The following is a 56659-nucleotide window of genomic DNA, read 5'->3' as shown; positions in this document are numbered from 1 at the left end:
AGATCCGCAACGGAGTCGGACGCTTTGGCCGGCGAGGTGAAGAAGCCGGCCAGGGAGAGCAGGACCGCTGCCAGCAGCATCAGCGGGATGCCCACCAGGACAATCCGGCCGCGCCGGGTGAGGCGGAGCGGCGGCAGGGCCTTTGAAGCCTTGGAGCGGGAAACCCCTGCACGCGGAACCTGGTGGATGGAAGCTGCGGGGTGTGCCACCACGGGAAGTGAAACCTGGGTGAGTGATGTAGCTGACATGAACTGAGCCCTCCTGGACCGTACTGTGCTGCCCGGTTGTCCTTCCCAGCAGCCACGCCCCGGCGTATCCGGTATCTTCTTCGAACGGGGCAAGCAAGGAATAGAACACATATTCGAACTTTGCTTCTTCAGTTTTAGCATCTATCAACGAACAATGTCGAGACTCGCTAGAACAAATGTTTGAAAAAGCCTTGTGGCTGGCCTAGCTTTGAACCAACGAACAACCACCTCTGAAGTTGATCACCAGGGTCTGACAATGAGGACGGGACCAACCGGCCCGGGGGCACGGACAGCCCGGTGGCAACCGAAAGGCATTGGCGAATATGGCAGCAGCAGCCGCCGGAAGCAGGGCAACCCCGCAACCGAAGAGGACCGCCAAGGGCCTGACCCCCCGGCAGAAGAAAATCCTCGAGACCATCCAGCGGTCCGTCAATGACAACGGCTACCCGCCGTCCATGCGTGAAATCGGCGACACCGTAGGGCTCGCCAGCCTCTCCAGCGTGACGCACCAGCTCTCGCAGCTGGAAAAGCTCGGCTACCTTCGCCGCGATCCCAAGCGGCCCCGCGCCATGGAAGTCCTGATGCCCCTCACGCTGGACGGCGGCGCAGCCAAAGCGGAGTCACGCCCGGCCAACGGCGCCTCTGCGGGCGGCGCAACCGTCACGGTCCTGCCCACCGCGCTGGATACGGCCATGGTGCCACTGGTGGGCCGTATTGCCGCCGGCGGCCCCATCCTGGCGGACCAGGTGGTGGAGGACGTGATGCCCCTCCCCCGCCAGCTGGTGGGCCAGGGCGAACTTTTTATGCTCAAGGTGGCCGGCGATTCCATGGTGGACGCCGCCATTTGCGATGGTGACTGGGTGGTGGTGCGCCGCCAGGCGGACGCCGTGAACGGCGACATCGTCGCCGCCCTCCTCGATGACGAGGCAACGGTCAAGACGTTCCGCCAGCGTGACGGCCACACCTGGCTGCTCCCGCAAAACACCCAGTACGAGCCCATTCTTGGTGACCACGCCACCATCATGGGCAAAGTGGTCTCGGTGCTGCGGTCCCTCTGACTGTCGCCAAACTCCTGTTCCCCCGAACTGCCGGTACGGCCGGTGGGCTGGCAGCGTCGCTGCCTGCCCACCGGCCGTACTTGTCTCCGCGTCCGGCCAGGGTCTGCAGCTAGGCGTTTTCCCGGGCCAGCCGCTCCAGGGCGGCCACAGCAGTCTTGGGATCCGTTGTGGCCCAGAACGGGGGCAGCGCCCCGCGCAGGAAGCCCGCATAACGTTCGGTGGCCAGGCGGGAGTCCAGGACTGCCACCACGCCTTTGTCCCCGGTGGACCTGATCAGCCGGCCGGCGCCCTGGGCGAGCCGGATGGCCGCGTGGGTGGCCGAGACGGACATAAAGCCGTTCCCGCCGGCCTGCGCCACGGCGCGGGAGCGGGCGGTCATCAGCGGATCGTCCGGGCGCGGGAACGGGATCCGGTCAATCACCACCAGCCGGCATGAACCGCCCGGCACGTCCACGCCCTGCCACAGCGACATGGTGCCGAAGAGGCAGGTGTCGGGCTCGTCAGCAAACTGTTTCACCAACGCGGTCATGGTGGAATCGCCCTGGCACAGGACTGTCTGTTCCAGTTTGGGCCGCAGCGCCTCCGCCGCTTCCTCTGCCGCGCGGCGGGACGAAAACAGGCACAAGGCTCCCCCGCCGGAGGCCGTAATGAGGGTTTCGAGTTCAGCCAGCGATTCCGGGGAGACCCCGCGCCCGGGCTTGGGCAGGTGCCCTGCCACGTACAGGATGCCTTGCCGCGGGTAGTCGAAGGGCGAGCCGACGTCGATGCCCGTCCAGGTGGGGGCACCTTCCCCCACCAGGCCCAGCCCACCGGCTGCGGGTTCAAACGCCGAGCCAATGGCAAGGGTGGCGGAGGTAAGGACCACGGTGTGGCCGGCAAACAGGCCTTCACGCAGGCGGCCCGCCACTGACAACGGGGCAATGTTCACCAGGACCGGGGCGGTCTCGTCTGGCGGCGAATAGCCCTGGCCGGGATCGAAGGTGCTGGCGCGGGAGAACCACACCACTTCGCGGTTGTCGCGGGCTGTCAGGAGCCGCTCACACAGTTCCAGGATGAGCATCAGCCGGGACCGCGCCAGCTGCCGCCCGCCGTCGGCCGCAGCGCTTCCGTCGGCCTTGGAATCGGACAGCGCCGCCCGGCACGCTTCACGGAGCTGGTCCACACAGTCGAGTTGTTCGTCATTGAGCCCGTTGGGCAGCAGGCCGTTGGGGACACCGTCCAGCGCCAACTCCAGGTTCCCGGCGGCGGCGTTGAGCGCATCCACGGTGATGGCCGTGTGCTTCCGGGCTCCGGAGGCGGCGGCGTGGATCATGGCAACGGACAGCTGGCCGGATACCGCGCCCGTCACCCGGTCCTGGAGTTCGTGGGCCTCGTCCACCACCACCACGTCATACTCGGGCAGCACGGCAAGGCCCTCGAACGCACTGACGGCCAGCATGGCGTGGTTGGTCACCACCAGGTCCGCCTCGGCGGCATCCTGGCGGGCCAGCTCGCTGAAGCACTCGGCGGCCATGGGGCACTTCTGTGCCCCCAGGCACTCCATGGAGGTCACGGACACCTGCCGCCACGCTTTGTCGGTCACGCCGGGAAGCAGCTCGTCGCGGTCTCCCGTGGTGGTCTTCTCCGCCCATTCACGCAGCCGGACCACTTCGCGGCCCAGCTGGGATGAGGGACCACCCATCGACGCGGCAAAGTGCGGCACGCTGGTGTCTTCGGCCAGGGAGAACAGCTGGCCCTCGGCGGGTTCCTCGGACGGGAAGCCGCCTTCGAGCTTGTGCAGGCAGGCATAGTTGGACCGGCCTTTGACCAGGGCCACTTTGACGGGCCGCTCAAGGGCGGGGGTGATCGCTTTGAGCAGGCGGGGCAGGTCGCGGCCCACAATCTGGGTCTGCAGTGCCAGCGTCGCTGTGGACACCAGCGCCGGTTTGTTGCTTTCGATGGCATGGGCGATCAGCGGGATCAGGTAGGCCAGCGATTTGCCCGTACCGGTACCGGCCTGGACCAGCAGATGGTTGCCGGTTTCGAGGGCGCGGGCCACTTGGCGGGTCATCTCGTGCTGGCCGCTGCGGCTCTGCCCGCCCATGCCGGACACCGCCCGGTCGAGGAGTTCAATGGCGAACTCCTCGCCGGGTGTGCCCGTGGCGCTCCGCCCGGTATCAGTCATTGCTGGCGAATGGTTCGAGCTCGGCCGCAAGGCCTTCCCGGACCATCACCACGGCCCGGGTACCGTTCTCAACGTGGTCAACGCTGATGATCTCGGCATCCGATTCGTGCAGTTTGCTGATCAGGTCCCCGCGGTCGTACGGGATCAGCAGCTCCAGCTTGACGCCGGGCCGCGGGATACCGTCGCTGATGGCCTGCAGCAGCGCGTCGATGCCTTCACCGGTGCGCGCTGAAACCACCACGTGGCGGGGTTCGCGCTGCTTGAGCCGCTCCACCACAAAGGGATCCGCGGCGTCGGCCTTGTTCAGCACGATGATCTCGGGGACCTTGCGCGCGTCCACCTCGGTGAAGACCTTGCGGACGGCAGCGATCTGCCCCTCGGGATCGGGGTGCGAGACGTCCACCACATGCAGGATCAGGTCCGAGTCCGCTACCTCCTCCAGGGTGGACCGGAAGGCCTCCACCAGCTGGGTGGGCAGTGACCGGACAAAGCCCACGGTGTCGGCAAGGGTGTAGCCCAGGCCGTCCGCGGTCTCCGCCTTGCGGATGGTGGGGTCCAGCGTGGCGAACAAGGCGTTCTCCACCAGGACTCCGGCATCCGTCAGGCGGTTGAGCAGCGAGGATTTCCCGGCGTTGGTATAGCCGGCAATGGCAACGGATGGTACTTCGTTACGACGGCGGTTGGCCCGTTTGGTTTCCCGGGCGGGCTTCATCGCGGCTATTTCGCGCCGCAGCTTTGCCATCCGGGTCCGGATGCGCCGGCGGTCCAGCTCGATCTTTGTCTCACCGGGACCACGTGAACCCATACCTGCGGCGGCTCCACCCACCTGGCCGCCTGCCTGGCGGGACATCGAATCGCCCCAGCCGCGCAGGCGCGGGAGCAGGTATTCGAGCTGGGCCAGTTCAACCTGGGCCTTGCCTTCGCGGCTCTTGGCGTGCTGGGCGAAGATGTCCAGGATCAGGCCGGTACGGTCGATCACCTTGACCTTGACGATGTCCTCCAGGCTACGGCGCTGGGATGGTGCCAGCTCCGCGTCCACCACCACAGTGTCCGCGCCCGTGGACATCACAATGTCCTTGAGCTCCAGGGCCTTGCCCGAGCCCAGGAACGTTCCGGGGTCCGGTTTGGCGCGGCGCTGGACCAGGCCGTCGAGGACCTCGGAGCCGGCCGTTTCGGCAAGGGCAGCCAGCTCGCGCAGCGAGTTCTCGGCATCGGCGAGGGTCCCTTCGGACCACAGCCCGGCAAGGACCACCCGCTCAAGCCGAAGCTGGCGGTACTCGACTTCGGTGACGTCCTCGAGTTCCGTGGACAGCCCTGCGGTGCGGCGCAGCGCCCGGCGTTCCTCCAGGTCCTGCTGGTCGCCGTCGTAGCTGGAATGCTCCTGCTCCTGGTGGGAGATCGCCTGGGCTTTGCCAAAGACTGCCTTCCCGCCGTCGTCCGACTTCCCGTTGCTGCCGGCCGGCACGTCCTTGGAGAGGATCCGGTCGATCACAGCCTGGATGTCGGCGGGGCTGAGGTCCGAGGCGGCGGGATCGGATCCGGGGTTGGGCTGGTCGGTCATGGTCTCCTTTGAAGATTCGGCATTTCCAGAATAGTGCCGATCGCTGTGCTGTGGTGAAGTCTCTGAGCTGGGGTGACGGCCTGCAGTCATCCATGCCTCCTGTTTTTCGCGCAGCCCCCTGGGCTGCGGTTGGCGTGCCTGCACGGGACATCATGCTTTTGCTCCCGGTGCAGGGAAGAAATAGGGCCGGAAAAGGCAGGAGCGCCAGCCAGGCTGATGCTTCGAGGATTGTCCGGCGGCCGGAACAGCGCCGATCGCGGCTGGTCCGGTGCACGAGCGGAAGGTTGGCTAACCTGCGTCGCTGTGGGACGGGGCACGGGGCGGGCGGGGCCCGGCGCGTGCTACTCGAAGATCAGGAACATGCTCCCAACACTAGCAGAGCGCCAAAGTACGCGGTTTCCCATTACGCTCCAAGGGGAACTATTCTGGCTCGTTATGGAGTCAGCACATTATTTCAGCGCATCACCCGCCGGCCCTTTTACCCGCAAGCCGCTCACCGTGGATCTCGCCGGCGAAACCCGGCACCTCCACACCTCCGCAGGCATCTTCAGCCCTGACGGCATCGATAAGGGAACCGCTGTCCTCCTGGCCGAAGTCCCGGCGCCCTCCCCGCAGGGAAACCTGCTGGACATTGGCTGCGGGTGGGGCCCGATCGCCCTGACCATGGCGCTGCTGGCACCCGAAGCCACAGTCCACGCCGTGGACGTCAATGAACGGTGCATCACGCTGACCAACGAAAACGCGGCGGCCCTGGGGCTGGCCAATGTGGCAGCAGCCCTTCCGGATGCGGTGGATCCGGGGGTGCGCTTCGACACCATCTGGTCCAATCCGCCCATCCGGATCGGCAAGGACGAGCTGCATTCCCTGCTTCGGCTCTGGCTGCCCCGGCTGGCCCCGGGCGGCACCGCCTGGTTGGTGGTCCAGAAGAACCTCGGCTCGGATTCACTTCAGCGGTGGCTTGCCTCGGAGCTGGACGCCACGTTCAGCGTGACCCGCGAATCCACGGCCAAGACGTTCCGGATCCTGAAGGTCAGGAAAGCGTCCCTGTCGCCACAATAACGGCGGGGCCGCTGAGCTCCACGTGTTCGTGGCCGCCGGGCCCGGCGAAGAACTTCACGCCCACCGCACCGCCGGGGACGTTGACCTGCCACGTGTCCGGGGCTTCGGCCCCAGCCCAGTGACGGATGGCCACAGCCGCAGCGCAGGCCCCGGTGCCGCAGGACTGGGTCTCCCCCACGCCGCGCTCGTGCACCCGCATGGTGACCGACCCGACGCCGTTGTGCACCAGCGGGTCGGCGGGGACCACAAATTCGACGTTGGTGCCGTGGGGCGGCACGGGCTCCACGGTGGGCGCTGTGTACAGCCGGGTGGCGCTGAGTTCAGAAAGTTCGGCCAGGGCAACTACGGTGTGCGGGTTGCCCATGCTGATGGACAGGGCAGGCCGCGGCACTTCGAGGCCGTCGGCGGTGACCAGCGAGTCCATGGCCTTGGCGGTGGCATCGCCGGGGAAGATGAACTCCCAGGGGCCCATGTCCACCGCGTAGCCGTCGCCCGTCCGGACCACGGTCTTGACGCCGCCGCGCGTGCCGATGGTGAGGGCGCCGCCGTCGGGCAGGTCGATCAGGCCTTCGGCGCGCAGGAAGTGGACAAAGACACGCACGCCGTTGCCGCACATTTCGGACAGTGAGCCGTCCCCGTTCCGGTAGTCCATGAACCATTCGGCGTCGGGGCTGGAGGCCAGCAGGTCGCGGCCTTCGGGCAGGAATCGGGAAGGGACAGCGCGGATGAGGCCGTCCGCACCGATGCCGCGGTGCCTGTCGCACAGCGCAGCAACGTGGTCTGCGCCGATAACGGAGGTTCCCTCAGGATCGGCCACCAGGACGAAGTCGTTGCCGGTGCCGTGTCCTTTGGCGAACCGGAGGCCGGCAAGGTCGGGCAGGGCCGGGGTGGCGGTGTGTGCGGTGGCTGCGTCCATGGGTCCTAGGTTACCGGCCACGGTGCCGGCACCCGAATCAGGCATGCCGGCTGAGCGCAACTGCCTTCGCCGCGAGCTCCGGGTCCTTCCAGTCCAGCCAGTCCACGCGCGGGTCGGCACGGAACCAGGTGAGCTGGCGGCGGGCGAACTGGCGGGTGGCCACGATGGTTTCCTCTGCCGCCTGGGCCTCTGTTGCCACTCCTTCCAGGACGTTGAGGAACTGGGAGTACCCGAGGGCCCTGGCAGCTGTCCTGCCGCGCCGCAGGCCCTCAGCATCGAGCCGCCGGACCTCGGCGGTCAGGCCGTTGGCAACCATGCCGTGCACCCGGTCAGCGAGCCGGACGCGGAGCACCTCCCGGTCCACTGCCAGGCCGATCTGCACGGCCGGCTGGAAGTACTCCCGGCGGGGCATAAAGGCGCTGAACGGGCGGCCTGTGAGCTGCTGGACTTCCAGTGCACGGATGATGCGGCGGTCATCCGTGAGCCGCTCCGCCGACACCGGGTCCACGGCGCGAAGGCGTTCGCGCAGCGACGCCGTTCCCTGGGCTGCAAGGTCCGCTTCCAGCTGCCCGCGAAGTTCGGGGCTGGTGCCGGGGAACTCCAGGACGTCGAGGGCCGCCCGGACGTACAGTCCCGAGCCGCCGGCCAGGATGGCCCGTTTGCCGCGGGCATGGATGGCTGCCACAGTTGCCCGGGCCTGCTCCTGGAAGTCCGCAACGCTCGCTTCCTGGGTGACGTCCATGATGTCCAGCAGGTGGTGCGGCACACCCCGGCGTTCGGCGATGGTGATTTTTGCGGTGCCGATGTCCATGCCCCGGTAAAACTGCATGGCATCAGCGTTGATGACCTCGCCATCCAGTGCGAGGGCGAGGTCAACAGCGAGGTCTGACTTACCGGAGCCGGTGGGTCCGACGACGGCGATGACGGCCGGGGCTGCCACCGGTCAGCGGGTGCGCAGCGGCAGGGCAGGCATGCCAAGGGACACGCCGGAACCACCCTTTGCAGCCCCTGGTGCGGGAGCGCCGCAGGAGTCCGCCAGGGACCGGTCCCAGGCGTCCCCGGCGCGTGAGCGCCTGAGGCTGTAGTCCTCCGGAGCAGGATCGGCGACGAGGTGGAAGGCTGCTGCCTCGGTGATGGTGACGGTGACCAGGTCACCCGGACGCGGGGCCGGGGCCCCTGCCGGAACCGAGAAGTGCACCAGCCTCTGGTCCTGGGCACGGCCGGAGAGCCGGTGCGTCTCTTCGGACTTGCGTCCTGACTGTGCGGTGACCAGCACTTCCACCCGGCGGCCCAGCTGGCTGCGGTTCTCTTCTGCGGCGATCCTGTCCTGAAGTGCGGTGAGCCGTTCGAAGCGTTCCTGCACGACGGCCTTGGGCAGCTGCTCAGGCAGGTCGGCGGCGGGAGTGCCCGGCCGCTTGGAGTACTGGAAGGTGAAGGCGGTGGCGAACCGGGACTGCTGCACCACGTCAAGGGTGGCCTGGAAGTCCTCCTCGGTCTCGCCGGGGAAGCCCACAATGATGTCCGTGGAGATGGCGGCATGCGGGATCCGGGTCCGGACCTTGTCCAGGATGCCGAGGAACCTGGCGGACCGGTAGGAGCGCTTCATGGCCCGCAGGACGGCGTCCGAACCGGACTGCAGCGGCATGTGGAGTTGCGGCATCACGTTGGGGGTTTCGGCCATGGCATCGATGACGTCGTCAGTGAAAGCGGCCGGGTGGGGGCTGGTGAACCGGACGCGTTCGAGCCCCTCAATGTCGCCGCAGGCGCGCAGCAGCTTGGAGAAGGCCTGCCGGTCGCCGAATTCCACGCCATAGGAGTTGACGTTCTGGCCAAGCAAAGTGACCTCGATGGCGCCGTCAGCCACCAGGGCCTGGATTTCGGCGAGGATGTCGGCCGGGCGGCGGTCCTTTTCCTTGCCCCGGAGGGCGGGCACGATGCAGAACGTGCAGGTGTTGTTGCAGCCCACGGAGATGGATACCCAGCCCGAGTAGACCGAGTCGCGTTTGGTGGGCAGCGTGGACGGGAAGACGTCCAGTGATTCAAGGATTTCCAGCTGCGCTTCGTTGTTGTGCCGGGCCCGGTCCAGCAATGCCGGCAGCGCACCCACATTGTGGGTACCGAAGACAGCGTCCACCCACGGCGCCTTCTTCAGGATGGTGTCCCGGTCCTTCTGGGCCAGGCAGCCGCCGACGGCGATCTGCATGCCCGGGTTGGCGGCCTTGATGGGGGCCAGCATGCCCAGGTTGCCGTAGAGCTTGTTGTCGGCGTTTTCCCGGACCGCGCAGGTGTTAAAGACCACAACGTCTGCCTGGGCGCCTTCGGCCGGTACGTAGCCGGCGTCCTCCAGCATCCCGGCCATCCGCTCGGAGTCGTGCACGTTCATCTGGCAGCCGAAGGTCCGCACCTGGTAGGTGCGGGCGCCGGCAGGGCCGGAGTGCAGCGGCAATGCCGGCTCCGCTTCGGTTGCGGGCGCTGCAACGGAACCGTTGCCGGGAAGGGGGGAAGGAATGGTCAAACTCACCTGTTAAGGGTAGCCGCTTACCGGCTGGCCGGTGTCTGCCGCGTGCGCATCGATGACGTCAGCCACAATCCGGAAGGCCTGGGCGGGCTGATACCCCTTGCGGGCGAGCATGGACGCCAGCCGGCGGGTTGTTTTGTCCCGCCCGGCGCGGTCGCCAAGGTTCAGGCCGGGCCGGAGCTTGCGCTCCACCAGGCTCCGGGCTGCCAGTTCCTCGTCGGCGTCGGACAGCTGTTCCAGGGCGGCTTCCGCGGTGTCCGGCTCGATGCCTTTCTCTGCCAGTTCCCGCCGGAGCGCGCCCTTGGCGAGTTTCCGTGACTGCGCGCGGCTGCGGACCCACATGTCCGCGAACTCGGCATCGTTAATGAGCCGAACGTCCTCGAACTTGTCCAGGACGTTTTCTGCGACATCTTCCGGAACGTCCCGTTCGGCCAGCTTGCGGGCCAGCTGGAGCCTGCTTTTGGGTGCCGCCGACAGCTGCCGGTAGACGATGGCCTTGGCCACCGCCTCCGGGTCCGCCTCCGCATCCACCGGGAAGCCGGCGGGTCCGCCTTCTTCCACCTCAGGGGTGGAGCGGCGGGCCCGTCTGCTGCGCGGTTCTCCGAATCCGGTCAACTGCTAAAACCCGTCGACGGCCTTCAGCTTCGGCGAATCGGCGGACTCGGCCTCAGCCGGCTTCACACCCACACCGAGCTTCTCCTTGATGAGCCGTTCGAGCTCTGCTGCAAGCTCCGGGTTGTCGCGCAGGAACCGGCGGGAGTTCTCCATGCCCTGGCCCAGCTGGTCGCCGTCGTAGGTGAACCAGGAACCGGACTTCTTGATGAGGCCGTGCTCCACACCCATGTCGATGATGCCACCCTCGCGGGAGATGCCCTGGCCGTAGATGATGTCGAATTCGGCGATCTTGAAGGGCGGGGCCATCTTGTTTTTCACAATTTTGGCCTTGGTCCGGTTGCCGACGGAGTCGGCACCTTCCTTCAAGGTCTGGATCCGGCGTACGTCAATGCGGATGGAAGCGTAGAACTTCAGCGCCTTACCACCGGTGGTGGTCTCGGGCGAGCCGAAGAACACGCCGATCTTCTCACGCAGCTGGTTAATGAAGATGGCGGTGGTTTTGGTCTGGCTCAGGCGGCCGGTGATCTTACGCAGCGCCTGGCTCATCAGACGGGCCTGCAGGCCCACGTGGCTGTCGCCCATGTCGCCTTCGATTTCGGCGCGGGGCACCAGGGCGGCTACGGAGTCGATGACGATCACGTCCAGGGAGCCTGAGCCGATCAGCATGTCCATGATTTCGAGGGCCTGCTCACCGGTGTCCGGCTGGGAGACCAGGAGGGCGTCCGTGTCCACGCCGAGCTTGGCGGCGTATTCGGGGTCAAGGGCGTGCTCGGCGTCGATAAACGCTGCGATGCCACCCTGGCGCTGTGCGTTGGCCACCGCGTGCAGCGCAACGGTGGTTTTACCCGAGGATTCCGGGCCATAGATCTCCACAACCCGACCGCGGGGCAGGCCGCCAATTCCAAGCGCGACATCCAGTGCGATGGAGCCGGTGGGGATGACCTCGATGGGGGCACGGACCTCATCGCCCAGGCGCATGACCGAGCCCTTGCCGAACTGCTTGTCAATCTGGGCCAAAGCTGCTTCCAGCGCTTTTGCACGATCCGGGGCTGCCGCCATGGTTGACACCTCTAATGCTTTCTCGATGGTGGCCTTCAGGGCCGTTTATTGGTCATCTCTGACGCTAGGGGGACCCACTGACATTTCCGCCGGATGGCATCGGCTATGTGGATAACCCGCTGGTAAAAGCATAACTTTATCCGAACAGGTATTCGAACCCGCGCCCGGCGTGTCAGCAGGTATTCCGGATTTTTCGCTCGCCCCGGCAGGCGCGGAGGGCGCTTGGGCCGGCCGGAAACGCAGCCGGGATCAGTCGGCGGCGGGTTTGATGTCGCGGCCCAGGCGCCGGTCTGCAGGGACGTCCTGCACGTCGCACATGGCCAGCCAGACCTTCCTTGGTTCCACCCCGGCGGCCAGCGCCTGCTGGGCCGTGCGGCCACCCACCCCGGCCAGGACCAGGGTGTTGCCCAGCACGCGGGAATAGCCCGCGCCGAACTCGTCGTCCATGAGTCGCCAGTAGTCGCTGATCCGCATCGGTAAATCCTCTCACGGCCGCGGACCCTAGAATTGTTGCCATGAGCAACTCTCCCGGCGGCCAATCAGTTGACCGCCCCGCAGACATTGATGTGGTTGACGCCGCCCTAAGGAACGTTGAGCACCAGATCAGCGTGTTCTGGCGGCGTGCCCGGGCCATTTCAAACCAGTTGTCCCGCCAGGTCCACCCGGATATGGAGCCTGCCGCCTACGGCCTGCTGACCATCATCCGGCGCGAAGGTCCCATCCGGCTGACGGAGCTGGCCATGAACATCGGCGTGGGCAAGCCGTCCGTCAGCCGGCAGATTGCGTTCCTGGAGAGCATCGGCCTGGTGTCCAAGGAAGCGGATCCATTGGACGGGCGCGCCCAGTCCATCCAGCTGACGCCAAAGGGCGAGGAGAAGATGCACCAGGTCCAGGACGCCCGCCGGCAGGTATTCCAGGAACGCCTGGGCGAATGGCCGGTGGCCGACCTGGAAGAACTGGCCCGCTACATGGCCAAGTTGAACGCAACGTATGAGCGCGACGGTTTCCCGAAGGACGAACCTGCGGAACCGGGCAGCAAGGACGCCTAGCCCTGCTGGATCGGGCCCGCTTGGGCCACCGGCCAGAAAACGCAGCGAAGCCCCCGACCGGACGGTCGGGGGCTTCGCTGCGTTTGCTGAAAAGCGGCTGGAATGCCCTTAGCGGGCGCCGGACAGGAGTCCGGTGGAGAGTTCGTCGTTCAGCTCCGAGCTGAGGTCGCGCTCCAGGTCGCGGCCGTAGCGCTGGGAGAATTCCTGCGGCACGGTGTCCGGCACGGCGACGCCTTCGGCGACTGCCACCCGGTCGCTGACCTCGCGGAGCATGCTGGACAGCGGAACGTCCAGGGCCGAGCAGATCGAGGAGAGGAGCTCGGAGGAAGCTTCCTTCTGGCCGCGCTCCACTTCGCTGAGGTAACCCAGGGAAACGCGGGCGCTGTGCGAAACTTCACGGAGCGTGCGCCCCTGGCGCTGGCGGACATCGCGCAGGACATCACCGATTTCGTGACGAAGTACAACCATCTTGCGCTCCTTCTGTTCGCTCTTAGCCTGATCGGCGAGGCCCACATCCTTCCAGCGGACAACGCCGTTTACGGATACGGGCTGCTTTACCATCTGTATCGCCTTGCTCCCTCTTATGTCAGGTCCGCGGAGATGCGGGCCAACGTGGTGATTTCATCCTAGGCGCCTCCGCTCTTCGGAAGCGACACAATGTAATAACTAATCGCCGGTGGCATTTGTTCCCGGCTACTTTACGTCCGGTAACTATGTGGCGCATCCCACAGGCGGCACTCAAAGGGTTGCCGGGAATGGTGTTACGCCTGGGCGGCCAGCACAGCCAGCAACCGTTCGAGGGCGGCAGCGCACGCCTGGCCGCGGATTTCCGCCCGGCTCCCGGCGAACGAATAACCAAACGCTTCAGCGCCGGCCGCGGTGGCGACACCGATGTAAACGGTTCCCACGGGTTTGCCGTCGTGCGGTTCCGGGCCTGCCACGCCGGTGGTGGACACGCCGATGCCGGCGCCGAGGACGGTCCGGGCGCCTGCCGCCATGGCGGCGGCGACGTCCGCGTCCACGGATCCGGCGCTGGCCAGGAGGCTGCCGGAGACGTGCAGGACCTCTTCCTTCACCGAGTTCCGGTACGCCACCACCCCGCCTTGCAGCATGCCTGATGCGCCGGGGGTGTCGGCCAGGATGGCGGAAACCATCCCCGCGGTCAGGGATTCGGCCGTTGCCACGGTGGTTCCGGCGTCGAGCGCCGCCGCAACCGCCTGCCCGGCCAGCAGGTGCAGGCTGCTCATGGTGCTGCCGGACCGTTGCCGGTTTTGGCCTGCAGTTTGCCTTTGGTCCGGAGGCGCAGTGCTTCAACGACGTATTCGACGCCGGTCCAGACCGTGATGGCCACGGCCGCCAGCATCACGGCCAGCGCCACCCAGGTCAGCCAGCCGGCAATGGCGGCGAGCGGCAGCAGGTACAGGAAGATGGCCAGCGTCTGGACCACCGTTTTCAGCTTCCCGCCGCGGGAGGCTGGGATCACGCCGTAGCGGATCACCACAAAGCGCAGCGCCGTGATCCCCCATTCACGGACCAGGATCACCACGGTGACCCACCAGGGCAGCTCACCAAGGACGGAAAGCATCACCAGCGCGGACCCAATAAGCATCTTGTCGGCGATGGGGTCGGCGATTTTGCCGAAGTCGGTGATGAGGTTCCGGCTCCTGGCGATGTCGCCGTCGAGCTTGTCCGTGTAGATCGCGACGGCGAACACGGCCACTGCCGCCCAGCGCCACGGCCCGGAGGTGCTTTCCAGGCCAGGCGCGTCGGCAAGCAGGAACCAGACAAAGAAGGGCACCAGGGCGATGCGGATCATGGTCAGGATGTTGGGCAGGTTCCAGACCCCGGCACGGCTGGAGCCGGCGGCGGTTGCATCGGTGCTAGTCACCCTCCTAGGCTACCTGCCAGCGCCTAGCGTCCGGTCAGCGACCAGGCGTCCTCGGAGCCTTCGTCGTCATCTCCGTAGCCTCCCGGGGCCGAATCCGAGCCGTCGTAATATTCCACGTTCTGCTTGCGCTGGTCCAGATCCGCGGCCACCAGGTCCTCGGCGTAGCCGCCCTGGGCGACGTTGGCGTTGGCGTTATCGCTCAGCGCCGCAGTCTGGGCGTCGGGTGTGGCCGGTGCTTCCTGGCCCTTCATGGCAGCGAGGACGGGGGCGAGATCGTCAGGCTTGACCAGGACGTCGCGGGCCTTGGAGCCCTCGGAGGGACCCACCACTCCCCTGGACTCCAGCAGGTCCATCAGCCGGCCCGCCTTCGCGAAGCCCACACGCAGTTTCCGCTGGAGCATGGAGGTGGAGCCGAACTGGGTGGTGACCACCAGTTCGGTGGCCTGCAGCAGGACCTCGAGGTCGTCCCCGATGTCGTCGTCGATCTGCTTCTTCTGCGCCTCGGGGGCCACATCGTCGCGGTAGACGGCCTTCAGCTGGCCCTTGACGTGTTCCACCACCTTGTGGATTTCCGATTCGGTGACCCAGGCGCCCTGGACACGCATGGCCTTGGAGGCGCCCATGGGCAGGAACAGCGCGTCACCCTGGCCAATCAGCTTCTCGGCGCCGGGCTGGTCAAGGACCACGCGGGAGTCCGTCACGGAGGACGTGGCGAAGGCCATGCGGGAGGGCACGTTGGCCTTGATCAGGCCGGTGACAACATCCACGGACGGCCGCTGGGTGGCGAGCACCAGGTGGATGCCGGCGGCGCGGGCCAACTGGGTGATGCGGACAATGGAATCCTCAACATCGCGCGGGGCCACCATCATGAGGTCGGCGAGCTCATCCACGATCACCAGCAGGTACGGGTACGGCCGGATGACCCGCTTGGAATCGACGGGCGGCTGGACTTTGCCGGCGCGGACGGCCTTGTTGAAGTCGTCGATGTGCTTGAAACCGTAGTTGGCCAAGTCATCGTAGCGGGCATCCATTTCCCGGACCACCCACTGCAGCGCCTCGGCGGCCTTTTTGGGGTTGGTGATGATGGGGGTGATCAGGTGCGGGACACCTTCATAGGCGGTGAGCTCCACACGCTTGGGGTCCACCATAACCATCCGCACCTCGTCCGGGGTGGCCCGCATGAGGATTGAGGTGATCATCGAGTTCACAAATGAGGACTTACCGGCACCGGTGGCACCGGCCACCAGCAGGTGGGGCATTTTGGCGAGGTTGGCCACCACGTAGCCGCCCTCAACGTCCTTGCCCACACCCATCACCATGGGGTGGTCGGTGCGGCGGGCGTTCTGGCTGCGGAGCACGTCACCGAGCGAGACCGTCTCGCGGTCCGTGTTGGGGATTTCGATCCCGATGGCGGACTTTCCCGGGATGGGGCTCAGGATGCGCACATCGCTGGAGGCAACGGCGTAGGAGATGTTTTTGGACAGGGCCGTAACCCGCTCCACCTTGGTGCCCGGCGAAAGTTCAATCTCGTACCGGGTCACGGTTGGGCCGCGGCTGAACCCGGTGACCTGGGCCTCGACATTAAACTGGGTCAGGGTTTCCGTGAGGGAGGCAACAATGGCGTCGTTGGCTTCGGTGCGTTCCTTGGGGATGGACCCGGGGGTCAGGACGTCCGACGACGGCAGGGTGTAGGTAACGTCGCCGGCCAGGGACAGCTGCTCGGTGCGCTGCGGGATGGGGGTGGGCGGCGGCGCGGGCGTGACCGGCTTGGCCGGAACGTGCGGGGCTGCGGCGGGCGCCGCGGAGGCTGCCAGGCCGGCTGCGGCCATGCCGGGCGTGATCAGCGGGATGGACTCCGTGGCGTTCCCGGCCGGCGCGGCGGCGCTGCCCAGGCCCTGGGCCGCCTTGATCTTCTCGACGGCGATTTCCGCCTGGGTGGGACGGCGGACGCCCGGGGCCGGGCGGCCCTTCTTCGGTGCTTCAGCGTCGTCATCGATCACTGCATGCTCGAAGGCCTCGTCCCCGACGTAGCCCTCCAAACCTGTATCGCCGTCGTCGTCCCTGCCGAAGAGGCGGCGCTTCTTCTTTTTGGGTGCCGCCGGTGCCGGGCGCTCCAGGTAGCTGCGGTCGTGGGTGTCGCTGTCCCCGTCCTGTTCCATCAGGTCGATGCCCATCAGGTGCTCGTAGCCGCCGCGGAGCCGCCGCGGGATCGCGCCGAAGGGGGTGGCGGTGATGATGAGCAGCGACACGAAGGCCACCACGCCATAGGCCACCAGGGGCACGGCGGCGTGAATGGCAGCCAGGGGGGTCGCGGCCAGGAAGCCGAGCATGCCGCCGGCCTGCCGGAGTCCGTCGAAGCCCTGCGCCACGGTGGGCTGGCCGCCGATGACGTGGGCCAGGCCGCTGCCGGCAAAGGTCATGATCAGGAAGCCGATGCCCACCCGGTTGTTGCCGCGCCCGTCGGACGGACTACGGAACAGCCGGAACGCGCACACAAAAAGCATCAGCGGCAGCAGCAGTGACATCCAGCCGAAGGTGCCGTTGACAACGGCGTAGACGGCGTCGGGGAACCAGCCGGTGAGGCCCCACCAGGCAAAGGTGGCGATGAAGACGCCAAGGGCCAGGTTGAACAGGGCTGCGCCGTCGCGGCGTTCCTCCGCGGGGAGGTCGCTGACGTCGTGGCCGATCCGGCGTACGCCGCCGCCCACCAGGTGCCCGATGCCCAGCCAGGCACCACCCACCACCCGCAGAAGCCAGGGCTGGTGGTGCTCGACGACGGGAAGCTGGCGGGTGCGCTGGGAACCAGCGGAGCCGGCAGCCCGGCCGGTCCGGGCGGCAGCCGCGCCGGAACCGCGGCCCGTGGAGCCGCCGGATTTGTTGCCGGAGCTGCCCTTGCCGGTCCCGTTGGGCGCGGAAGTAGTACGTGTGGCCATGGTAGCCACGGTACCCGAACCGGGCCGGTATTCCGCGGATTTCGGGCCCTTCAGGGTGCGGTTCCACGCAGGAAGGCCCGGTTCCGAAGAACCGGGCCTTCCTGGCGGGGGTAAGGCGTCCTACGCTTCGAGCACCACGGGGATGATCATCGGCTTGCGGCGGAGCTTGCGGTTGACCCACGTGCCCACCACTCGGCGGACCACCTGCTGCAGCTGGTGGCTGGTGTGGTCGGTGCGGTTCAGCACTGCCTCTTCCAGGGCGGCGTTGATCTTGGGAATGATCTCATCGAAGACTGAATCATCTTCGGCCACGCCGCGGGCGTGGATTTCGGGGCCGGAGACCACCTTGCCGGTGGTCCGGTTGATCACGGTGATGATGGAAATGAATCCTTCGTCGCCCAAGGTCTGGCGATCCTTGAGGTCCGCTTCCGTGACTTCACCCACGCTGGAACCGTCGACGTAGACAAAACCGACCTCGACCTGGCCCACCACGTCTGCGCGGTGGTCCTTGAGGTCGATGACGGTGCCGTTGTCGGCGAGGATCACGCTGGCCTCGGGAACGCCGGATTCGATGGCGATCTTGCCGTTGGCCATCAGATGGCGGGTTTCGCCGTGGACCGGCATGGCGTTCAGCGGCTCGAGGATGTTGTAGCAGTACAGCAGTTCGCCCGCGGCGGCGTGGCCGGAGACGTGGACCTTCGCATTGCCCTTGTGGATCACGTCGGCGCCGAGCTTCAGCAGGCCGTTGATGATCCGGAAGACGGCGTTTTCGTTGCCGGGGATGAGGCTGGAGGCCAGGATGACGGTGTCGCCGTCACCCACCACCACCCTGTGGTCACCGTTGGCCATGCGGGACAGCGCCGCCATGGGCTCGCCCTGCGAGCCGGTGGACATCAGGACCACGCGGTTGTCCGGCAGGTTATCGATGTTCTTGATGTCCACAATCAGGCCTGAAGGGACGTCAAGGTAGCCAAGCTTCTCCGCGATGGCCATGTTGCGCACCATGGAGCGGCCCACAAAGGCCACCTTCCGGTTGTGCTTGGCCGCGGCGTCAAGGACCTGCTGGACGCGGTGCACGTGCGAGGAGAACGAGGCGACGATGATCCGCTTGCTGGCCTGGCCGAACAGCCGTTCCAGCGTGGGGCCGATTTCCTTTTCCGCGGTGGTGAAGCCGGGGACGTCGGCGTTGGTGGAGTCCGACATAAACAGGTCAACGCCCTCTTCGCCGAGCTTGGCAAAGTGCCGGAGGTCGGTGATGCGGCCGTCCAGGGGCAGCTGGTCCATCTTGAAGTCGCCCGTGTGCAGGACCGTGCCGCCTGCGGTGCGGATGAAGACGGCCAAGGCGTCCGGGATTGAGTGGTTGACGGCAACGAATTCGCATTCGAACGGACCGAACTTCTCCACTTGCCCTTCCTCGACGGTCAGGGTGTAGGGCCGGATGCGGTGTTCCTGCAGCTTGGCCTCGATGAGGGCAAGCGTGAGCTGCGAGCCCACCAGCGGGATGTCGGCGCGCAGCCGGAGCAGGTACGGAACGGCGCCGATGTGGTCTTCGTGGCCGTGCGTGAGGACCACGGCGACGATGTCGTCGAGACGGTCCTCGATGTAGGAGAAATCGGGCAGGATCAGGTCCACGCCGGGCTGGGTTTCCTCAGGGAAGAGGACACCGCAGTCCACGATCAGCAGCTTGCCGTCGATTTCGAACACGGCCATGTTCCGGCCGATCTCCCCGAGTCCGCCCAGGGGGACGATCCGCAGCGTGCCCTGGGGCAGGCGGGGAGGAGTAACGAGGCCGGTGAGGGCGACTTGGGTCATAGTGCACTTCTTTCCAGGCGGAAGGTGCGGGTCAGCGTTTTCAGGAGAAGACCAGCCCCGCTTCCGCCAAATCCCCGCGGATGGTTTCGATCTCGGCTTCGTCCGGCTCCACGAGGGGCAAACGGACAATCGAGTTGGGCAGGACTCCCTGCCATTTAAGAATCTGTTTGGCTGCGACGGCGCCCTGGACCCGGGTCATGGTGGCGCGGACCACGGGCAGCAGTTCGGCGTTGATCTTCCGGGCGGTGCCGAGGTCGTTGGCGTTGACGGCGTCGATGAGTTCGCGGAACCGGCGGGTGGCCACGTGCGTGGTGACACCGACGAGGCCGACCGCGCCGAGGGCCATCCAGGGCAGCGTCAGTCCGTCGTCGCCCGAGTAGAACGCGAGGTCGGTTTCGGCCATTACGCGTGCGGCGGCGACGAAGTCGGCCTTGGCGTCCTTGACGGCGACGATGTTGTGGTGCTGCGCCAGGCGGATCATGGTGTCCGGTTCGATGGCGATGGAGGAGCGGCCGGGAATGTCGTAGAGCATCACGGGAACGTCGACGGCGTTGGCGACGGCCTCGAAGTGCGCCCTGATGCCGGCCTGGCTGGGCTTGTTGTAGTAAGGGGTCACCAGGAGCAGGCCGTCGACGCCGAGGGCTGCGGCTTCCTGGGAGAGGTGGACCGAGTGTGCCGTGTCGTTGGTGCCGGTACCGGCGATGATGGCGGCCCGGTCCCCCACAGCTTCCTTGACGGCACGGAACATGCCGAGGTTTTCCGCATCCGTGAGGGTGGAGGTTTCGCCGGTGGTTCCGGTGACCACCAGGCCGTCGCAGCCGTCATCCACAAGCTTGGTGGCGAGCGCCTTTGCCTGCTCGTAGTCCACTGCGCCGTCCTTGGTGAACGGAGTAACCATGGCAGTCAGGAGTGAACCAAGGGCAGGGGTGTGCGCGGAAAAGTCAGACATGGAAAAAACGTTACCCTGTCCCATGCTGGTTAGGACAATGCCACGGGCGTGATGAACGTCAAACAACCGGCTTCATAAGTCATGATGGGGCTTCCGAAGCCGCTTTGCGGTGCTGGCGGGTGGCCGCCTGCCCCGGGAAGCCGCTCTGCGGACGGGCGTGGGAAGCTCAGGCCGGCCGTTGCTCCGGCGCGTGGCAGTATCTTCCAACGGCTGCCTGCCGAAGGTTTTCGGCCCAGTCGGCCAGCCGCTGGGCGGCCCTGACGTAATTGAAGAGCTCCAGCGGAGTGAGGGCGTCAAGGTCCGTCTCGGCCAGCCGGCGCGCGAGCTCAGCACCCTCCGGCTGTGCCGTGAGGCTGATGCCCTCGTTGGCCCATTGGACGTCCTCGGCCGGCCTGCCGGCTACGAGCTGTCGGAAAAGGTAGTCGACGGTGCCCGGACTCATGGCTTTCATAAGCCCCGTACTGCCGGTTTCGGGGGCAGGGACCCGGTGTGGTGGAGTGTGCATGCGGGTCAGTCTATTCGAACATATATTCGAATTCAAGGGTGCGCACCCGGGATGGAATGGGCCGCTGGATAATCCGCCCGGACCTGGGCCTTGTGGCTTCAGCGCTGCGGGGCCGCAGCCCTTCATGGCCCGGTATGAGACGATCTGGTCATGACTTCCAGCCGTCAGGCCCGATCGACCGGGAAGACCGGAAAGCCCGCCGGCCGGCCAGCGACAGGGCGGCTTTACGGCATCGACGCTGCCCGGGGCCTGGCCCTGCTGGGCATGATGGCCACCCACCTGCTGGCCACGTTTGAACAGAACGCCAACCTGACCCCCACCTGGATTGGCCTGGCCTTTTCCGGCCGGGCAGCAGCCCTGTTTGCTGTCCTTGCCGGTGTGGGCCTCGCCCTGTCCACCGGAAAGCACCAGCCCCTGGCCGGGTCGCCGCTGTGGGCAGCCCGGCGGGGTGTGGCACTGCGCGCCCTGGTGATTGCCGCCGTCGGGCTCACCCTGGGCGGGCTGGAAGTGAACCTGGCCATCATCCTGGTCCATTACGCGTTGCTGTTCCTGTGCGTCCTGCCCTTCATGGGGTTGGGATTAAGGCCCTTGTGCGCCTGGGCGGCAGGCTGGCTCCTCGCCTCACCGGTCCTGGCGTACCTGCTTCGGCCCTGGCTGCTGGCGGGTACTCCCCCGCTGAAACTGGGACACAACCCTTCCTGGGAGGATCTGGGGACCCCGGCGCGGCTGCTCGCTGACCTGTTTTTCACGGGTTACTACCCCGTCTTCCAATGGTTGTCGTACCTGTTGGTGGGCCTGGTGATCGGCCGGCTGGCGCTCAGCAAGGCCCAGGTTCCCGTCCTGCTGCTGGTGGGCGGAACCGTCACCGCGGTCCTGGCGAAAACCCTTGGAGTTACGGCCATGGAGAACTGGGGCGGCAGGGCAGCACTGGAGGACCTGCTGAACGCGCCCGGCTACCCGCTGAAGAGCATCCTGCAGGTCAACCTCACGGGGATACCCCAGGAGGGGTCCTGGTGGTGGCTGGCATCGGCAGCACCGCATTCAGGGACCACCCTGGACCTGTTGCACACGTCCGCCGTGGCCGCGGCCGTGATCGGTGCTTGCCTGCTGCTGGGCAGGCTGGCCGAATGGGTGGACCTTGACCTGCTGCTGCCGTTGCGCGGCGCCGGCGCCATGACGCTGACGCTCTATACCCTCCACGTATGGGTGGTCTCCGCCCTCTACCTCAAGCCGCTCCCTGCCGGGTGGACGGAGGAGGGCATGTACTTCGCGCAGGCGGGCGCTGCCGTTGCCGTGGGCGTGCTGTTCGCGCTCCTTAAATGGCGGGGCCCACTGGAGCTGCTGGGCCACGCGGCGAACCGGGCCGGCCGGGGCAGCCAGGCCGGCTGACCCAGGCCGGCTGCCATGCCCGAACGCACCCCTGGGAATTCCCGGGACGAACTCCCGGGCAACCGGCCGCACCGCACCGGCTAAGCGTGTGGCACCCCTCAGCGCGCCGCACCGGGTCAGCGCACACCACCCTGTCAGGCGGGGACTTTGCCCTGGAACAGCTTGACGGCATCACGCATCGAGGCGCGGGCACGTTTCCGGTCGCCCGCGGCGTCATAGGCGCAGCTGAGCCTGAACCAGGAACGCCAGTCACCGGGGGCAGCCTCGGCTTCGGCTTTGTATTTTTCGAATTCGGCATCAGCGGCGGACCTGATGATCCGGCCCGCAGGCGTGCGGGGCAGGTCGTCCACGGGCAGGCCACCCTCGGCGGCGAGGACGTTGGCCATCTGCTCGGTGCGGGCACCAAACATCAGCTCACGGATCATGGCCCAGGCGCCAATGATGGGGAGCACCAGGTAGGCGGCACCGATCGCCTTGGCCGCCAGGTTGTTGTCCGCCAGCAGCAGGATGGAGCGCTGGAACGACACCACAAGGTAGAACACCAGCAGCAGCGTAACCGCGCCAACCCAGATTTTGGTGCGGTTCTTTCGGAATCCCGCAAAAAACGCCTTCACTGCCTACAGCCCCAGATCCAGGTAGCCGTCCAGGCCCACAATCAGGCCGGCGTGGTCCGCAACGCTGCGGACACCCAGCAGGACGCCGGGCATAAAGGACGCCCGGTCGAAGGAGTCGTGCCGGAGGGTGAACTGCTCACCGGGTCCGCCCAGCAAGACTTCCTGGTGCGCCACCAGGCCGCGGAGGCGGACGCTGTGCACGCGGACCCCGTCGACGTCGCAGCCGCGGGCGCCGGCAAGTTCGCTGGTGGTGGCGTCGGGGCTGGCCGGCACCTTCGCGGCACTGCGCTCGGCCGCGATCAGCTGGGCGGTGCGCACGGCGGTACCGGACGGGGCATCCACCTTGTCCGGGTGGTGCAGCTCGATGATCTCCACCGATTCAAAGTAACGGGAAGCCTTGGCCGCGAACGCGGACGCAAGCACAGAGCCCAGGGCAAAGTTGGGCGCAATCAGCACCCCGGTTTCCGGATGCTCCGCCAGCAGGGCCTCCAGGGCGGAGAGCCGGTGGGCATCCCAGCCCGTGGTGCCCACCACAGCGTGCATGTTGTGCTCCACGGCGAAGAGGACGTTCTCCTCGGTGCTTTCGGGAACCGTCAGGTCCACCACATACTGCGCGCCTGCGGCGGCAACCCGGTCCAGGGAATCGCCGCGGCCCAGTGCCGCGACAAGCTCCATGTCCGCTGCTGCGTTGATGGCTTTTACGGCTTCGGCGCCCATACGGCCATTGGCGCCCAGCACGGCCACCAGCTTGGGATCGGGGTGTTTTTGGGTCATGGGTTAACCCTACCGGTGGGCCCGGCGCGCGCTGGAACCGGGCGGTGTGCGTTACCTCGCAGGAACAGCAGTGAGCGGCGGTCCGGGAAGCCTCTCCGTGGCGCCGGTCAGCTGCCGGCGCCCACCCATTCCACGGTGCCGTCGGAGAAGAACTGTTCCTTCCAGATGGGCACCTGGTCCTTGATCCGGTCCACCAGTTCCGAGCAGACCGCGAAAGCCTGGCCGCGGTGGGCGGCGGAGACGGCGCAGACCAGGGCGGGGTCGCCGATTTCCAGCGTACCGATCCGGTGCGCGGCCCAGATCCTGACCGGTTGGGCGGGCGCGCCGGTTTCCGCTCCCCCAGCGGCGGCCGACTGCTCCGCCACAAGGCGGGCAACGACGTCGGCCATCACCTGGTGCGCGGTGGGGTGCGCGCTGTAGCTGAGCCGGTCCACGGGCTTGCCGCCGTCGTGGTTGCGGACCACGCCGGAGAAGCTGACCACGGCGCCGGCGGTGTCGCTTTCCACAGCCGCGATGGCGTGGTCCACGGAAATGGGGTCGGCGCTCAGGACCGCGGAGACCACCTCGAAGGTTGATTCAGTGGCCATGTCCGCCGTCCAGTTGGTCGCAGAGGTGACCCAGCACGGGATCCAGGACGTGCAGGCCGTCCATGACCCCCTTGGGCGAGCCCGGCAGGTTGACGATGAAGGTGCTGCCGGCCGCGCCGGCGTGCCCGCGGCTGAGCGCTGCAAGCGGGGTCTTTTCCGCTCCGGCGCGCCGGATGGCCTCCATAATGCCCGGGATCTCCCGGTCCAGGAACGGCAGGGTGACGTCAGGGGTGCGGTCGTCCGGGCTGAGGCCCGTGCCGCCGCTGGTAATCACGACGGCGGGGTGCTGGGTCAGCAGGGCGCGGATGGCTGCGCCCACGGGCTCGCCGTCGGGAACCACCATGGCGGGAAACACCTCAAAGCCGTGTTCGGTCAGCCAGTCGGTGATCACGGGGCCGGTTTCGTCGGTGTAGATTCCGGCGGCGGCCCGCGTGGAGGCGATCACCACACCGGCATTGCGGCCCTGCACCTCGCCGTGGGTGTGGGGTTCCGCCGGGGCGGCGGGGCGGGCCGGGGACTGCTCGGCGGTGCTTGGATCGTTGCCGGCCGCGGCGTGCGGGTGCGCGCCGGAACCGGCGTCCGGGGTGGAGGTGCTCACAGGGTCCAGTCTCCGCTCTTGCCGCCGCTTTTCGCGAGGACCTTGATGTCCGTCAGGATTGCGTGTTTGTCCACGGCCTTGATCATGTCGTACACGCTGAGGGCCGCGACACTCACCGCGGTGAGCGCTTCCATCTCCACCCCGGTGACGCCGCGGGTCTTAACGGTGGCGTTCACGGTGACGGCCGCTGCTTCCAGTTCAAAGTCAACGGTAACCTTCGCCAGCGGCAAGGGGTGGCACAAAGGGATGAGCTCGGGGGTCTTTTTGGCGGCCATAATGCCGGCCACACGGGCGACGGCGAGCGCATCGCCCTTGGGCAGTCCTCCGGAGCCGAGCAGGCCCATTACTTCGGCGGTGGTCTGCACGGTGGCGGTGGCGGTGGCCTCGCGGGTGGTCTCGGCCTTGGCTGAGACATCCACCATCTGGGCGCTGCCATCGGTACGCAGGTGCGTCAGGGCGGCAGGGATCGGTTCAGGATTCACAGCATCCATACTTCCACCTCTTCCCCTGCGCCGAGCGCGGAGACGCCCTCCGGGACGTGTACCAGGACGTTGGAGCCTGCCAGGGCGTGCAGGAGGTGCGAGCTTTCGCCACCCTCCAGCCGGACCGTGCCGTCCGGGGCGAGGCTGCCGCGGCGGACCTGGTGCTTGTTTGCCGGCGAGGACAGGCTGTGGCCCAGCCTGGCCCGGAGCGGCAGCCTGACGGCGGGTGAGCCGAACAGTGCCGAAAGCGCCGGGCGGAGGAACATCTCAAAGGACACCAGGGCGCTGACCGGGTTTCCCGGAAAGCCAAGGAACGGGATGCCGTCGAAGGTGCCGATGCCCTGGGGCCCGCCCGGTTGCATGGCCACGTGCAGGAACTCCACGGGTTCGTCCGCCATGGCCTGCCGCACCACCTCGTAGGCACCCTTGCTGACACCGCCGGTGGTGACGATCAGGTCCGCTGCGGCGCCTTGGGTGCGCAGCAGTTCCCGGAAGTGAACCGGGTTGTCCGTGGCGATGCCGGCACGCAGCACCCGCAGGCCCGCCTGCGTCATGGCGGCTTCAAGGAGGGTGCCGTTGGCGTCGTAGATCCGCCCTGGCGCCAGGGGTTTGCCCGGTTCCACTACCTCGTCGCCGGTGGTCACCAGGAGCACAGTGACTTTGCTGTGCACGGTGGCCTCCGGGAGGCCCAGGGCTGCCAGGAGCCCCAACTGCGCGGGGCCAAGGAAGGTCCCCGCCGCCAGTACCTGCTGACCGGCAGCCACATCGCTGCCCGTGGCCCGGACAAAGGTCCCCGGCGCCACGGCCGGCAGCTGGACGGTCCCCTTCCCACCCGGCGCCAGGAAACGGTCCGGAACGGCGCGTTCGATCTGTACTACGGCGTCGGCACCTGCCGGGATCGGAGCGCCGGTCATGATGGGTGCCGCCGTTCCCGGTGCCAGCGGCTGCGGACTTTGCCCCGCTGGAACGGGAGCGGCTATGCGGAGCTCAGCGCCGCCGTCGGACACGTCAGCCGACCGCACCGCGTATCCGTCCATCTGCGAATTGGCGAAGGGCGGCAGGCTGACGGGGGCGATCACCCCGTCAACCAGGGCACGGCCCAGGGCCTGCACCAGCGGAAGGACTTCCGTCCGTCCGTCGGAGCTGAGTGCAGTCAACAGTTGCCGCACTGCAGCCATGTGCGCGGCGACGGAACGTGCGCCGTGGTGGGAATGGCCGGCGGAGTGCTGGCTGGTCATGGGTGCGCCTTCGGTTGCGGCCATCAGGATTTCACGTCAACTCTAACCGTGTGGAAACCCGTGGCTCCGTCCGGCGCGACGGGCCTGCCTGCCTCGTCCTGCGCCTTGCCGTTGAGATCCGTGGCCCGGACCTGGAGTTCGTACTGGCCGGGCGTGAGGTCCACCCCGAGCTGCCATTGGTACCAGGTGTCCACGGAGATCCCGGGGGCCAGGCCGGCTTCCTGCCACGGCCCGCGGTTGATCCGTACTTCCACTTTGCCGATGCCGGTGTGCTGGGCCCAGGCCACCCCGCCCACCATGACTGTGCCTGCAGCGACGGACGCGTTGCTGCGGGGGACATCGATCCGGGAGGAGATCTTGATGGGTCCGCGTTCGGACCAGCCGCGGGGCGTCCAGTAGCCCTCGTCATCGGCGAAGCGCGTCAGCTTCAGTTCCGTCACCCATTTGGTCGCGGAGACGTAGCCGTAGAGGCCCGGGACGATCATCCGGACGGGAAAGCCGTGTTCCACGGGCAGCGGCTCGCCGTTCATACCCACCGCGAGCAAGGCATCCCGGTCGTCGGTGAGGGCTTCGAGGGGTGTGCCGGCGGTCCAGCCATCAGCGCTGCGGGAGAGCACCATGTCAGCACCGGCCTGCGGCCCGGCCAGGGTGAGGAGTTCCCGGATGGGCCAGCCCAGCCAGCGGGCGTTGCCGATCAGGTCGCCACCTACGTTGTTGGACACGCAGGCGATGGTGACGTGGCGTTCGGTCAGGGGCTTGGCCATCAGGTCCGCGAAGCTGAGCTCCACGTTGCGGTCCACCAATCCGGTGACCTTCAGCGTCCACGTATCGGGGTTGATGGTGGGTACGGCGAGTGCGGTGTCAATGCGGTAGAAATCATCGTTGGGCGTAACGAGCGGCTGCATGCCGGCCAGGCCTGTCTCCGCTCCTGCGGGGATGGCCGGTGCCGGGGCCGCGGGTGACGGGAGGCTGATGCGGGCCCTGGCTTCGCGGACCCCGTCCGCGGCGTTCCGCCAGATCCCCGCCAGCGTCCCGCCCACGGCGGTGGCCACGGCACCGCCACCGAGCACCTGCAGGAAGCGGCGGCGGTTGGCGGCAACAGTGCCGGACGTAGTTCCCGGTTCTGTTGGCCCTAGCCAGGCCTGGAGCCTGCGGATGAGGAAGCTCAGCAGGAAACCGGCAACCACCGCGGTGACCACGGGCATGGCCAGGGCGACGGGCGTCAGCTGCGCCCGGGTGAGGACGGCAGCGACGCCGGCGAGGCCGAAGATCCCTGCGACCGCCACGCCGGCGTACCGGCGGCGGTCCTCCACCACACCGGCAACGGCGGCCAGCAACGCAATGACCAGGGCCATGCCCACCAGGAGTGCCGCTTTGTCTGCGGTGCCGAACAGCGAAATCGCCCATTCCTTCACGCCGGGCGGAACTGCGTCGATCACCGATCCGCCGACAGCGGTCAGGGGTGACAGGGATGGGCTCACCAGCCCGGCCAGCGTCTCCCCCACAACAACTGCCGCTCCCACGGCCACCACTCCGGCGGCTGCGGCGTAGCGGGAACGGGACACTGGGACGGTTGGGTGTGCGGCCTCCTGGGTGGATTCCTGCGCCTGTTCCCGGCCATTTTCCCGGGCCGTGCGCGGACCGCTTTCCTGCCCCGCGCCCGGGCCCGACGGCGAAGAACTGCCACCTGCCCGCCCACCGCCAGCGCCGCCGTCGTGCGTTGCCTGATCGTTCCGGGAGATATCCACAAACCCAGCATAGGGCGGTAATTTGCCCCCGGCGGCGGCATCCGGGGATTCACTGGAAACGGTCAGGTCCGTCATCTGGTATGGCGTCCTTGCCGGGGTGGCGTAGCCTGAAATCATGAGTGTCCAGCTAGGCATGCCGCAGCCCCGGGAGGGGACAGACCAGGAGGGCCCCGGCGTGCCCCCGGCCCGGCCGTCAGACGCCCCGGCGGGACTCGCTGACCGTTACGGCCGTCGCGCCACCGACATGCGGCTGTCCCTGACGGACAAGTGCAACCTTCGCTGCACCTATTGCATGCCGGCCGAAGGGCTGGAGTGGCTGGCCAAGCAGGCAGTGATGTCGGCGGACGAAATCATCCGGATTGTCAGGATCGGCGTGGACCACCTGGGCGTCCGCGAACTGCGGCTGACCGGCGGCGAACCGCTGGTGCGCCACGACCTCGTGGACATCATCTCGGCGCTGCGGCGCAACCACCCGGACCTTCCCATTTCCATGACCACCAACGGTGTTGGGCTGGCCAAAAAAGCTGCGCCGCTCAAGGCTGCAGGCCTGACCCGGATCAACGTGTCGCTGGATACTTTGCATGAGGAAACTTTTACGCAGCTGACCCGCCGGCCGTTCCTGGACCAGGTGCTGGCGGGCGTGGACGCGGCGTGGGCTGCGGGCCTGGGACCCGTCAAGATCAACGCAGTGCTGATGCGCGGCATCAACGACGCCGCATCCCCTTCGCTCCTCGCCTGGGCGGTGGAGCGCGGGTACGAGCTGCGGTTCATCGAACAGATGCCGCTGGACGCCGACCACGGCTGGACCCGGCGCAACATGATCACAGCGGCGGAGATCCGCGGACTGCTCTCCAAGGACTTTGTCCTCAGCCCGGACGGCCGCGCACGTGACGGCGCACCGGCGGAACGCTTTGAAGTACGACGCCGGGAGGCAGGGACCGCGGATCAGTCCGGACGGGTGGTGGGCACCGTGGGAATTATCGCCTCCGTCACGGAGCCGTTCTGTTCCGATTGCCGTCGGACCCGGATCACCGCCGAAGGCAAGATCATGAGCTGCCTGTTCTCGCGCGAGGAATTCGACCTGCTGGGCCTGCTGCGCTCCGGGGCTGACGATGATGCCCTGGCCCGGCGCTGGCAGGATGCCATGTGGATCAAACCCAAAGCCCACGGCATGGACCACGTGGGACTCGACGCTCCGGACTTTGTCCAACCGGATCGCAGCATGAGCGCCATCGGGGGCTGACAGCAATGAACGTACGATACTTCGCTGCCGCGCGCGCTGCCGCAGGCCTGGAGGAAGAGTCCTTCACCTTGCCCGCCGGCGCGTCCGTTGCCGACCTCCTGGCGGCAATCGAAGCCGTGGAACGGAGTGCGCCGCCCGCAGGCACTCCCCCGCTGCCACGCATCCTGGCCCGCTCCAGCTTCCTGTTGAACGAGGTGGCAGTCCGGGACCGGTCCACGGTTGTCGGCGCCGACGACACCGTTGACGTGCTGCCGCCGTTTGCCGGCGGATAGGGCGCTTCGTCCTTTTGTGCGTTACCGGTTGAGGTGGCAATGGTTGGTCGAGTCCGGGCTGCACACTTTGCCGGAAGCTTTGCTGGTCCTGTGGTGCGTGATGTTTGGGTATGTGTTTCAGGAGAGCCGGGGCGCTGTGCCCATGGCCAGTGCCAGCAGTGACGCGCGGCTGTGGACGGCGCCTGCCTGGGAGATCTGCTTGATCTGGTCCCGGACCGTATAGGGGCTGACCGCCTGGGCTGCCGCGATGGCAGCAGTCCTGGCCCCCGCGGCGGCCAGGTCGAGCAGTTCCCCTTGTGGCCGGGTCAGGCCGAAGCACCGGGCAAACATGTCCAGCCTCGCCGCCGGCGAACAGCCATGGATTGTGACTGCGAGTGGCGACGTGCTGCCGGCGGAGAGCGCAGCCATCCTGGTTGCCCGCAGCCACCTGCCGGAGCCGATGCAGACCCGGGCTTCCGGTGCCCGCCCCGCACGCGAGCAGTTGTGCCGCCACGTTCAGCACTTCGCCGGGCACGCCCTGGTGTGGCGGGGGTCCGGGCTGCAGCATTGTCAGCCGTGCCTTGGCTGAAGGGCTGTACCCGACGACTGCCAATCCTTGGCTTAGGGTCAGGATGGCTTGGTCAGGGAGCACGGGATTCCGGTCCCGTTCCGGGATTGTGCCAGGGTCCGTCCCGCAGACCGCTTGGGACTGGCGCCGGCTTCGGGCGGGGCCTTGATGTCCTGGCTATTTCGGGGCCCAGCCGGAAGGTCACACCCCCCTGTTTATGCTGCCTTTATGGACGGTGAAGAGGCTCCAGGCACGGACGGCAGTGGACTCCGTTCCGGCTGCTGTTTGCGGGGCCGCTCCGTCCGGTTTCCCGTCGGATCCGGTTGTCGTACCCCCTTCCTACGCTGGGTTTATGGACGGCAACGAAGCTCCAGAGACGGACGGCAGGGACTCTGTTCCGCCTGCTCCTGGGGTTGATGTTGGCGCTGGTGACAGGCTTGATTCGCGGGCCGTTCCTGCCTCCGGCCAAATTGTCGTACCCCCTGCATATGCTGGTTTTATGGACGGCGACGAAGCTCCAGAAACGGACGGCAGGGACTCTGGTCCGGCTGCTCCCGGGGCTCTTTCTGGGGATGTTTTCGTGGCCGGATCGATTGTCGTACCCCCTCCCTATGCTGGGGTTATGGACGGCAACGAAGCTCCAGAAACGGACGGCAGGAACCCGGTTCCGGGTGCCGCTGTTTCCGGTTCTGGTGGGGTGGGTGCTTCTGACGCGGTGGGCGTTGTGATCGATGCGGCGTTGAGCGCGTTGACGGACTTGAAGGCTTTGGCCGGGGTCGCGGATGTTGCGTTGGAGGATGACTGGTCCGGGGAGGACCTGCTGGAGCGGGCCAAGGAAAACCGGTTACAGCGCCTGGGCGTGGTGCGGCGCGTTGAGGCCGGGCTCGCGGCGGTCAAGGCGTTGACTGTTGCTCAGTATGTGGGGATTGAAGAGGCCCTCACCCCACCGGGGATCTCGAACCAGCATCAACGGGCCCGGGAAATCTCCCTGATCGCTGAGGTCGGCGGGATCCTTGGTCTCGGGGCCGGGGCCGCGGCGGACCTGGTCAGCACCAGCTACCAGCTTGCCGCCACCCAGCCGCTGACGCTCGCGGCACTGGCCGCCGGGGAAATCACCTACCAGCACGCCCGGGTCCTCACCGATGAATGCACCGGCCTGCCCCACGCCGGAACCACCGCCCTCGAAACCCACTTCCTCACCCCCACACTCCCGGACCCCACCCTCCCGGATCCCACCCTCCCCGATCCTGCACTCCCGGACCCGATCGATGTGCCTGATCCTGCAGGCGCTGACCCGGCAGACCCACTCCTGACGCCTGCCCCCGATCCGGCCACCGGCAGTGTCCTGGCCGGGCGGTGTGTCGCGGCGGTCCTGGTCCCGGGACGGTTACGGGCCAAGGTGCGTTCCTGGCGCGAACGCCACCACCCCGAATCCATCGAAGAACGCCATCACCGATCCGCCGCGGACCGCAGGGTCGAGTTCACCCCGGCCCGGGACGGAATGGCCTGGCTCAGCGCCTGCCTCCCCGCGCCAAGCGCCGAAGCGATCCACAACCGGCTCACCGCGATCTCCCGCGGCCAACAAGGCCCCCACGAGACCCGCACCCTGCCCCAACGCCGCGCCGACAACCTCGTCGAAGCCCTCCTCACCGCCGGACTCACCCCCACACAACAGCACCCCACCACCAGCACCGCAGTCACCGGTCCCGCAGCCACCAACGTAGGAGCCGCCGAAGTCAACGCCGGTTCCGATGCTGCCACTGGTTCAGGAGCCGCCGGTTCCACCACCAGCCCGGACTCCGGCCCGGATTCCGGATCAGGCCCGAATTCAGGCTCGGATTCAGGATCAGGCCCGGATTCCGTTTCGGGTTCGGGTTCGGGTTCGGGGGCGCCGTTTACCTCGGCAAGGGCGTGGGGTGATGTTCCGGTACCCAGGGCGCAGGTCCTGATCACCGTCCCGGTCATGGCCCTCCTTGGAGCCACCGACGAGCCAGCGATCCTTGACGGCTACGGACCCATCCCCGCCTCCATGGCCAGGGACCTCATCGCCAACGGCGCCGAGTCCTTCCACCGCGTCCTGATCGACCCCCGCGACGGCGCACCCCTGGAAATCGGCCGCAAAAACTACCGCCTCACCCCCGCCATGCGCCACTGGCTCCGACTCCGCGACGCCAAATGCACCTTCCCCGGATGCAACAACAACACCCTCGACAACGACGCCGACCACATCCACCCCTGGCACCACGGCGGCACCACCGGAATCAACAACCTCAACCAACTCTGCCCCAAACACCACCACCTCAAACACAACACCACCTGGACCCCCACCACCGCCACCAAAAACCACCCACCCGGCTGGCTCTCACCCACCGGCCGCTACTACCCCGCCGAACACCCCGACCACGAACCACCCACCTGGCCGTCCGAGTGGACCCAACAACACCCCACACCGGAACCGGCAGAACCACCACAAATCACAGCAAACCCGGAACCACCCTGGGCACATACCAGACAGGAAAGCGAACGCCTTGCGTCAATGCAAGGCGGGCCGGATTCCATTCACCAACCCATATTCGAGGGTGCCACGTTCGAGCAAATGACCTTCCTGCCGGACTTTCACGAACCGGACTTAGTTGAGCAGGAACTCCTGGACAGGTTCCGCTCAGGTGAAGACATTTACGACTATGAGGTGACTGAAGGCGGCCTCCTGAGCAGCTACCTTGTCAGTCACGGACTTCCCTTGCCCTGAACCTTCGGACTTCCGCACGCTGGACACCCCGAGACTCCAGCAACCAGGTACGGCTCAGGCCGGACAGCGCACCGGACGTGGCGGCAGTCCGGCCTGAGCCGTTCCGTTACTACTTGCTGCAGGATGGTGTCAGAGCCCGAACGTCTCGGACTCATCAAAGGGGCCCACCACCGTGACGGTCCGGGGCGCAGCTGCGAGCTCGGCCGCGAGTTCCTGCACCTGCTCAGCAGTCACTGCCTTAATCAGGCGAAGGGTCTCATCGATGTCCTGGTACTCGCCGGAGACCAGTTCGGCCCGGCCCAGCCGGGACATCCTGGACCCGGTGTCTTCAAGGGCCAGCACGATGCCGCCGCACAGCTGGCCAACGGCCTTGCGCAGCTCCTCCTCGGAAATGCCGTGCTCGGCCAGCTTGTCCAATTCAACGCCCAGCAGATCCAGGACCTGGCGGACCTTGGACGGCGTGCAGCCGGCGTACATTCCGAAGTAGCCGGCATCGGCGTAAGAGGACGCGAACGAGTACGTGGAGTACACCAGCCCACGCTTCTCGCGGATCTCCTGGAACAGGCGTGAGGACATGCCGCCGCCCAGGACGGCGTTGAGGACACTCATGACGTAGCGCCGCTGGTCGGTGGCCACGATGGTGGGGCAGCCCATGATGATGTTGGCCTGCTCCACGGCACGCTTGATCACCTGCAGTCCGGCGGTGCCGGTGATGAGGGCGCGTTCCGTTGAGCGCCGGTCAACGGGTGCAGCATCGGATTCGAGGTTCCAGCCCGCCGACTTCAGCGCGTCAACCACCAGCCCGCACACCACATCATGGTCCAGGCCGCCAGCTGCGGTGATGACCAGCTCGTCGGGCCGGTAGTAGCGCCGGTAGTGCTCCCACACCGAATCGCGGGCAACCGCACGGATGGCGTGAGGGGTTCCGCCGATGGGCCGGCCCAAAGGGTGGCTCCCCAGGACCGAGGCGACGAAATGCTCGTGGGCGACGTCGGTGGGGTCATCGCTGTCCATGGCGATTTCCTCGAGGATCACGTCCCGTTCCTGTTCCATCTCGGCCGGGTCAAGGACAGCGCCGGTGATCATGTCGGCAATGACATCGATGGCCATGGGCAGGTCGGTGTCCAGGACGCGCGCAAAGTAGCAGGTGCTTTCCTTGGCCGTGGCTGCGTTTGATTCGCCGCCCACCTCGTCAAATGCCGAGGCGATCTCCAGCGCGGTGCGCCGCTTGGTGCCCTTGAACAGCAGGTGTTCAAGAAAGTGCGTGGAGCCGTGCTGTCCGGGGGCTTCATCGCGTGACCCCACGCCTACCCAGAAACCGATGGTCGCCGACCTTTGGCCGGGCATCGCTTCGGTCAGAACCCGAACACCGCCGGGCAGCACGGACCGGCGGACTTCGGAGCCGCCTTCGGAGCCATGGACCAGGGTGTCACCGGGATGGTTCTGCTCGAGGGGCAGGGGTACAACAGTCATTGAGGCCTTTCAGGAGGTGCAGCCGGATCTGGCTGCCATCGTAACAGCGGCGGGGCCGGTGGATCATCCACCGGCCCCGCCGTTTTATGCTCGTGTTCCGGTCAGGGAACGTCTCAGACGTCGGCACCTTCAGCGGGCTCCGTGGCGTGGGCGCGTTCGGTGTCGTCTGCGCCCTCTTCCTCGGCTACCACCGGGGAGAGTGAAAGCTTTCCACGGTCGTCAATCTTGGTGATCTCAACCTGGACCTTCTGGCCCACGGAGACGACATCATCAACGTTGTCCACGCGCTTGCCGTTGGCCAGCTTGCGGAGCTCGGAGATGTGCAGGAGGCCGTCCTTGCCCGGGGTCAGCGATACGAAGGCACCGAAGGTGGTGGTCTTGACGACCGTACCCAGGTAACGCTCGCCGATTTCCGGAACCTGCGGGTTCGCGATGGCGTTGATGGCGGAGCGTGCTGCGTCTGCAGACGGCCCGTTCGTGGCGCCAATGTAGACCGTGCCGTCGTCCTCGATGGAGATGTCGGCGCCGGTGTCTTCCTGGATCTGGTTGATCATCTTGCCCTTGGGCCCAATGACCTCGCCGATCTTGTCCACGGGGATCTTCACGGCGATGACGCGCGGTGCGAACTCGGAGAGTTCGTCCGGGGTGTCAATGGCCGAGTTGAGGACCTCAAGGATGTGCAGGCGGGCTTCGCGGGCCTGCTTCAGTGCTGCTGCCAGCACGGAAGCGGGGATGCCGTCGAGCTTGGTGTCCAGCTGGATGGCCGTGACGAACTCGGAAGTACCGGCAACCTTGAAGTCCATGTCGCCGAAGGCATCTTCGGCGCCGAGGATGTCGGTCAGCGCGGCGTAGCGGGTCTGGCCGTCAACCTGGTCGGAAACCAGGCCCATGGCGATACCGGCGACGGCTGCCTTCAGGGGCACACCGGCGTTCAGCATCGACAGGGTGGAGGCGCATACGGAACCCATGGAGGTGGAGCCGTTGGAGCTCAGTGCCTCGGATACCTGGCGGATGGCGTAGGGGAATTCCTCGCGGGACGGCAGGACGGGCACGAGGGCGCGTTCCGCCAGGGCACCATGGCCGATTTCGCGGCGCTTGGGCGAACCCACGCGGCCGGTTTCACCGGTGGAGTATGGCGGGAAGTTGTAGTTGTGCATGTAGCGCTTGCGTGTGACGGGCGACAGCGAATCGATCTGCTGTTCCATCTTGAGCATGTTCAGCGTGGTGACACCCATGATCTGGGTCTCGCCGCGTTCGAAGATGGCCGAACCGTGAACGCGGGGCAGGACCTCTACCTCGGCGGTGAGCTGGCGGATGTCCGTCAGGCCGCGGCCGTCGATGCGGATCTGGTCCTTGAGGATGCGCTGGCGCACAACCTGCTTGGTGACCGAGCGGAATGCTGCGGACAGTTCCTTCTCGCGGCCTTCAAACTGGCCGGCCAGGGACGAAATGGTCTCATCCTTCAAGGAATCAGTTGCGACGTCGCGCTCCTGCTTGTCGGCGATCTGGAAGACGGCGGCCAGCTTGTCGGCAGCAGCGGCTTCAACAGCGGCGTACACATCGTCCTGGTAGTCCAGGAAGACGGGGAACTCAACGGTGGGCTTGGCGGCCCGGCCGGCAAGGTCGGCCTGGGCGTCGCAGAGTGCCTTGATGAACGGCTTTGCAGCCTCGAGGCCCTCGGAGACAACCTCTTCGGTGGGGGCGGTGGCGCCCTGTTCCTTGATGAGGTTCCAGGAGTTGTCGGTTGCTTCGGCTTCCACCATCATGATGGCGACGTCGTCACCGGCAACGCGGCCGGCAACAACCATGTTGAAGACCGAGTTTTCCAGCTGGGAGTGCTTGGGGAAAGCAACCCACTGTGAACCGTGCTCGTCGGCAACCAGGGCAACGCGGACGCCGCCGATGGGGCCGGAGAACGGCAGACCCGAAAGCTGCGTGGACATGGAGGAGGCGTTGATGGCCACCACGTCGTAGAGCTCGTCGGGGTTGATGGCCAGGACGGTCACCACGATCTGGACTTCGTTGCGCAGGCCCTTAACGAAGGCGGGGCGCAGCGGGCGGTCCATAAGGCGGCAGGCCAGGATGGCTTCGGTGGAGGGGCGGCCTTCGCGGCGGAAGAACGAGCCCGGGATGCGGCCGGCAGCGTACATACGCTCTTCGACATCCACCGTCAGCGGGAAGAAGTCGAAGCCTTCGCGCGGGTGCTTGCCGGCAGTGGTGGCGGACAGCAGTGCGGTGTCTTCGTCGATGTACACCATGGCTGCGCCGGCTGCCTGCTTGGCGAGGCGGCCGGTTTCAAAGCGGATTACACGCTTGCCGAAGCGGCCATTGTCAATGACGGCTTCTGAGAACTGGATTTCGGGACCCTCCAAGAGAGTCACCTCCGTTTCTGTTTTTACGGAAGTCCAGCCGCATCAACCCAGGCCAGCATTTGTCGACTGGCCCTGCACCCGGTCGTCGATCGAGACCCACGGGCCGGGGCAGCCATACGTTGCTGCCGTTCCCGGGGATCACTACCGAGGACCGCGAATGCCTGATGCGGTTGATCCTCCTGTTTAGTTTTTTTGGTGGAACAGGGCAGCCCGGCCCCAACTGGGGCTGGGCCGCCCGGAAGTCCGACTAGCGGCGCAGGCCGAGACGCTCGATGAGCGCACGGTAGCGGGCGATGTCGGTCTTCTTCAGGTAGCCAAGCATGCGCTTGCGACGACCGACCATGCCCAGCAGACCGCGCTGGGTGTGGTAATCGTGCTTGTGCTCCTTCATGTGCTCAGTCAGATCCTTGATCCGCTGGGTCAGGACTGCAACCTGCACCTCGGGCGAACCAGTGTCGCCTTCGCCGGTTGCGTATTCCTTGATGATGGACTGCTTTACAGCGGCGTCAAGTGCCACAATAACTCCTTGGGAATGTGCCGTGAGGGCCCGGGTCAGTAATTCACTGCCGGGTCTGCCGCGGCGGCCAACCGGAAAAACCGGGTGCGGCCGTACACAACAGGAACCAGCCGCCACGGACTGCAGCCGGATCCATCGTCCAGTTTACCGGCCGCGGCCCAATTATGTCGAAACACGCCTTCCCGGCGGCGCAGGATCCGGCAGCCCGCCCGGAAACGGCCTAGGCGGCGAGCCGGTACCGGATGGCTGCCATCCCCTGCAGGACCTCGGCGAAGCTGGTGCTCAGCGGCGAAAGGCCCACCCGGATGCCATGTGGCGCCCGGAAATCGGGGATGACGTCCCCGTCCCAGAGGCCAGCAACGTCGGCCTTGGTGAAGCCGGGATGGTCCACGGTGATGTGGCTGCCCCGCTCCCCCGGGTTCCGCGGCGAGCCCAGCTCCGCGCCCAGGGGTGCCAGCCACGCATCGAAGATCTCCACGGCAAACGCGGTGAGGTGTTCCGACTTGTCCCGGATGGCGGCCATGCCGGCCTCTTCGATGAGGTCCAGCGTGCCCTGCATGGCCAGCATCCCGAAAATGGCCGGGGTGCCGCTCAGGAATGCGCGGATCCCCTCGGCCGGTTCGTAGCCGGCCGCCATCGCGAACGCGTCCTTGCGGCCCATCCAACCCCAGATGGGCTGGTTCAGCCCGGCCAGGTGGCGCCGGTTCACGTAGGCAAACGCGGGCGAACCCGGCCCGCCGTTCAGGTATTTGTAGGTGCAGCCCGCCGCAAAGTCCACGTCTGCACTGTCCAGCGCGATCTCCACCGACCCCGCGGAGTGGCACAGGTCCCACACCACCAAGGCGCCGGCGTCGTGGACGGCCGCGGTGATGGCGGGCAGGTCCGCCAGGTGGCCGGACCGGTAGGCAATCTGGCTGAGGAGGACGACGGCGGTCCGCGGCCCGGTCGCGGCCCGCACCTGGTCAACGGTCACTCCGGCCGCGGGATCCGTTTCGATCCAGCGCAGCGTCAGGCCCTCTTCCAGGGCGATTCCCTCGACGAGGTACCGGTCCGTGGGGAAGTTCTCCGTGTCCAGGACCAGTTCGTTGCGGTCAGGATCCTGCACCGCGGCCAGGGCGGCGCGGATCAGCTTGTACAGGACCACTGTGGTGGAGTCGGCGATGATGGTCTGCCCCGGGGCAGCGCCGAGCACCGCCCGGCCCAGCTGGTCGCCGATGCGCTGCGGCATTTCCAGCCAGTCCTCGTCCCAGCCGCGGATCAGCCGGCCACCCCAGCCGTCGCTGATGAACGCCGTGATGTCTCCGATGGTGCGCTGCAGCGGCCGGCCCAGCGAGTTGCCGTCCAGGTAGGAAAGTGGCGTTTCGGTGCCTACAAAAAGGCTGCGGTAGCGGGCCAGCGGATCCTGGCCGTCCAGCTGGGCCGCGCGCTGCGACAGGGCCTGGTCTGCGGCTGCGCCGGGCGCCACTTGGTCCGCGCTCATTGACCGATCTCCGTCCTGACAGCGAATAGTTCCGGGAAAAACGTCAGTTCCAGTGCCTTTTGCAGGAACGCGGCCCCGCTGGAGCCGCCGGTCCCCGATTTCATGCCGATGGTCCGCTGGACCGTCCGGAGATGCCGGAAGCGCCACAACTGGAAGTTGTCCTCCAGGTCAACCAGTTCCTCGCAGGCTTCGTAGGCGCCCCAGTTATCCGACGCCTGCTCGTAGATGTGCTTGAACAGCGGCACCAGCGCGGGAGTGAATTCGTGGGCCTTGGTGACGTCGCGCTCGAGGACCGCAGCCGGCACCTCGAAACCCTGCCGCGACAAATAGGCCAGGAACTCGTCGTAGATGCTGGGCGCTTCCAGGACGTCCGTCAGCATGGCGTGCGCCTCGGGGTCGGACTCGAAGACGGGCAGCATCTTGCGGTTTTTGTTGCCCAGGACAAATTCCACGGCACGGTACTGGCTGGATTGGAAGCCCGAAGAGTTCCCCAGGAAGCCACGGAACTGTGAGTACTCGGTGGGAGTCAGCGTGGCCAGGACGGACCACTGCTCCGTGAGGGTCTTCTGGATGTGCTTGACCCGGGCGATACCCTTCAGTGCCGCTCCGAGGTCGTCGGCCCGCAGCCGGGCCGCCGCGCTGCGCAGCTCATGCAGCACCAGCTTCAGCCACAGCTCCGTGGTCTGGTGCTGGATGATGAATAGCAGCTCGTCGTGATGCTCCGGTTCGCTGACCGGCTGCTGCGCGCTGAGCAGCGTGGGCAACTGCAGGTAGGAGGCGTAGCTCATCCGGGAGCTGAAGTCCCTGACAATCCCCTTGTCCAGCTTGCGGGTGTTCTTTTCGACGGACACGTGGTGCCTTTCCTTGCGGACAGTGCAACTTGCTGACACCGCGGGCCGGGTGGCCTGCGGTGGCCGGGTGGCCTGCCCGGAAGGGCGGGGCCTGTCAGTGTTGGGCGAGGATGTCCCGCGCCTGGACAACGTCGAGGCACATCTGCTCAACCAGGGCCTCCGGACCACGGTAGGCCACCATCCCGCGGAGCCGCTCGGTGAATTCCACCACCACTGTCTGGCCGTACAGATCGAAGTCCTCGGCGGCCTCTTTGGGCCTGTCGATAACGTGGGCTTCAACCTGCCGGCTGACGCCGTCGAACGTCGGGTTTGAGCCTACGGAGATGGCCGCGGGCCAACGTTTCCCGGCGGCGTCCACCAGCCAGCCCGCATAAATTCCGTCCGCGGGAACCAGCCCGGTGGCATCGGGGGAAAGGTTGGCGGTGGGGAATCCCAGGGCCCGGCCGCGGGCGGCGCCGTGGACCACTTCGCCGCGCATCCGGTGCGCACGGCCCAGGACTTCGGCCGCCGTCGCCACGTCGCCCTCCTGAAGTGCTTCGCGTACCCAGGTGGAGGAGCAGCGCCGGTCCGTGCCGGCGTCGTTATGCAGCGGGTAGCCCTCGGAGCCGAACTCGCTGATCACCTGGACGTCGAAGCCGAACTTTTCGCCCAGCACCTTCATGGTGTCCAGGTCGCCGGAGTTGCCCCTGCCAAACCGGGCGTCGTGGCCGATCACCACGTGGCTGGCGCCGAGACAGTCCACCAGGAACTGCTCCACAAATTCCTCGGCGGTGAGGCTGGCAAGGTCCAGGGAGTACTTGACCACCAGGACACCGTCCAGGCCCAGCTCCCCCAGGGCTTCCAGCTTGTCCGCCAGGCCCATGATCAGCTCGGGGGCCTCTTCGGGGCGATGGATCAGCGCCGGGTGCGGATCGAAGGTGACCGCAACGGCTTTGGAATGCGTCCGGCGGGCCGAACGGATCAGCTGCGACAGCACCTGCTGGTGCCCGCGGTGAACGCCATCGAAGTTACCAAAGGTGACAACGGATGGGCCGAAGTCTGCCGGGACCTCGGACGGATCGTTCCAGATGTACACCATCACCCTCGCCTTAAACTGCGTGCAAAAACCAAGGCTCCGCCACCACGCCGGCCGCGGAACTCTCCAAGGGTACCCGCAATCACGGCGCTGCCGTTGCCCGCACGGGACGTCGCCGGTACAGCCAAGCCAGGCCAAGGATGGGGAGCAGCAGCGGGATGAAGGCGTAGCCTCTGCCGAACAGAGACCACACGGTTTCGTGGGGGAACTGCACGGAGTCGAACACGCTCAGCGCACCCACCACCAGGACGCCCACCAGCTCCACCAGGACGGCCGCCACGGAAACCTTGAACCAGGTGCTGCCCGCTTTCGCGAGCGACACGGTAGCCACCACATAAACGACGGCGGCAAACGCGGACAGCAGGTAGGCCAGCGGCGCCTCGGAGAACTTTGTCAGGATCTGGTAGCCGGCGCGGGCCGTGGCCGAGAGGGCAAACACCGCGTACACGGCAATAAGGAGCCGTCCCGGGCCTGTGTTGCGGGTGTTCCTGGCCGGAACGTCCGGATTCCCGGGGGCCTCCGAAGAGTTGCCGGCCGGGGTCCCGTGGTGGTCGCCGTCCGGGGTTTTGCCGACGGCGGGCCGCTGGTCGTCATTCACGTTGTGCTCTTCTTCCACTTCAGTACCAGATCTGGTTCATTCGGGCGGCCATGACCAGTGCGGTCACACCCACGGCGGCAAGGACAAAGTTGCTCCAGCGCGTCCGTTCCAGGATGGCCCAGTAGATGGCTGCCGGCGGCAGGAGCATGGCAGTGGCAAGGTAGCCCCAGAACTCCCAGGCTTCTCCGGCGATGGGTTCACCGGCGATCACCCGCACCACGGAGCCCACGAGATACACCACCAGCGCCACTTCAACGGCTGCGACAGACAGGATGGTGGCGTCGTTGGGAGCCTTCCGCAGGATGCCGGCGATCAGGCAGATCGCCGTGGACACCAGGCCCACTGCCAGGATGATAAAAAAATACGCGTCCAAGGCTCAGTTCTCTCCTGCGGCGCCGTTGCCCGGCGCGAAAACCAGGACAGGCTTGGCGTAGCTTCCGGCGTCGGCCAGCAGCGCAACCAGGCTGCCGTCCGGGGCAAAGGCCGCTGCCGGATGGTCTGTGGTGGCGGCATCGCTGCCGGTCCCGCCCGCTGCGATCCGCCGGCCAAACGAAATCTCGGTGGTCTCTTCGGCGGTGAGTTCACGGTTGGGCATCAGGGCACGGGCCGCGCTGGACATTTCCAGGACGTCCAGCTCTTCCGCCAGCTGTTCCAGGGTGCGGGCCTGCGCCAGGGAGTAGGGGCCCACGTGGGTCCGGCGGAGCACCGTCAGGTGGCCGCCCACGCCCAGGCCATTGCCAAGGTCCCGGGCCAGGGCCCTGATGTAGGTTCCGGAGCTGCACTCCACGGTGACTTCCACGTCCACCACGTCCGCGGCGTCGTCCCGGCGGATGCTGTGGACCTCGAACCGGTGGATGGTGACCGGCCGGGCCGCGAGTTTAACGTCTTCGCCGGAACGGACCCTTGCGTAGGCGCGTTCGCCGTTGACCTTGATGGCGCTGACGCTGCTGGGCACCTGCTGGATGAGCCCGGTGAGGGCCGCAACGCCGTCGCGGATGGCCTGCTCGGCCACCGCAACGGTAGAGGCCGACGCCGTAACGTCACCTTCGGCGTCGTCCGTCACCGTGGACTGCCCCAGCCTGATGGTGGCGGTATAGGTCTTCGAGGTGCCCACAATGTAGGTGAGCAGCCGGGTGGCTTTGTTGATGCCCACCACCAGCACCCCGGTGGCCATGGGGTCCAGCGTCCCCGCATGCCCCACTTTCCGGGTCCCTGCGAGGCGCCGCATCCGGCCAACCACATCGTGGCTGGTCCATCCCTGCGGCTTGTCCACTATTACCAGTCCAGAAAGCACGCCTCCCAGTATATCGGCGCGGCTGGGCCCTCCCGGACGTGCCCTGGCCCGGCGGCTAGGATGGCTGGCATGCCTGAGCTTGCCGCCCAAGTCCGTGACGTGCCCGTCAACCAGATCCGCGAGATCACCGAGGCGGCCTGGCGGACGCCGAATGCCCTGGTGCTGAGCATCGGCGAGCCCGGCTTCCCGCTCCCCCGGCACATCCTGGACGCCGGGATCGCATGCCTGGACCGCGACGAGACGAACTACACCCCCAACGCGGGCATCCCAGCGCTCCGCGAGGCCTTCGCCGCCAGGTTCCGGGCGGAGCAGGGCATCGATATCGGTGCCGACCGGGTCTACGTGGTGGACGGCGCGCAGCAGGGCCTGCACTTCGCCATGAGCCTGCTCCTGTCCCCCGGCATGGAAGTCCTCATCCCCAATCCCGGCTACCCCACATTCGCCATGACCGCCGGCCTGCTGAACGCCGTGCCGGTGCGGTACCCGCTGTATCCGGACCACGGCTTCCAGCCACGGGTATCCGACATCGAGGCCCTCATCACGGAGCGGACCCGGGTATTGGTGCTGAACTCGCCGTCCAACCCGCTGGGGGCGGTGCTCAGCGCGGACCTGACCCGCGACCTGATGGACCTGGCCCGGCGGCACGATCTGTGGGTCATCTCCGACGAGTGCTACGAGGCCTTCACCTACGACGTCCCGCACGTCAGCCCGGCCCGGTTCGATGGAAATACCCCTGGCAGGGCACGGGTTTTTACATCCCTGACCTTGTCCAAGACCTATGGGCTGACCGGGCTGCGGATCGGGGCCCTGATCTGCCCGCCCGGTCTGGAGCAGCAGATGGACAACGTGATGGAGTCGATCGTCTCCTGCGTGGCGTCACCGTCGCAGTACGCGGCGATCGCCGCGCTGACCGGGCCGCAGGACTACGTGCACCAGGCGCACGCACACTACCGGCAGAACCGTGATGCTGCGTCCGCAGTGCTGGCGGGGAAGGGCATCCCCTACCTCCGGGCGCAGGGCGCGTTTTACCTGTGGGCCGACGTCTCGCACGTCAGCGGCGGGGACGTCCGCAGCTGGGTGCGCCGGTTCCTCGCCGACTCCGGCGTGGCCCTGGCACCGGGCACCGCGTTTGGGTCCATCGGTGAGGGCTGGGTACGGATCGCCTTGTGCGGCAGCAAAGCGGACCTGCTGGCCGGACTTTCCCGGCTGCCGGCCAGGGACCAGCCGTAGGCAGGGCCGTTCAGTAAGCCGTTTTGTGCCGGGCCGCGAGCCAGGCCTGGAACGGGGCGTCCGCCGCCGGGACCTCATCGTGGCTGACCGGCAGAAGTTCCGGCCGGGTTCCGTCGAAGTAGTCGTAAAACACCGCGTCGTCGAAGCCGGCGGCGGCCGCGCCGTGCCGGTCTGCGGCGAAGTGGACCCGGGAAATACGCGCCCAGAGCGCCGCCGCCAGGCACAGGGGGCACGGTTCGCAGCTGGTGTATAAAACCGAGCCGTGCAGGTCGAAGTTGGCGGTGGCTGCTGCCGCCGCACGGATGGCCACCACTTCGGCGTGCGCGGTCGGGTCGTTGTCGCGGGTTACCCGGTTGACCCCCTGGTGCACGGTCCCGTCCGGAGTGACCACCACGGCGCCGAAAGGTCCGCCGCCGTCGGCCACGTTGCGGGTGGCCAGGTCAATGGCCAGTTTCAGGTATCCGGCCGTAAGCGGGTCATCCGTGGGCGTGGTCATAGCTTGATCCTAGCCACAGCGGGCCAGGAACGCCGAAGGCCCGGGCCGCAGCGCGGTCCGGGCCTTCGTGGGCAGGCAGCTGCCTACTTTTTCGTGTCTTCTTCGGGTTCGCCGGCCGGTGCCAGGTCGGTGTCTTCCTCGTCGAAGTCGTCTTCGTCGATGTCCTCATCCTCGGGGTCGTCGGACTTGTACGGGTCCGCTTCGCCGGCGTGGCTGGCCGTGGCAGCCAGGGCGGCCACCTCGGCGTCGCGCTTCTTGGCCTCGCGGAGCAGCTCCTCGAGGTTGGAGGCGTTGATGGGAATCTGGTCGGCCACAAACTCCAGGGTGGGGGTCAGCCGGACGGTCACGTTGCGGCCGACTTCCTGCCGCAGCACGCCCTTGGCCTTCTCCAGCCCCTTGGCAGCATCAGCCTGGACGGCTTCGTCACCGAAAACGGTGTAGTAGATGGTGGCGTGCTGCAGATCGTTGGTCACGCGGGCATCGGTAACCGTGATGCCCTCAAGCCGGGGATCCTTGACCTTCCGGCCCAGGGCCTCGGCAACAACAACCTTGATCCGCTGCGCCAACTTGGCAGCCCGTGCGGGATCAGCCATGAGAACCTCCTGTAAAAATAGATAAGTTTGGGGGCGGCACGGAGGCGACGTTATCACCTGCCGCGCGTAGCGATTGAGGGGGCCCGGGAGTGGCTTCGGGCCTGCCGGAGACGGATGGCCAGCGATCGCAGATCGCTGGCCATCCGTCGTAGGGGCGGGGCCCCCTCAATCGCGGAGTGCGGGGGCGGGGCCGCCGGAAAAATCCCAACGGCCCCGCCAGAGACTCAACGAGCCTTAGGCGCGCGGCTTCTCGCGCATCTCGAAGGTTTCGATGATGTCGCCTTCGTTGATGTCGTTGTACGAGCCCAGGCCGATACCACACTCGAAGTCCGTGCGGACCTCGGTGGCGTCGTCCTTGAACCGCTTGAGCGTCTCGACGGTGAGGTTCTCACCGATGATCTTGCCGTCGCGGCTGATGCGGGCCTTGGTGTTACGGCGGATGATGCCCGAGCGGACGATCGAGCCTGCGATGTTGCCGAACTTGGAGGAACGGAACACTTCGCGGACCTCGGCGGTGCCAAGCTGGAATTCTTCGTATTCCGGCTTGAGCATGCCCTTGAGGGCCAGTTCGATGTCGTCGATGGCGGAGTAGATGACGGAGTAGAACCGCATGTCCACGCCTTCGCGGTCTGCCAGTTCGGCAACCCGCTCGGCCGGCTTGACGTTGAAGCCGATGATAACGGCGCTGTCCACTGTTGCCAGGTTGACGTCGTTCTGGGTGATGGCACCCACGCCGCGGTGGATGACGCGCAGCTGCACGCCTTCGCCGACGTCGATCTTGAGCAGGGCGTCTTCGAGGGCTTCCACGGCACCGGACACGTCACCCTTGAGGATGAGGTTGAGGGTGTCGATCTTGCCATCGGCCACTGCCTGGTCGAAGTCTTCGAGGCTGATGCGCTTGCGGCGCTTGGCCAGGGCGGCGTTGCGGTCGGCAGCTTCACGCTTCTCGGCGATCTGGCGGGCGGTGCGCTCGTCAGCGGTCACGAAGAAGGTGTCGCCGGCGCGCGGCACGTTGGACAGACCCAGCACCTGCACGGGGCGGGACGGGCCGGCCTCGGTCAGGGCACTGCCGTCGTCGTCGAACATCGCACGGACACGGCCGTGGGCGGTGCCGGCAACGATGGTGTCGCCGACGCGCAGTGAACCGGACTGGACCAGGACGGTGGCCACGGAACCGCGGCCCTTGTCCAGGTTGGCTTCGATCGCGATACCGCGGGCGTCCTTGTTCGGGTTGGCGCGCATGTCCAGGGCGGCGTCTGCGGTGAGCAGGACTGCCTCGAGCAGCTCGTCGATGTTGAGGTTCTGGCGGGCAGAGACCTCCACGAACATGGTGTCGCCACCGTATTCCTCGGGAACCAGGCCGTATTCGGTCAGCTGGCCGCGGACCTTGTCCGGGTTGGCGCCTTCCTTATCGATCTTGTTCACTGCAACCACGATCGGCACGTTGGCTGCCTGCGCGTGGTTGAGGGCTTCAACGGTCTGCGGCATAACGCCGTCGTCCGCTGCAACCACCAGGATGGCGATGTCGGTGACCTTCGCACCACGGGCACGCATGGCGGTGAACGCCTCGTGGCCCGGAGTATCGATGAAGGTGATCTTCCGGTCGATGTCCTCGTGCGTGTGGGTGACCTGGTAGGCACCGATGTGCTGGGTGATGCCACCGTGCTCGCCGGCCATAACGTCCGACTTGCGGATGGCGTCCAGCAGGCGGGTTTTACCGTGGTCAACGTGGCCCATCACGGTGACAACCGGAGGACGTGCCTCGAGGTCGTCGTCGCCTTCGGCTTCAAGTTCGGCTTCGAAGTCGATGTCGAAGGTGGAGAGCAGCTCGCGCTCCTCGTCCTCCGGGGACACAACCTGGAGCTTGTAGCCAAGCTCCTCACCGAGCAGCGCGAAGGTTTCCTCGTCCAGCGACTGCGTGGCCGTAGCCATTTCGCCGAGGTGGAAGAGAACCGTCACCAGTGCTGCGGGGTTCGCCTCGATCTTGTCGGCGAAGTCCGTGATGGACGAGCCGCGGCGCAGGCGCACCACAGTGTTGCCGTCGCCGCGGGGTACGCTCACGCCACCCAGCGACGGGGCGCTCATCTGCTCAAGTTCCTGGCGTTTGGCGCGCTTGGACTTGCGCTGCTTGCCACGGCCTGCGCCGCCCTTACCGAAGGCACCCTGGGTGCCACCGCGTCCGCGGCCACCCTTGCCGAAGCCACCGCCGGCCGGAGCACCGCCACCTGCACCGGGACCACCGGTGCCAGGAGCGCCACCCGGGCGTCCGGGACCGCGGCCACCGGCACCGGGACGGCCTGCACCAGCGGGTGCGGGACGCTCGGTACGGTTGGGCATCATGCCCGGGGTAGGACGGTTTCCGCCTGCACCAGCCGGACGCGGGGCGCCCGGACGGGGGCCACCGGCACCGGCTGCGGGGCGGGGTCCGCCTGCGCCGGCGGCGGGACGCGGCCCACCGGGACGGGGTCCGCCTGCACCGGCCGCGGGACGCGGACCGCCGGGACGTTCGCCGTCAGTACGGCCGCCTGCGCGGGGCATGCCCTGCGACGGGGCGAAGGGGTTATTGCCGGGCCGCGGTGCGCGGTCACCGTCGCCGCCACGGCCGCGGGGCATGCCCTGCGAGGTGGCAAACGGGTTGTTGCCCGGGCGGGGACCGCCGGGACGGGGTGCTGATGAGCCCTGGCCGGAGCCGCCCTGGCGGGCAGCGGGGGCCGGAGTTTCGGCCTTGGGGGCCGGCCGTGCGCCCGGCTTGGCGCCGGTTGACGGGGCAGCCGCGGCCGGAGCAGCGGGAGCCTGGGCAGCGGGTGCTGCCGGGGCGGCCTGCGCCGGTGCTGCCGGAGCAGCTGCGGGGGCCGGGGCCTGCGCAGCAGGAGCCTTGGGCGCTGCCGGGCCGGGGGCCGGAGTTGAGGGGCGTGATTCTGCCGCCGGGGCAGGCGCCTTGGGCGCAGCAGCCGCCGGTGCCGCCGTCTTAGCAGCGTCGGGGTAGGCGTTGCGCAGCTTGCGCACCACCGGGGCCTCGATTGTTGACGAGGCGGAGCGAACGAATTCGCCCAGTTCCTGCAGTTTGGTTACTGCATCTTTGGAAGTAATACCGAGCTCTTTAGCGAGCTCATGTACGCGGACCTTGGCCACATTTCTCCTGTCTCGGTCCGCACCGAGCCAGGCACGAACCGTCTACTTCTTACTGCGGGCCCAAGCCGCAAATGCTGCTGAAGGGCCCATTGCAGAGCGCAACAAAGTTGTCATCGTTACGCACTCATCGCTGGGAACTCATCGGGTTTCCATCAGTTTTCTGACCCGCTTTCAGGTTGGACGGTTGGTGTTGCAGGCGGCATGGCGCCTGCAACGGCCGTGCCTTGCGCGATCCGGCGTTCGACGGCGGCGTGTCCGGTTGTGCCCGGAAGGGCACGGCCGAACGCTCTCCGTTTGATCGCCAGAGCAAGGCACGATTCGCTGGGGTGCAGCCATGCACCCCGGCCAGCCATCCGGCGTCGTTCATCCACCAGGACAGTGGGTGAACCACTGCCACCGGCGACGACCCGGAGTAACTCAGACCGCTGGCCCTTCTTCCGGCAACCGATGCAGGTACGTTCAGGTTGATTTCCAGTGGAAAGCACTTCTGCCACGGTCATCGTCCTGACGTTCATATCTGCTGGCCCTGGGCTGGTCCCGTCCGCATTGGCGGAAGGGCACGCCCGGGGCGCACGGCTACCGGCCGTAAGGCGCGGTCTTGTCTATTCTAGCCCCTCAGGGCCGTTCTGCCCGAACCGGGGTGCCTGCCACGGCGTGGCTGGCACCCCGCCGACGGGATCAGCTTTCGCGGGCGGGCGCGGCGTCCGAAACGATGTCGATTCGCCAGCCGGTCAGCTTTGCTGCCAGGCGGGCGTTCTGGCCTTCCTTGCCGATGGCCAGCGAGAGCTGGTAGTCGGGCACCACCACGCGGGCGGACCGGGTCGCTTCGTCGGTAATGGTGACCGAGTTCACGCGGGACGGGGAGAGCGCGCTGGCGATGAAGGTGGCCGGGTTCTCGCTGAAGTCGACAATGTCGATTTTTTCGTCGTTGAGTTCGGTCATCACGGCGCGGACGCGGGAGCCCATTTCGCCGATGCAGGCACCCTTGGCGTTGATGCCGGGCATGTTGGCCTTGACAGCGATCTTGGTCCGGTGTCCGGCTTCGCGGGCCAGTGCCACGATCTCCACCGAGTGGTCGGCGATTTCGGGAACTTCCAGTTCGAACAGTTTCCGGACCAGGCCCGGGTGGGAGCGGGAAAGGGTCACGGACGGGCCCTTGGTGCCGCGGTGCACGTCGATGACCAGGGCGCGGAGCCTGTTGCCGTGCAGGTACTTCTCGCCCGGCACCTGCTCGGGCGGCGGCAGCAGCGCCTCCACGGCGCCCAGGTTGACCTGGATCATGTGCGGGTTGTTGCCCTGCTGGATGGTGCCGGCAATCAGTTCGCCTTCACGGCCCTTGAATTCGCCCAGGACGTTGTCGTCCTCAACGTCGCGCAGGCGCTGCAGGATGATCTGGCGGGCTGTGCTGGCGGCGATGCGGCCAAAGCCGGCGGGGGTGTCCTCGAACTCGCCAACGGGTGCGCCGTCGTCGTCGATTTCCACAGCCCAGATGGTCACGTGGCCGCTCTTGCGGTCCAGCTCGGCGCGGGCGCGCTCAAAGGCGCCCGGCGACTTGTGGTACGCCACCAGGAGGGCCTGCTCGATGGCAGGGATCAGGAGGTCCAGCGGGATTTCACGCTCACGCTCCAGAAGTCTCAGTGCGCTCATGTCAATATCCATCAGGCCTCCTCAGAAGGTCCATTGTGTTGCGGTTCCAGACCATCTTCGGGGAAGTGGCTGAATTCGATCTCGACTTTTCCGTTGCGGATCCTGTCGAAAGGAAGTTTGACGGGCTCGCCCTGCTTGGGCTTCATGCCCTTCTTGACGGCGATCTCGGGGATCAGGGTCACGCCGGAGTCGTCGACGGCGTGGATGCGGCCTGTGACGTTGTCGCCCTGGACCACATTCACCTTGACCATGCGGCCCTTGGCGCGGTGCCAGTGGCGCGCTTCGGTCAGGGGGCGTCCGACGCCGGGTGAGGACACCTCGAGGTCGTACGGACGGCCGTCGTCTGCGGGATCGTTGTCCAGCAGGTCCGAAAGGACCCGGGAGATGTCGGCGATGACGTCAAGGTTGACGCCGCCGGTTTCCTCCTGCGGCAGGTCAACCACCACGTGGACCACGCGGTGGGAGCCGGCGATGATGGCGACGTCCTCGAGGTAAAGCCGGTTGGCCAGCACGGCTGGTTCCAGGAGCGCGCGGAGCCGGGCTGCTTCGGGGTTGTGTTCCGGTGCGGACTCGGCCCCACCCGTTCCGGTGTGGTCTGTTGAAGCCGTGACTTCTGCATTGCTCACGATGCCGGCCGCCTCCCTTTAGATGATGTTGTGTGTACTAGCGTAGCTATTTTACCGGCACCGTGGTGCATGGAGTTCCGCTCCCGCCGTGGCACCATGGTCTGTTGTGGATGGGGATAATCAGCAGGACCGGCGGCGGCCGCCGTACTTCCGGTATGCGGTGCTGGGCTTCGCTGCGCTGCTGGTATTGGCCCTCGGATTTTCGCTGGTTCCCGCGGAACAACAGCCCCCGGACGAACCCACGCCCACCGAAATTTCCCGCGCGTCAGCCCTCGCCGAGGCACTGACGCTGCGCGCCGACGGGCAGCAGCTGGCCGCTTCGAGGACGCCCGACGACGGTGCTGCCGCTGCCGCGGCGGAGGTTGTGACCTTGCTGACCCTCCACGCCCGGGCGTTGCTGGCCCCCGGCGAGGTTTTCCCGGCGCCCGGCACTGCCGCTGCAGCTTCGGGCCCTGCTGCCGGGACGCCCGCCGTCCCGGCTCCGGAACCTTCCGGTTCCCGAACCGTACCTGAGGTGACGGCGGCGGAGCTGGCCGCAGATCTGGCCGGAAGCGGACGGACCAGGCTGCGCGACGCAGGGAAAGTGGACGGCGGCATGGCGCGGCTCCTGGCAGGCGCCGGCATCGCCCAACTGCTGGCAGCTGAAAAGCTTGCCGCCGCGGTCGGCGATCCCGCAGCTGCCGAACCCGGCCCCACGGCCTCGGAGCCTGCCGGAGCAGCGCCTACTGGAACCGGGCCTGCCGGAACACGGAACCCGGACGGGCGGGGTTCCGGCAGCACCGGCTCTGCTGGCCCCCTGGACTCCGCCGATCCGCTGGACCCGGACCGGCGGGGTTCCGGCAGCACCGGCCCCTCCCCTACGCCGGACTCCCCCACTGCGCAGGATCTCCCCTGCCCCGCCATGACATCCGGCGTCCCGGACGCAGGCGCGGCGCTGGCCCGCATGGCCAGGCTTGAAGAGCAGGCCGTCTACGGCTACCAGGCGGCATTGACCCGGCTTCCCCCTGGTGCGGTGGGGCCGGCGTCGGAGTTCCTGGCCCTGCACCGCGAACAGGCTGCCGGCGCCCGGGCCCGTAGCCTTGCGGACTGCGGCCGCCCGGCAGCACCGGACCCCGGGTACAACCTGGACGCGGCGTTCCTGGCCGCGCCCGCCGACGCACTTGGCCGGCTTGAAGCGGACATCCTGCCGGCCTACGGCGACGTGGTGTCGCTGGCCGACTCCCCGGACCGGGCCTGGGCCCTTGCCGGGTTGGAGGCCGCCGCCCGCCGTACCGTGGACTGGGGCGCCGACCCCGGCCCGGTGCCGGGTCTGGTGCTGGACGAATCCCTGCTGCCCGCCGGTCCCGTCGAAAGCCCGCCCGGGGACAAGTAGCCCGGGACAGGTCACCGGGACCAACAAGCCGGGTCCATGAAGCCCCGGCAAAGCAGCCCGGGACAGGTCACCGGGACCCAGGAACCGCGCCCTTTCGCCGCACCGCGCCGCTGCGCGCCTAGGCTGGAAGCCATGACCCCGCCCGTGGCAATACCCATCCCGCCGGACCTCGCTGCCCGCTATGGCCGGAGCAGCGCGGGCCGGGCCTGGCTGGCATCCTTGCCGGACCTCATTGACGGCCGGCTGGACCACTGGCAGCTGGCCCCGGACCTTGCCCCGGGCACCCTGCCCTGGAATGGGCACGGCGGCATTGTGATCCCGGTGCTCCGCGCAGACGGATCCCGGGCGGCCCTGAAGATCGCCTTCCCGCATGATGAGGCCAAGGTGGAACGGCTCGCGCTGAAGCTGTGGGACGGCAACGGCGCCGTGGCACTCCTCGAAGCGGACGCCGGCACCTGCGCCATGCTGCTGGACCGGCTCGAGGCCGGCCGGTCGCTGTACACCGCGCCCATGGACCACGCCGTGGAGGTTTGGGGCGGGCTGGTTCCCCGGCTTGGCATCCGGCCGGACGACCGGCCGGAGTGGCATCAACTCGAACACATCGCGGCCCGTGCGGAGCAGTGGAGCGATGACCTGCCGGCCGACTGGGAGCAACTGGGCCGGCCCTTCCCGCGCTGGCTCCTCGAAGCTGCACTGGAGGTGTGCCAGACCCGCGGTGCAGTGGGGCGGCGGACCGCCACCGACGTCCTGGTGCACACGGACCTGCATTTCCTGAACGTCCTGGCCGGAAGCTCCTGCCCGCCCGCCGGTCATCCGTCCGCTGCTGCCGGCTACGCCGCCATCGACCCGCAGCCCATGATCGGGGAGCCGGAGTTTGCGGTGGCGCCGCTGCTTTGGAACCGCCTTTTTGACCTGCCGGCAGCCCAGCAGGCTGCAGGGCTGCGGCAACGCTGCGCTGATTTCAGCCTCGCTGCCGGGCTGGACCCGGACGTCGCCCGGCAGTGGGCGGTGGCCCGGGAAGTGGACAATGCCCTGTGGTATGCCGGGAAAGCCGGACACCAGGGCGACCTCTTGCGTTCACTGTGGGTCGCCAGCACCTTGGCCGGCCGGACCCTTCCGGGCCTGCCGCCGGCCCGGGACCTCCCCGAGCCGGGGGCCGCGGCGGGCTGAGCGGACGGGCGCCCCTGGAACGTCAGCCGGACCGCACCGCGTCCAAGGCTGAGCGGACGGCTTCAACTGCGATGTCCACTTCCGCCGCAGCGGTGTGCCAGTTGCTCACCGATACCCTCAGGATGTCCCGGTCCCGCCACCGCGAGCCCGACATCCACACCCTGCCGTCGCTGATGATGCGGGCGGTCACGGCCCTTGTGGTGGCATCGTCGCCGAACGCGAGGCACACCTGGGTATAGCCGACGTCGTTCAGGACTTCCACGCCGTCCACACCGGCCAGCCCTGCCGCGATATCCGCGGCCGCCGTCGCGAGCCCCTCGATCTGGGCGGCCACGCCGTCCCTGCCCAGGCTCTTCAGCGCGGCCCACACGGGTACACCGCGGGCGCGGCGTGAAAGTTCCGGGACCTTTTCGAACGGATCGCCGGGGCCTTCGGCGTCGTGGATCAGGTAGCTGGCGTGCAGGCCCATGGCTGAGCGGAGCGCCGAGGCGTCCCGGACAATGGCAATCCCGCAGTCGTAGGGCACGTTGAGGGTCTTGTGCGCGTCGGTTCCCCACGAATCGGCGTCCTCGTAGCCGCGGGTCAGGTGCCGGAGCCCCGGCGCTGCCGCCGCCCACAGGCCAAAGGCCCCGTCCACGTGGACCCACGCGCCGTGCCTGCGGGCCACGCTGATGGCCTCGGGGAAGGGGTCGAAGGCGCCCGAGTGCAGGTTTCCCGCCTGCAGGCACACCAACGCCGGGCCGGACCCCGCGGCCAGGGCCGCCTCAAGGGCCGCCGGTTCCAACCGGCCCTGCGCGTCGGCAGCCACCACGTCAGGCCGGCCCAGCCCCAGGTAGCGCAGGCCCAGGTCCACGGTGTCATGCCGTTCCCTGCCCACGAAACACCGCACTTTGGGCGCCCCCGTCAGCCCGTCGCGGTCCACGTCCCACCCGGCATCGGCCAGGAGCCGCCACCTTGCGGCGGCCATCCCGGTGAAGTTGGCCATGGTGGCCCCCGTGGCGAATCCGACGTCGGCACCGGCCGGGAGGCCCAGCAGTTCCAGGATCCATGCCCCGGCGCTCTCTTCAATGGCCGCCATGGCGGGCGTGGCGTAGCGGAGTCCGGCGTTCTGGTCCCAGGCGCTGACCAGCCAGTCAGAGGCCAGGGCGGCGGGAAGGGTGCCGCCCATGACCCAACCAAAGAACCTGCCCGAGGGGATGGCCATCAATCCCGGTTCGGCGGTCCGGGCCAGGAGGTCCACCACATCGCCGGCGGGCATCCCCCGGGCTGGTATTGGTCCGCCGAAAGCTGTTGCGAGGTCGTGGGCGGTGGCGCTGGGACCTACGGGCCGGTCAGGAAGGCTCTGCAGCCAGGCAGCCGCATGGCGGGCTGCCGCATCCAGGGCCGGGGCATACCCGTCGTCGCCGTTTGACATACCAGCATGCTACGCCCGGCGGCAGGCCGCCAGGCAGGCGTCAGGCGAAGTTTTCCTGCCACACGTCCAGGCCGAGTTTGATGATGAGGGCAGCCACCACCACCAGGAACACCACCCGGACAAATTTGCTGCCCTTGCTGACGGCGGTCCTGGCGCCCAGGTACCCGCCGGCCATGTTCGCCGCGCCGAGCAGGAGGCCAAGGCCCCAGAGGATGGATCCGTGCGGCATAAAAAACAGCAGGGCGCCGGCATTGGTGGCCATGTTGACGATTTTGGCCTTGGCGCTGGCCTCGAGGAATGCGTAGCCCATGGCGGAGACCAACGCGATCACCAGGAAGGACCCCGTGCCGGGCCCGATCAGGCCGTCATAAAAACCGATGACGGCACCGATCAGGCACGCCACCACATAATGCTTGTGCCCGTCATGGCGCAGCGCCGTGATCCCGCCGATGTCCGGTTTCAACGCCGTGAACAGGGCCACAGCCACCAGCGCCGTGATGATGATGGGCTTGAACACCCCGGCGGGCAGGGTGGCCGCCAGGATGGCACCGCCGAAGCTGCCCGCCAACGCGATCGCCGCCATGGGCAGGGCCGTCCGGAGATCCGGCCGCACCCGGCGGTAATAGGTGGTGGCGCTGGTGGCCGTTCCGAAAATGGAACCCAACTTGTTGGTGGCCAGCGCCTGCACGGGCGTGATGCCCGGGACCAGCAGCAGGGCCGGCAGCTGGATCAGGCCGCCGCCGCCCACCACCGCATCCACCCAGCCGGCCGCGAATCCGGCCAGCACCAACAACAGGAGCGTTGTCAGCTCCAGGGATTCAAGACCCATCGCGGACCCGGGTCAGTTGCCGCGGACGGCTGCGACGACGTAGTCCACGGCCTTCTCTACCGCCACGTTTTCCGCGTCGCCGCTGCGGCGGTCCTTGATCTCCACCACGCCGTCCGCCAGGCCGCGGCCCACGGCGAGGATGGTGGGCACACCCAGGAGTTCGGCGTCGCCGAACTTCACCCCGGGGGAAACCTTGGGCCGGTCATCGTAAATGACGTCCAGTCCGGCAGCTTCCAGGTCCTGTGCCAGCTGGCCGGCGGTAGCGAAGATTTCCTCACCGCGGCCGACGGCGACCACGTGGACGTCCGCCGGTGCCACCGCGCGGGGCCACACGAGGCCCCGGTCGTCGTGGTTGGCTTCGGCCAGTGCCGCCACGGCCCGGGTGACACCCACGCCGTAGGAGCCCATGGTGACGGTGACCTGCTTGCCGTTCTGGTCCAGGACCTTCAGTTCCAGGGCTTCGGCGTACTTCCGGCCGAGCTGGAAGATGTGGCCCATCTCGATGCCGCGGGCGGTCTCCAGGGGGCCGGAGCCGTCAGGGGCAGGATCGCCGGCGCGGACGTCGGTGCACTCGATGGCGCCGTCCCAGCCGAAGTCCCGGCCGGCCACCAGGCCAAAGACGTGCTTGCCGGCTTCGTTGGCGCCGGTGATCCAGGCGGAGCCACTGACAACCCGGGGATCCACGAGGTACAGCATCCCGGCAGTGCCTTCGGCGCCCAGCAGGGCAGCGTCGAGGCTCATGCCGGGGCCAAGGTAGCCCTTGACGATCAGCGGGTTCTTCTTGAGGTCCACATCGTTGGCGGCTTCCAGGCCGATTTCGCCGCTGATGGGCAGGTACGAGCCGATGTTGGCCTCAACCCGCTTGAGGTCAACGTTCCGGTCGCCGGGCAGGCCGATGGCCACAAGCTGCCGCTCGCCGGTGGGCAGCGTCACGGCGATGACCACGTTCTTCAGCGTGTCCGCGGCAGTCCAGGGACCGCCGTCGGCCTCGCTGCGCGGAGCGAGCTGGTTGGCGGCGTTGACCAGGGTCTCGATGGTGGGGGTGTCCGGCGTATCGAGGACCTCGGCGGCGGGCGCGGCGCTGAAGTCGATGTCCGCGGGCACCACGGTGGTCACGGCTTCGACGTTCGCGGCGTATCCGCCGGCGGAGCGCACAAACGTGTCTTCGCCGATCTCGGTGGGGAACAGGAACTCTTCGCTCCGGGATCCGCCCATGGCACCGGCGGTGGCGGAGACGGGAAGGACTTCAAGGCCGAGGCGCGCGAAGATCTTCAGGTATGCACCGCGGTGGGCAGCGTAGCTGGCGTCCAGGCCGGCGTCGTCCACGTCGAAGGAGTACGAATCCTTCATGATGAACTCGCGGCCGCGCAGCAACCCTGCCCGGGGACGGGCTTCATCGCGGTACTTGTTCTGGATCTGGTAGAGGCTCAGGGGCAGGTCCTTGTACGAGGAGTACAGATCCTTGACCAGCAGCGTGAACATTTCCTCGTGCGTGGGGGCCAGCAGGTAGTCCGCACCCTTGCGGTCCTGGAGCCGGAACAGGCCCTCGCCGTACTCGGTCCAGCGGTTGGTGGCCTCGTAGGGCTCGCGGGGCAGCAGCGCGGGGAAATGCACTTCCTGCGCGCCGATGGCCGACATTTCCTGCCGGATGATTTCCTCGACCTTGCGCAGCACGCTCAGGCCCAGCGGCAGCCAGGTGTAGATGCCGGGCGCTGCCCGCCGGATGTAGCCGGCGCGGACCAGGAGCTTGTGGCTGGCCACCTCGGCGTCGACGGGATCTTCACGCAGGGTGCGCAGGAAAAGCTGGGACATTCTTTGGACCACGGGTGGTATCCGTTTCTGGGGAGGTGCTGGATCAGCAAAGCCGGGCATGTTTTGTCTGGGAACCAATCTACCGGTTCAGCGCGCCCTATCC

The 56659-nt window shown here is 67.3% G+C and carries 53 protein-coding genes (1 of these 53 cut by a window edge); 11 read left to right on the top strand and 42 right to left on the bottom strand.

What is annotated here, in order from left to right:
- Positions 1–248 carry the 5' portion of a LysM peptidoglycan-binding domain-containing protein gene (locus ACRB8A_RS06965; RefSeq protein ID WP_432245891.1) on the bottom strand. It extends 178 nt beyond the left edge of the window, so 248 of the gene's 426 nt are visible here — the first part of the coding sequence; its start codon is at positions 246–248; its stop codon lies beyond the left edge, outside the window.
- Positions 249–571: 323 nt separating this feature from the next.
- Here ACRB8A_RS06965 and lexA point away from each other — a divergent pair, with 323 nt between their 5' ends.
- A complete protein-coding gene (lexA, locus tag ACRB8A_RS06960; protein WP_056595899.1) occupies positions 572–1306 on the top strand; it encodes a transcriptional repressor LexA in 735 nt (244 codons plus the stop codon).
- Between the two features lie 109 nt (positions 1307–1415).
- Here lexA and ACRB8A_RS06955 read toward each other — a convergent pair whose 3' ends face one another.
- Both ACRB8A_RS06955 and hflX read right to left on the bottom strand, forming a co-directional pair.
- The gene (locus ACRB8A_RS06955; RefSeq protein WP_432245890.1) at positions 1416–3470 is read right to left on the bottom strand and encodes an ATP-dependent DNA helicase; all 2055 of its coding nucleotides are present in this window, start codon (positions 3468–3470) and stop codon (positions 1416–1418) included.
- A complete protein-coding gene (gene hflX, locus ACRB8A_RS06950) occupies positions 3463–5031 on the bottom strand; it encodes a GTPase HflX (protein ID WP_432245889.1) in 1569 nt (522 codons plus the stop codon). The genes ACRB8A_RS06955 and hflX overlap by 8 nt, the downstream gene beginning before the upstream one ends.
- A 435-nt stretch (positions 5032–5466) precedes the next feature.
- On the opposite strand from hflX, the gene ACRB8A_RS06945 reads away from it, so the two are divergent.
- Positions 5467–6090, top strand: a complete 624-nt coding sequence (locus tag ACRB8A_RS06945) for a class I SAM-dependent methyltransferase (protein WP_050685701.1) — start codon at positions 5467–5469, stop codon at positions 6088–6090.
- Here the strand turns inward: ACRB8A_RS06945 and dapF are convergent.
- From dapF to ACRB8A_RS06915, 6 genes are all read right to left on the bottom strand, one after another.
- Entirely contained in the window at positions 6062–7006 is a 945-nt protein-coding gene (gene dapF / locus ACRB8A_RS06940; RefSeq protein WP_050685712.1) for a diaminopimelate epimerase, read from the bottom strand. The two genes, ACRB8A_RS06945 and dapF, sit on opposite strands and share 29 nt — an antisense overlap.
- 37 nt (positions 7007–7043) lie before the next feature.
- The gene (gene miaA, locus ACRB8A_RS06935) at positions 7044–7946 is read right to left on the bottom strand and encodes a tRNA (adenosine(37)-N6)-dimethylallyltransferase MiaA (protein WP_050685702.1); all 903 of its coding nucleotides are present in this window, start codon (positions 7944–7946) and stop codon (positions 7044–7046) included.
- Between the two features lie 3 nt (positions 7947–7949).
- A complete protein-coding gene (miaB, locus tag ACRB8A_RS06930) occupies positions 7950–9527 on the bottom strand; it encodes a tRNA (N6-isopentenyl adenosine(37)-C2)-methylthiotransferase MiaB (protein WP_432245888.1) in 1578 nt (525 codons plus the stop codon).
- Between the two features lie 3 nt (positions 9528–9530).
- On the bottom strand, positions 9531–10028 hold the full coding sequence (locus ACRB8A_RS06925) for a regulatory protein RecX (RefSeq protein ID WP_432246023.1): 498 nt from the start codon (positions 10026–10028) through the stop codon (positions 9531–9533).
- A 114-nt stretch (positions 10029–10142) separates the two neighbouring features.
- Positions 10143–11198 (bottom strand): recombinase RecA, encoded by a 1056-nt coding sequence (gene recA, locus ACRB8A_RS06920; RefSeq protein ID WP_050685704.1) that lies wholly within the window; start codon positions 11196–11198, stop codon positions 10143–10145.
- A gap of 249 nt (positions 11199–11447) precedes the next feature.
- Positions 11448–11672, bottom strand: coding sequence for a DUF3046 domain-containing protein (locus tag ACRB8A_RS06915; protein WP_050685705.1), 225 nt, complete (start codon positions 11670–11672; stop codon positions 11448–11450).
- A 41-nt stretch (positions 11673–11713) separates the two neighbouring features.
- Here ACRB8A_RS06915 and ACRB8A_RS06910 point away from each other — a divergent pair, with 41 nt between their 5' ends.
- Positions 11714–12247: a MarR family winged helix-turn-helix transcriptional regulator gene (locus ACRB8A_RS06910; protein WP_050685706.1), complete on the top strand. Its 534-nt coding sequence runs from the start codon at positions 11714–11716 to the stop codon at positions 12245–12247.
- Positions 12248–12355: 108 nt separating this feature from the next.
- Here ACRB8A_RS06910 and ACRB8A_RS06905 read toward each other — a convergent pair whose 3' ends face one another.
- The 7 genes from ACRB8A_RS06905 to ACRB8A_RS06875 all read right to left on the bottom strand — a co-directional run bounded on the left by ACRB8A_RS06905 (position 12356) and on the right by ACRB8A_RS06875 (position 20334).
- Entirely contained in the window at positions 12356–12808 is a 453-nt protein-coding gene (locus ACRB8A_RS06905) for a helix-turn-helix domain-containing protein (protein ID WP_432245887.1), read from the bottom strand.
- A 200-nt stretch (positions 12809–13008) separates the two neighbouring features.
- Positions 13009–13494: a CinA family protein gene (locus ACRB8A_RS06900; protein WP_285240814.1), complete on the bottom strand. Its 486-nt coding sequence runs from the start codon at positions 13492–13494 to the stop codon at positions 13009–13011.
- Positions 13491–14135: a CDP-diacylglycerol--glycerol-3-phosphate 3-phosphatidyltransferase gene (gene pgsA / locus ACRB8A_RS06895; protein ID WP_050687698.1), complete on the bottom strand. Its 645-nt coding sequence runs from the start codon at positions 14133–14135 to the stop codon at positions 13491–13493. Before pgsA ends, ACRB8A_RS06900 begins: the two co-directional genes overlap by 4 nt.
- Positions 14136–14158: 23 nt before the next feature.
- Positions 14159–17068, bottom strand: a complete 2910-nt coding sequence (locus ACRB8A_RS06890; protein WP_432245886.1) for a DNA translocase FtsK — start codon at positions 17066–17068, stop codon at positions 14159–14161.
- 120 nt (positions 17069–17188) lie between these two features.
- A complete protein-coding gene (locus ACRB8A_RS06885) occupies positions 17189–18880 on the bottom strand; it encodes a ribonuclease J (RefSeq protein WP_050687691.1) in 1692 nt (563 codons plus the stop codon).
- A gap of 40 nt (positions 18881–18920) precedes the next feature.
- Complete coding sequence (dapA, locus tag ACRB8A_RS06880) at positions 18921–19829, bottom strand: 4-hydroxy-tetrahydrodipicolinate synthase (RefSeq protein ID WP_432245885.1); 909 nt, start codon at positions 19827–19829, stop codon at positions 18921–18923.
- Positions 19830–19995: 166 nt separating this feature from the next.
- Complete coding sequence (locus ACRB8A_RS06875) at positions 19996–20334, bottom strand: hypothetical protein (RefSeq protein WP_050687687.1); 339 nt, start codon at positions 20332–20334, stop codon at positions 19996–19998.
- A gap of 150 nt (positions 20335–20484) precedes the next feature.
- Here ACRB8A_RS06875 and ACRB8A_RS06870 point away from each other — a divergent pair, with 150 nt between their 5' ends.
- On the top strand, positions 20485–21723 hold the full coding sequence (locus tag ACRB8A_RS06870; RefSeq protein ID WP_285240815.1) for a heparan-alpha-glucosaminide N-acetyltransferase domain-containing protein: 1239 nt from the start codon (positions 20485–20487) through the stop codon (positions 21721–21723).
- Between the two features lie 134 nt (positions 21724–21857).
- On the opposite strand, the gene ACRB8A_RS06865 is transcribed toward ACRB8A_RS06870, so the two are convergent.
- The 7 genes from ACRB8A_RS06865 to ACRB8A_RS06835 all read right to left on the bottom strand — a co-directional run bounded on the left by ACRB8A_RS06865 (position 21858) and on the right by ACRB8A_RS06835 (position 27581).
- Positions 21858–22337: a hypothetical protein gene (locus ACRB8A_RS06865; RefSeq protein WP_050687684.1), complete on the bottom strand. Its 480-nt coding sequence runs from the start codon at positions 22335–22337 to the stop codon at positions 21858–21860.
- A gap of 3 nt (positions 22338–22340) precedes the next feature.
- Positions 22341–23111, bottom strand: coding sequence for a 4-hydroxy-tetrahydrodipicolinate reductase (dapB, locus tag ACRB8A_RS06860; protein WP_432245884.1), 771 nt, complete (start codon positions 23109–23111; stop codon positions 22341–22343).
- 107 nt (positions 23112–23218) lie between these two features.
- Positions 23219–23698 (bottom strand): molybdenum cofactor biosynthesis protein MoaE, encoded by a 480-nt coding sequence (locus tag ACRB8A_RS06855; protein WP_056595875.1) that lies wholly within the window; start codon positions 23696–23698, stop codon positions 23219–23221.
- The gene (locus ACRB8A_RS06850) at positions 23688–24167 is read right to left on the bottom strand and encodes a MogA/MoaB family molybdenum cofactor biosynthesis protein (protein ID WP_432246022.1); all 480 of its coding nucleotides are present in this window, start codon (positions 24165–24167) and stop codon (positions 23688–23690) included. The genes ACRB8A_RS06855 and ACRB8A_RS06850 overlap by 11 nt, the downstream gene beginning before the upstream one ends.
- Before the next feature lie 125 nt (positions 24168–24292).
- Entirely contained in the window at positions 24293–24787 is a 495-nt protein-coding gene (gene moaC / locus ACRB8A_RS06845) for a cyclic pyranopterin monophosphate synthase MoaC (protein WP_432245883.1), read from the bottom strand.
- Entirely contained in the window at positions 24775–26016 is a 1242-nt protein-coding gene (locus ACRB8A_RS06840) for a molybdopterin molybdotransferase MoeA (RefSeq protein WP_432245882.1), read from the bottom strand. Before ACRB8A_RS06840 ends, moaC begins: the two co-directional genes overlap by 13 nt.
- Before the next feature lie 23 nt (positions 26017–26039).
- Complete coding sequence (locus tag ACRB8A_RS06835; protein WP_432246021.1) at positions 26040–27581, bottom strand: molybdopterin-dependent oxidoreductase; 1542 nt, start codon at positions 27579–27581, stop codon at positions 26040–26042.
- 298 nt (positions 27582–27879) lie between these two features.
- Between ACRB8A_RS06835 and moaA the strand changes: the two genes are divergently transcribed.
- Entirely contained in the window at positions 27880–29007 is a 1128-nt protein-coding gene (moaA, locus tag ACRB8A_RS06830) for a GTP 3',8-cyclase MoaA (protein ID WP_432245881.1), read from the top strand.
- A 5-nt stretch (positions 29008–29012) separates the two neighbouring features.
- Positions 29013–29279, top strand: coding sequence for a MoaD/ThiS family protein (locus ACRB8A_RS06825; protein WP_050687673.1), 267 nt, complete (start codon positions 29013–29015; stop codon positions 29277–29279).
- Between the two features lie 117 nt (positions 29280–29396).
- Here ACRB8A_RS06825 and ACRB8A_RS06820 read toward each other — a convergent pair whose 3' ends face one another.
- The gene (locus ACRB8A_RS06820; RefSeq protein ID WP_432245880.1) at positions 29397–29609 is read right to left on the bottom strand and encodes a hypothetical protein; all 213 of its coding nucleotides are present in this window, start codon (positions 29607–29609) and stop codon (positions 29397–29399) included.
- Here ACRB8A_RS06820 and ACRB8A_RS06815 point away from each other — a divergent pair.
- Entirely contained in the window at positions 29608–29847 is a 240-nt protein-coding gene (locus ACRB8A_RS06815; protein ID WP_432245879.1) for a hypothetical protein, read from the top strand. The two genes, ACRB8A_RS06820 and ACRB8A_RS06815, sit on opposite strands and share 2 nt — an antisense overlap.
- A gap of 601 nt (positions 29848–30448) precedes the next feature.
- Positions 30449–32575 carry a DUF222 domain-containing protein gene (locus tag ACRB8A_RS06810; RefSeq protein WP_432245878.1) on the top strand — a complete coding sequence of 709 codons (2127 nt, stop codon included), beginning with the start codon at positions 30449–30451 and terminating at the stop codon, positions 32573–32575.
- A 129-nt stretch (positions 32576–32704) separates the two neighbouring features.
- Here ACRB8A_RS06810 and ACRB8A_RS06805 read toward each other — a convergent pair whose 3' ends face one another.
- From ACRB8A_RS06805 to truB, 9 genes are all read right to left on the bottom strand, one after another.
- The gene (locus tag ACRB8A_RS06805; protein ID WP_432245877.1) at positions 32705–34048 is read right to left on the bottom strand and encodes a M16 family metallopeptidase; all 1344 of its coding nucleotides are present in this window, start codon (positions 34046–34048) and stop codon (positions 32705–32707) included.
- A 113-nt stretch (positions 34049–34161) separates the two neighbouring features.
- On the bottom strand, positions 34162–36420 hold the full coding sequence (locus tag ACRB8A_RS06800) for a polyribonucleotide nucleotidyltransferase (protein ID WP_050687638.1): 2259 nt from the start codon (positions 36418–36420) through the stop codon (positions 34162–34164).
- Positions 36421–36667: 247 nt separating this feature from the next.
- Complete coding sequence (rpsO, locus tag ACRB8A_RS06795; protein ID WP_050687636.1) at positions 36668–36937, bottom strand: 30S ribosomal protein S15; 270 nt, start codon at positions 36935–36937, stop codon at positions 36668–36670.
- A gap of 220 nt (positions 36938–37157) precedes the next feature.
- Positions 37158–38417, bottom strand: a complete 1260-nt coding sequence (locus ACRB8A_RS06790) for a kynureninase (RefSeq protein WP_432245876.1) — start codon at positions 38415–38417, stop codon at positions 37158–37160.
- Positions 38414–39268: a tryptophan 2,3-dioxygenase gene (gene kynA, locus ACRB8A_RS06785; RefSeq protein WP_050687632.1), complete on the bottom strand. Its 855-nt coding sequence runs from the start codon at positions 39266–39268 to the stop codon at positions 38414–38416. The genes ACRB8A_RS06790 and kynA overlap by 4 nt, the downstream gene beginning before the upstream one ends.
- A gap of 94 nt (positions 39269–39362) precedes the next feature.
- Positions 39363–40346, bottom strand: coding sequence for a bifunctional riboflavin kinase/FAD synthetase (locus tag ACRB8A_RS06780; protein WP_050687630.1), 984 nt, complete (start codon positions 40344–40346; stop codon positions 39363–39365).
- A gap of 79 nt (positions 40347–40425) precedes the next feature.
- Complete coding sequence (locus ACRB8A_RS06775) at positions 40426–40941, bottom strand: hypothetical protein (RefSeq protein WP_235504708.1); 516 nt, start codon at positions 40939–40941, stop codon at positions 40426–40428.
- 19 nt (positions 40942–40960) lie between these two features.
- Positions 40961–41314: a hypothetical protein gene (locus ACRB8A_RS06770; protein WP_050687628.1), complete on the bottom strand. Its 354-nt coding sequence runs from the start codon at positions 41312–41314 to the stop codon at positions 40961–40963.
- Between the two features lie 3 nt (positions 41315–41317).
- Positions 41318–42235, bottom strand: coding sequence for a tRNA pseudouridine(55) synthase TruB (gene truB, locus ACRB8A_RS06765; RefSeq protein WP_432245875.1), 918 nt, complete (start codon positions 42233–42235; stop codon positions 41318–41320).
- A 69-nt stretch (positions 42236–42304) separates the two neighbouring features.
- Between truB and ACRB8A_RS06760 the strand changes: the two genes are divergently transcribed.
- Positions 42305–43465 carry a pyridoxal phosphate-dependent aminotransferase gene (locus tag ACRB8A_RS06760; protein ID WP_200933645.1) on the top strand — a complete coding sequence of 387 codons (1161 nt, stop codon included), beginning with the start codon at positions 42305–42307 and terminating at the stop codon, positions 43463–43465.
- Between the two features lie 10 nt (positions 43466–43475).
- Here the strand turns inward: ACRB8A_RS06760 and ACRB8A_RS06755 are convergent, their stop codons facing one another.
- From ACRB8A_RS06755 to rimP, 6 genes are all read right to left on the bottom strand, one after another.
- The gene (locus tag ACRB8A_RS06755) at positions 43476–43961 is read right to left on the bottom strand and encodes a nucleoside deaminase (protein WP_056598913.1); all 486 of its coding nucleotides are present in this window, start codon (positions 43959–43961) and stop codon (positions 43476–43478) included.
- A gap of 83 nt (positions 43962–44044) precedes the next feature.
- Positions 44045–44554: a 30S ribosome-binding factor RbfA gene (gene rbfA, locus ACRB8A_RS06750; protein ID WP_432245874.1), complete on the bottom strand. Its 510-nt coding sequence runs from the start codon at positions 44552–44554 to the stop codon at positions 44045–44047.
- A gap of 234 nt (positions 44555–44788) precedes the next feature.
- The gene (infB, locus tag ACRB8A_RS06745; protein ID WP_050687618.1) at positions 44789–47686 is read right to left on the bottom strand and encodes a translation initiation factor IF-2; all 2898 of its coding nucleotides are present in this window, start codon (positions 47684–47686) and stop codon (positions 44789–44791) included.
- A gap of 152 nt (positions 47687–47838) precedes the next feature.
- Positions 47839–48186, bottom strand: coding sequence for a YlxR family protein (locus tag ACRB8A_RS06740; RefSeq protein WP_231686120.1), 348 nt, complete (start codon positions 48184–48186; stop codon positions 47839–47841).
- A 178-nt stretch (positions 48187–48364) separates the two neighbouring features.
- A complete protein-coding gene (gene nusA / locus ACRB8A_RS06735) occupies positions 48365–49345 on the bottom strand; it encodes a transcription termination factor NusA (protein WP_056598919.1) in 981 nt (326 codons plus the stop codon).
- Positions 49345–49959 (bottom strand): ribosome maturation factor RimP, encoded by a 615-nt coding sequence (gene rimP / locus ACRB8A_RS06730; RefSeq protein ID WP_050687615.1) that lies wholly within the window; start codon positions 49957–49959, stop codon positions 49345–49347. The genes nusA and rimP overlap by 1 nt, the downstream gene beginning before the upstream one ends.
- Positions 49960–50065: 106 nt before the next feature.
- Here rimP and ACRB8A_RS06725 point away from each other — a divergent pair, with 106 nt between their 5' ends.
- Both ACRB8A_RS06725 and ACRB8A_RS06720 read left to right on the top strand, forming a co-directional pair.
- A complete protein-coding gene (locus ACRB8A_RS06725) occupies positions 50066–51331 on the top strand; it encodes a DUF4439 domain-containing protein (RefSeq protein ID WP_285240907.1) in 1266 nt (421 codons plus the stop codon).
- Positions 51332–51463: 132 nt separating this feature from the next.
- Positions 51464–52501 (top strand): aminoglycoside phosphotransferase family protein, encoded by a 1038-nt coding sequence (locus ACRB8A_RS06720; RefSeq protein WP_432245873.1) that lies wholly within the window; start codon positions 51464–51466, stop codon positions 52499–52501.
- Between the two features lie 22 nt (positions 52502–52523).
- Here ACRB8A_RS06720 and ACRB8A_RS06715 read toward each other — a convergent pair whose 3' ends face one another.
- The 3 genes from ACRB8A_RS06715 to ACRB8A_RS06705 are packed head-to-tail and all read right to left on the bottom strand — an operon-like array spanning position 52524 to position 56568.
- Positions 52524–53915 carry a pyridoxal phosphate-dependent decarboxylase family protein gene (locus ACRB8A_RS06715; protein WP_056598928.1) on the bottom strand — a complete coding sequence of 464 codons (1392 nt, stop codon included), beginning with the start codon at positions 53913–53915 and terminating at the stop codon, positions 52524–52526.
- Positions 53916–53955: 40 nt separating this feature from the next.
- The gene (locus ACRB8A_RS06710) at positions 53956–54744 is read right to left on the bottom strand and encodes a sulfite exporter TauE/SafE family protein (protein WP_056598933.1); all 789 of its coding nucleotides are present in this window, start codon (positions 54742–54744) and stop codon (positions 53956–53958) included.
- Between the two features lie 12 nt (positions 54745–54756).
- Complete coding sequence (locus ACRB8A_RS06705) at positions 54757–56568, bottom strand: proline--tRNA ligase (RefSeq protein WP_050687605.1); 1812 nt, start codon at positions 56566–56568, stop codon at positions 54757–54759.
- Between the last annotated feature and the right edge of the window lie 91 nt (positions 56569–56659).

Origin of the sequence: Arthrobacter sp. G.S.26, assembly GCF_050847375.1 — a bacterium.
Classification (GTDB): Bacteria; Actinomycetota; Actinomycetes; order Actinomycetales; family Micrococcaceae; genus Arthrobacter.
This window is presented reverse-complemented; position numbering and strand designations above follow the sequence as displayed.

Bases quoted from the DNA above. Each gene is read 5' to 3' on its own strand.
- lexA (WP_056595899.1), top strand. From the start codon at position 572: ATGGCAGCAGCAGCCGCCGGAAGCAGGGCAACCCCGCAACCGAAGAGG.
- ACRB8A_RS06955 (WP_432245890.1), bottom strand. From the start codon at position 3,470: ATGACTGATACCGGGCGGAGCGCCACGGGCACACCCGGCGAGGAGTTC.
- hflX (WP_432245889.1), bottom strand. From the start codon at position 5,031: ATGACCGACCAGCCCAACCCCGGATCCGATCCCGCCGCCTCGGACCTC.
- ACRB8A_RS06945 (WP_050685701.1), top strand. From the start codon at position 5,467: ATGGAGTCAGCACATTATTTCAGCGCATCACCCGCCGGCCCTTTTACC.
- dapF (WP_050685712.1), bottom strand. From the start codon at position 7,006: ATGGACGCAGCCACCGCACACACCGCCACCCCGGCCCTGCCCGACCTT.
- recA (WP_050685704.1), bottom strand. From the start codon at position 11,198: ATGGCGGCAGCCCCGGATCGTGCAAAAGCGCTGGAAGCAGCTTTGGCC.
- ACRB8A_RS06915 (WP_050685705.1), bottom strand. From the start codon at position 11,672: ATGCGGATCAGCGACTACTGGCGACTCATGGACGACGAGTTCGGCGCG.
- ACRB8A_RS06910 (WP_050685706.1), top strand. From the start codon at position 11,714: ATGAGCAACTCTCCCGGCGGCCAATCAGTTGACCGCCCCGCAGACATT.
- ACRB8A_RS06905 (WP_432245887.1), bottom strand. From the start codon at position 12,808: ATGGTAAAGCAGCCCGTATCCGTAAACGGCGTTGTCCGCTGGAAGGAT.
- ACRB8A_RS06900 (WP_285240814.1), bottom strand. From the start codon at position 13,494: ATGAGCAGCCTGCACCTGCTGGCCGGGCAGGCGGTTGCGGCGGCGCTC.
- ACRB8A_RS06890 (WP_432245886.1), bottom strand. From the start codon at position 17,068: ATGGCCACACGTACTACTTCCGCGCCCAACGGGACCGGCAAGGGCAGC.
- ACRB8A_RS06885 (WP_050687691.1), bottom strand. From the start codon at position 18,880: ATGACCCAAGTCGCCCTCACCGGCCTCGTTACTCCTCCCCGCCTGCCC.
- dapA (WP_432245885.1), bottom strand. From the start codon at position 19,829: ATGTCTGACTTTTCCGCGCACACCCCTGCCCTTGGTTCACTCCTGACT.
- ACRB8A_RS06875 (WP_050687687.1), bottom strand. From the start codon at position 20,334: ATGCACACTCCACCACACCGGGTCCCTGCCCCCGAAACCGGCAGTACG.
- ACRB8A_RS06870 (WP_285240815.1), top strand. From the start codon at position 20,485: ATGACTTCCAGCCGTCAGGCCCGATCGACCGGGAAGACCGGAAAGCCC.
- dapB (WP_432245884.1), bottom strand. From the start codon at position 23,111: ATGACCCAAAAACACCCCGATCCCAAGCTGGTGGCCGTGCTGGGCGCC.
- ACRB8A_RS06855 (WP_056595875.1), bottom strand. From the start codon at position 23,698: ATGGCCACTGAATCAACCTTCGAGGTGGTCTCCGCGGTCCTGAGCGCC.
- moaC (WP_432245883.1), bottom strand. From the start codon at position 24,787: ATGGATGCTGTGAATCCTGAACCGATCCCTGCCGCCCTGACGCACCTG.
- ACRB8A_RS06840 (WP_432245882.1), bottom strand. From the start codon at position 26,016: ATGACCAGCCAGCACTCCGCCGGCCATTCCCACCACGGCGCACGTTCC.
- moaA (WP_432245881.1), top strand. From the start codon at position 27,880: ATGAGTGTCCAGCTAGGCATGCCGCAGCCCCGGGAGGGGACAGACCAG.
- ACRB8A_RS06825 (WP_050687673.1), top strand. From the start codon at position 29,013: ATGAACGTACGATACTTCGCTGCCGCGCGCGCTGCCGCAGGCCTGGAG.
- ACRB8A_RS06815 (WP_432245879.1), top strand. From the start codon at position 29,608: ATGTCCAGCCTCGCCGCCGGCGAACAGCCATGGATTGTGACTGCGAGT.
- ACRB8A_RS06820 (WP_432245880.1), bottom strand. From the start codon at position 29,609: ATGTTTGCCCGGTGCTTCGGCCTGACCCGGCCACAAGGGGAACTGCTC.
- ACRB8A_RS06810 (WP_432245878.1), top strand. From the start codon at position 30,449: ATGGACGGCAACGAAGCTCCAGAAACGGACGGCAGGAACCCGGTTCCG.
- ACRB8A_RS06805 (WP_432245877.1), bottom strand. From the start codon at position 34,048: ATGACTGTTGTACCCCTGCCCCTCGAGCAGAACCATCCCGGTGACACC.
- ACRB8A_RS06790 (WP_432245876.1), bottom strand. From the start codon at position 38,417: ATGAGCGCGGACCAAGTGGCGCCCGGCGCAGCCGCAGACCAGGCCCTG.
- ACRB8A_RS06780 (WP_050687630.1), bottom strand. From the start codon at position 40,346: ATGGTGTACATCTGGAACGATCCGTCCGAGGTCCCGGCAGACTTCGGC.
- ACRB8A_RS06760 (WP_200933645.1), top strand. From the start codon at position 42,305: ATGCCTGAGCTTGCCGCCCAAGTCCGTGACGTGCCCGTCAACCAGATC.
- ACRB8A_RS06755 (WP_056598913.1), bottom strand. From the start codon at position 43,961: ATGACCACGCCCACGGATGACCCGCTTACGGCCGGATACCTGAAACTG.
- rbfA (WP_432245874.1), bottom strand. From the start codon at position 44,554: ATGGCTGATCCCGCACGGGCTGCCAAGTTGGCGCAGCGGATCAAGGTT.
- ACRB8A_RS06740 (WP_231686120.1), bottom strand. From the start codon at position 48,186: ATGACCGTGGCAGAAGTGCTTTCCACTGGAAATCAACCTGAACGTACC.
- nusA (WP_056598919.1), bottom strand. From the start codon at position 49,345: ATGGATATTGACATGAGCGCACTGAGACTTCTGGAGCGTGAGCGTGAA.
- ACRB8A_RS06720 (WP_432245873.1), top strand. From the start codon at position 51,464: ATGACCCCGCCCGTGGCAATACCCATCCCGCCGGACCTCGCTGCCCGC.
- ACRB8A_RS06715 (WP_056598928.1), bottom strand. From the start codon at position 53,915: ATGTCAAACGGCGACGACGGGTATGCCCCGGCCCTGGATGCGGCAGCC.
- ACRB8A_RS06710 (WP_056598933.1), bottom strand. From the start codon at position 54,744: ATGGGTCTTGAATCCCTGGAGCTGACAACGCTCCTGTTGTTGGTGCTG.